General features: G+C 60.8%; 51 protein-coding genes, 2 tRNA genes and 1 pseudogene (1 of these 54 running past the window's edge). 24 read left to right on the forward strand and 30 right to left on the reverse strand.

Annotated features, from left to right (window positions below; genetic code table 11):
* The 3 genes from H559_RS0108800 to H559_RS0108810 form a co-directional block, all read right to left on the reverse strand.
* The coding region (locus H559_RS0108800) for an IS3 family transposase (protein WP_028452402.1) at positions 1-675 on the reverse strand (675 nt) is incomplete at its 3' end.
* Positions 672-971 (reverse strand): IS3 family transposase, encoded by a 300-nt coding sequence (locus H559_RS23480; RefSeq protein ID WP_028452403.1) that lies wholly within the window; start codon positions 969-971, stop codon positions 672-674. The genes H559_RS0108800 and H559_RS23480, both read right to left, overlap by 4 nt.
* Before the next feature lie 303 nt (positions 972-1,274).
* On the reverse strand, positions 1,275-2,960 hold the full coding sequence (locus H559_RS0108810; RefSeq protein ID WP_162143314.1) for an ATP-binding protein: 1,686 nt from the start codon (positions 2,958-2,960) through the stop codon (positions 1,275-1,277).
* Here H559_RS0108810 and H559_RS0108815 point away from each other — a divergent pair.
* The 6 genes from H559_RS0108815 to H559_RS0108840 all read left to right on the forward strand — a co-directional run bounded on the left by H559_RS0108815 (position 2,960) and on the right by H559_RS0108840 (position 8,571).
* Positions 2,960-3,562, forward strand: a complete 603-nt coding sequence (locus tag H559_RS0108815; RefSeq protein WP_028452405.1) for a response regulator transcription factor — start codon at positions 2,960-2,962, stop codon at positions 3,560-3,562. The genes H559_RS0108810 and H559_RS0108815 overlap by 1 nt on opposite strands.
* Positions 3,563-3,783: 221 nt before the next feature.
* Positions 3,784-4,446, forward strand: coding sequence for a DUF4852 domain-containing protein (locus tag H559_RS0108820; protein ID WP_155845351.1), 663 nt, complete (start codon positions 3,784-3,786; stop codon positions 4,444-4,446).
* A gap of 29 nt (positions 4,447-4,475) precedes the next feature.
* A complete protein-coding gene (locus H559_RS0108825; RefSeq protein WP_028452407.1) occupies positions 4,476-5,270 on the forward strand; it encodes a hypothetical protein in 795 nt (264 codons plus the stop codon).
* 275 nt (positions 5,271-5,545) lie between these two features.
* Positions 5,546-6,211 (forward strand): hypothetical protein, encoded by a 666-nt coding sequence (locus tag H559_RS0108830; protein ID WP_155845352.1) that lies wholly within the window; start codon positions 5,546-5,548, stop codon positions 6,209-6,211.
* 62 nt (positions 6,212-6,273) lie between these two features.
* Positions 6,274-7,263, forward strand: a complete 990-nt coding sequence (locus H559_RS0108835) for a hypothetical protein (protein ID WP_028452409.1) — start codon at positions 6,274-6,276, stop codon at positions 7,261-7,263.
* 126 nt (positions 7,264-7,389) lie between these two features.
* On the forward strand, positions 7,390-8,571 hold the full coding sequence (locus tag H559_RS0108840; RefSeq protein WP_028452410.1) for a hypothetical protein: 1,182 nt from the start codon (positions 7,390-7,392) through the stop codon (positions 8,569-8,571).
* A 284-nt stretch (positions 8,572-8,855) separates the two neighbouring features.
* On the opposite strand, the gene H559_RS21650 is transcribed toward H559_RS0108840, so the two are convergent.
* Complete coding sequence (locus H559_RS21650) at positions 8,856-10,154, reverse strand: caspase family protein (protein ID WP_081412962.1); 1,299 nt, start codon at positions 10,152-10,154, stop codon at positions 8,856-8,858.
* Between H559_RS21650 and H559_RS22190 the strand changes: the two genes are divergently transcribed.
* Positions 10,153-11,166 (forward strand): DUF4384 domain-containing protein, encoded by a 1,014-nt coding sequence (locus H559_RS22190; RefSeq protein ID WP_081412963.1) that lies wholly within the window; start codon positions 10,153-10,155, stop codon positions 11,164-11,166. The two genes, H559_RS21650 and H559_RS22190, sit on opposite strands and share 2 nt — an antisense overlap.
* A gap of 556 nt (positions 11,167-11,722) precedes the next feature.
* On the opposite strand, the gene H559_RS0108855 is transcribed toward H559_RS22190, so the two are convergent.
* The 7 genes from H559_RS0108855 to H559_RS0108885 all read right to left on the reverse strand — a co-directional run bounded on the left by H559_RS0108855 (position 11,723) and on the right by H559_RS0108885 (position 17,687).
* A tRNA-Met gene (locus H559_RS0108855) sits at positions 11,723-11,798 on the reverse strand.
* Between the two features lie 100 nt (positions 11,799-11,898).
* A tRNA-Met gene (locus H559_RS0108860) sits at positions 11,899-11,974 on the reverse strand.
* Positions 11,975-12,050: 76 nt separating this feature from the next.
* Positions 12,051-13,037 (reverse strand): peptide ABC transporter ATP-binding protein, encoded by a 987-nt coding sequence (locus H559_RS0108865; protein WP_028452412.1) that lies wholly within the window; start codon positions 13,035-13,037, stop codon positions 12,051-12,053.
* On the reverse strand, positions 13,030-14,043 hold the full coding sequence (locus H559_RS0108870; RefSeq protein WP_028452413.1) for an ABC transporter ATP-binding protein: 1,014 nt from the start codon (positions 14,041-14,043) through the stop codon (positions 13,030-13,032). The genes H559_RS0108865 and H559_RS0108870 overlap by 8 nt, the downstream gene beginning before the upstream one ends.
* A gap of 8 nt (positions 14,044-14,051) precedes the next feature.
* Positions 14,052-14,951 carry an ABC transporter permease subunit gene (locus H559_RS0108875; protein ID WP_028452414.1) on the reverse strand — a complete coding sequence of 300 codons (900 nt, stop codon included), beginning with the start codon at positions 14,949-14,951 and terminating at the stop codon, positions 14,052-14,054.
* Positions 14,952-14,954: 3 nt separating this feature from the next.
* Positions 14,955-15,965 (reverse strand): ABC transporter permease subunit, encoded by a 1,011-nt coding sequence (locus H559_RS0108880; protein WP_028452415.1) that lies wholly within the window; start codon positions 15,963-15,965, stop codon positions 14,955-14,957.
* A 123-nt stretch (positions 15,966-16,088) separates the two neighbouring features.
* Positions 16,089-17,687: an ABC transporter substrate-binding protein gene (locus H559_RS0108885; protein ID WP_051279170.1), complete on the reverse strand. Its 1,599-nt coding sequence runs from the start codon at positions 17,685-17,687 to the stop codon at positions 16,089-16,091.
* A gap of 345 nt (positions 17,688-18,032) precedes the next feature.
* On the opposite strand from H559_RS0108885, the gene mnmE reads away from it, so the two are divergent.
* Together mnmE and H559_RS0108895 are read left to right on the forward strand one after the other, a co-directional pair.
* Positions 18,033-19,370 (forward strand): tRNA uridine-5-carboxymethylaminomethyl(34) synthesis GTPase MnmE, encoded by a 1,338-nt coding sequence (gene mnmE, locus H559_RS0108890; protein ID WP_028452417.1) that lies wholly within the window; start codon positions 18,033-18,035, stop codon positions 19,368-19,370.
* A gap of 274 nt (positions 19,371-19,644) precedes the next feature.
* A pseudogene (locus H559_RS0108895) lies at positions 19,645-19,899 on the forward strand (IS5/IS1182 family transposase); the annotation flags it as partial.
* A gap of 86 nt (positions 19,900-19,985) precedes the next feature.
* Here H559_RS0108895 and H559_RS0108900 read toward each other — a convergent pair.
* From H559_RS0108900 to H559_RS23150, 8 genes are all read right to left on the reverse strand, one after another.
* Positions 19,986-20,915 carry a carbohydrate kinase family protein gene (locus tag H559_RS0108900; protein ID WP_034640500.1) on the reverse strand — a complete coding sequence of 310 codons (930 nt, stop codon included), beginning with the start codon at positions 20,913-20,915 and terminating at the stop codon, positions 19,986-19,988.
* Between the two features lie 284 nt (positions 20,916-21,199).
* The gene (locus tag H559_RS0108905; protein WP_028452420.1) at positions 21,200-22,387 is read right to left on the reverse strand and encodes an AGE family epimerase/isomerase; all 1,188 of its coding nucleotides are present in this window, start codon (positions 22,385-22,387) and stop codon (positions 21,200-21,202) included.
* Entirely contained in the window at positions 22,374-23,381 is a 1,008-nt protein-coding gene (locus H559_RS19625) for a LacI family DNA-binding transcriptional regulator (RefSeq protein ID WP_051279174.1), read from the reverse strand. Before H559_RS19625 ends, H559_RS0108905 begins: the two co-directional genes overlap by 14 nt.
* Positions 23,378-24,742, reverse strand: a complete 1,365-nt coding sequence (locus tag H559_RS19630; protein ID WP_034640503.1) for a glycoside hydrolase family 125 protein — start codon at positions 24,740-24,742, stop codon at positions 23,378-23,380. The genes H559_RS19625 and H559_RS19630 overlap by 4 nt, the downstream gene beginning before the upstream one ends.
* Positions 24,739-27,795, reverse strand: a complete 3,057-nt coding sequence (locus tag H559_RS19635) for a beta-galactosidase (protein ID WP_034640505.1) — start codon at positions 27,793-27,795, stop codon at positions 24,739-24,741. The genes H559_RS19630 and H559_RS19635 overlap by 4 nt, the downstream gene beginning before the upstream one ends.
* Positions 27,796-27,946: 151 nt before the next feature.
* Positions 27,947-29,272, reverse strand: a complete 1,326-nt coding sequence (locus tag H559_RS0108925; protein WP_028452421.1) for a replication-associated recombination protein A — start codon at positions 29,270-29,272, stop codon at positions 27,947-27,949.
* The gene (lolA, locus tag H559_RS0108930) at positions 29,265-29,885 is read right to left on the reverse strand and encodes an outer membrane lipoprotein periplasmic chaperone LolA (RefSeq protein ID WP_028452422.1); all 621 of its coding nucleotides are present in this window, start codon (positions 29,883-29,885) and stop codon (positions 29,265-29,267) included. The genes H559_RS0108925 and lolA overlap by 8 nt, the downstream gene beginning before the upstream one ends.
* A 153-nt stretch (positions 29,886-30,038) precedes the next feature.
* Positions 30,039-30,722, reverse strand: coding sequence for an OmpA family protein (locus H559_RS23150; protein WP_034640560.1), 684 nt, complete (start codon positions 30,720-30,722; stop codon positions 30,039-30,041).
* Between the two features lie 352 nt (positions 30,723-31,074).
* On the opposite strand from H559_RS23150, the gene gyrA reads away from it, so the two are divergent.
* From gyrA to H559_RS19645, 12 genes are all read left to right on the forward strand, one after another.
* Positions 31,075-33,747 carry a DNA gyrase subunit A gene (gene gyrA, locus H559_RS0108940; RefSeq protein ID WP_028452424.1) on the forward strand — a complete coding sequence of 891 codons (2,673 nt, stop codon included), beginning with the start codon at positions 31,075-31,077 and terminating at the stop codon, positions 33,745-33,747.
* A 209-nt stretch (positions 33,748-33,956) separates the two neighbouring features.
* Positions 33,957-34,418 (forward strand): PaaI family thioesterase, encoded by a 462-nt coding sequence (locus tag H559_RS0108945; RefSeq protein WP_028452425.1) that lies wholly within the window; start codon positions 33,957-33,959, stop codon positions 34,416-34,418.
* On the forward strand, positions 34,415-34,843 hold the full coding sequence (locus tag H559_RS0108950; protein ID WP_028452426.1) for a PaaI family thioesterase: 429 nt from the start codon (positions 34,415-34,417) through the stop codon (positions 34,841-34,843). The genes H559_RS0108945 and H559_RS0108950 overlap by 4 nt, the downstream gene beginning before the upstream one ends.
* An 88-nt stretch (positions 34,844-34,931) precedes the next feature.
* Positions 34,932-36,026, forward strand: coding sequence for a 3-phosphoserine/phosphohydroxythreonine transaminase (serC, locus tag H559_RS0108955; RefSeq protein WP_028452427.1), 1,095 nt, complete (start codon positions 34,932-34,934; stop codon positions 36,024-36,026).
* A gap of 121 nt (positions 36,027-36,147) precedes the next feature.
* On the forward strand, positions 36,148-37,221 hold the full coding sequence (pheA, locus tag H559_RS0108960) for a prephenate dehydratase (protein ID WP_028452428.1): 1,074 nt from the start codon (positions 36,148-36,150) through the stop codon (positions 37,219-37,221).
* A gap of 105 nt (positions 37,222-37,326) precedes the next feature.
* A complete protein-coding gene (locus H559_RS0108965; protein ID WP_028452429.1) occupies positions 37,327-37,914 on the forward strand; it encodes an LOG family protein in 588 nt (195 codons plus the stop codon).
* Between the two features lie 154 nt (positions 37,915-38,068).
* A complete protein-coding gene (hisC, locus tag H559_RS0108970; protein ID WP_028452430.1) occupies positions 38,069-39,172 on the forward strand; it encodes a histidinol-phosphate transaminase in 1,104 nt (367 codons plus the stop codon).
* Positions 39,173-39,274: 102 nt separating this feature from the next.
* Complete coding sequence (locus H559_RS0108975) at positions 39,275-39,478, forward strand: DUF3460 family protein (RefSeq protein WP_034640509.1); 204 nt, start codon at positions 39,275-39,277, stop codon at positions 39,476-39,478.
* 189 nt (positions 39,479-39,667) lie between these two features.
* Positions 39,668-40,999: a UDP-glucose dehydrogenase family protein gene (locus H559_RS0108980; RefSeq protein ID WP_028452432.1), complete on the forward strand. Its 1,332-nt coding sequence runs from the start codon at positions 39,668-39,670 to the stop codon at positions 40,997-40,999.
* 96 nt (positions 41,000-41,095) lie between these two features.
* A complete protein-coding gene (gene earP / locus H559_RS19640; protein WP_034640512.1) occupies positions 41,096-42,247 on the forward strand; it encodes an elongation factor P maturation arginine rhamnosyltransferase EarP in 1,152 nt (383 codons plus the stop codon).
* A 58-nt stretch (positions 42,248-42,305) separates the two neighbouring features.
* Positions 42,306-42,869, forward strand: coding sequence for an elongation factor P (gene efp / locus H559_RS0108990; protein ID WP_028452433.1), 564 nt, complete (start codon positions 42,306-42,308; stop codon positions 42,867-42,869).
* A 161-nt stretch (positions 42,870-43,030) separates the two neighbouring features.
* On the forward strand, positions 43,031-43,357 hold the full coding sequence (locus H559_RS19645; protein ID WP_281171361.1) for a DDE-type integrase/transposase/recombinase: 327 nt from the start codon (positions 43,031-43,033) through the stop codon (positions 43,355-43,357).
* 256 nt (positions 43,358-43,613) lie between these two features.
* On the opposite strand, the gene rnk is transcribed toward H559_RS19645, so the two are convergent.
* From rnk to H559_RS0109035, 8 genes are all read right to left on the reverse strand, one after another.
* A complete protein-coding gene (gene rnk, locus H559_RS0109000) occupies positions 43,614-44,027 on the reverse strand; it encodes a nucleoside diphosphate kinase regulator (protein ID WP_028452434.1) in 414 nt (137 codons plus the stop codon).
* Between the two features lie 327 nt (positions 44,028-44,354).
* Positions 44,355-44,876, reverse strand: a complete 522-nt coding sequence (locus H559_RS0109005) for a hypothetical protein (protein ID WP_028452435.1) — start codon at positions 44,874-44,876, stop codon at positions 44,355-44,357.
* Complete coding sequence (locus H559_RS0109010; protein ID WP_028452436.1) at positions 44,877-45,107, reverse strand: hypothetical protein; 231 nt, start codon at positions 45,105-45,107, stop codon at positions 44,877-44,879.
* Entirely contained in the window at positions 45,104-45,706 is a 603-nt protein-coding gene (gene rdgB, locus H559_RS0109015; RefSeq protein WP_028452437.1) for an RdgB/HAM1 family non-canonical purine NTP pyrophosphatase, read from the reverse strand. Before rdgB ends, H559_RS0109010 begins: the two co-directional genes overlap by 4 nt.
* A gap of 2 nt (positions 45,707-45,708) precedes the next feature.
* Positions 45,709-46,353, reverse strand: a complete 645-nt coding sequence (locus H559_RS0109020) for a retropepsin-like aspartic protease family protein (protein WP_028452438.1) — start codon at positions 46,351-46,353, stop codon at positions 45,709-45,711.
* On the reverse strand, positions 46,350-47,381 hold the full coding sequence (gene dusA / locus H559_RS19650) for a tRNA dihydrouridine(20/20a) synthase DusA (protein ID WP_034640514.1): 1,032 nt from the start codon (positions 47,379-47,381) through the stop codon (positions 46,350-46,352). Before dusA ends, H559_RS0109020 begins: the two co-directional genes overlap by 4 nt.
* Before the next feature lie 218 nt (positions 47,382-47,599).
* Complete coding sequence (locus H559_RS19655; RefSeq protein ID WP_051279178.1) at positions 47,600-48,451, reverse strand: carbohydrate ABC transporter permease; 852 nt, start codon at positions 48,449-48,451, stop codon at positions 47,600-47,602.
* Positions 48,448-49,344 (reverse strand): carbohydrate ABC transporter permease, encoded by an 897-nt coding sequence (locus H559_RS0109035; protein ID WP_028452439.1) that lies wholly within the window; start codon positions 49,342-49,344, stop codon positions 48,448-48,450. The genes H559_RS19655 and H559_RS0109035 overlap by 4 nt, the downstream gene beginning before the upstream one ends.
* Positions 49,345-49,724: 380 nt before the next feature.
* On the opposite strand from H559_RS0109035, the gene H559_RS19660 reads away from it, so the two are divergent.
* A complete protein-coding gene (locus tag H559_RS19660; RefSeq protein WP_051279180.1) occupies positions 49,725-50,603 on the forward strand; it encodes a polysaccharide deacetylase family protein in 879 nt (292 codons plus the stop codon).
* Between the two features lie 229 nt (positions 50,604-50,832).
* On the opposite strand, the gene H559_RS0109045 is transcribed toward H559_RS19660, so the two are convergent.
* A complete protein-coding gene (locus H559_RS0109045) occupies positions 50,833-51,735 on the reverse strand; it encodes a LysR family transcriptional regulator (RefSeq protein WP_028452440.1) in 903 nt (300 codons plus the stop codon).
* A 289-nt stretch (positions 51,736-52,024) separates the two neighbouring features.
* Between H559_RS0109045 and H559_RS0109050 the strand changes: the two genes are divergently transcribed.
* Positions 52,025-52,636 (forward strand): nitroreductase family protein, encoded by a 612-nt coding sequence (locus H559_RS0109050; RefSeq protein ID WP_034640517.1) that lies wholly within the window; start codon positions 52,025-52,027, stop codon positions 52,634-52,636.
* A 72-nt stretch (positions 52,637-52,708) separates the two neighbouring features.
* Here H559_RS0109050 and H559_RS0109055 read toward each other — a convergent pair whose 3' ends face one another.
* Complete coding sequence (locus tag H559_RS0109055; RefSeq protein WP_028452442.1) at positions 52,709-53,554, reverse strand: 23S rRNA (adenine(2030)-N(6))-methyltransferase RlmJ; 846 nt, start codon at positions 53,552-53,554, stop codon at positions 52,709-52,711.
* A gap of 139 nt (positions 53,555-53,693) precedes the next feature.
* Here H559_RS0109055 and phnF point away from each other — a divergent pair, with 139 nt between their 5' ends.
* Positions 53,694-54,413 carry a phosphonate metabolism transcriptional regulator PhnF gene (gene phnF, locus H559_RS0109060; protein ID WP_034640520.1) on the forward strand — a complete coding sequence of 240 codons (720 nt, stop codon included), beginning with the start codon at positions 53,694-53,696 and terminating at the stop codon, positions 54,411-54,413.
* 5 nt (positions 54,414-54,418) lie between these two features.
* On the opposite strand, the gene H559_RS0109065 is transcribed toward phnF, so the two are convergent.
* A protein-coding gene (locus tag H559_RS0109065; RefSeq protein WP_028452444.1) for a M16 family metallopeptidase crosses the window boundary here: on the reverse strand, positions 54,419-56,966 show its 3' portion. Its footprint extends 260 nt past the window's final position; the window shows 2,548 of its 2,808 coding nt (coding positions 261-2,808); its start codon lies off the right edge, out of view; the stop codon is at positions 54,419-54,421.

Here is a 56,966-nt window from a genome sequence, read left to right on the forward strand (position 1 = left end):
GTTGTCCCAGCAGTTGCCCTTGCGACTCATCGACACCGTCATGCCATAGTTACGCAGCAGTTGCTGGTAATCGTGGCTGCAGTACTGGCTGCCCCGATCCGAATGGTGCAGCACGCCGGGCTTGGGATGGCGACGGAACCACGCCATGCGCAGCGCACTCATGGTCAGCTCGCGCGTCATCCGCTTGTCCATGGCCCAGCCAATAATGGCACGGGTGTACAGATCCATCACGACCGCCAGATACAGCCAGCCTTCCTGAGTCGGAATGTAGGTGATGTCGGTCGTCCAGACCTGATCCGGCTTGTCGACGGAAAACTGCCAATTCAACAGGCTCGGCGCCACCGGCAAGTGATGCTTGCTGTCGGTCGTGACCTTGTGGCGCCGCTTGTGGCGAGCCTTCAGGCCGGCCAGCCCCATCAGCCGCCGGATGCGCTCCTTGCTGACCGGATGCTTTTTCGCGCGCAACTCGCGGTAAATCCGCGGTGCGCCATAGGCACCATCAAATTCAGCAAAGGTGCTGCGCACCAGTGCCAGCAATTGCGCATCAGAAAGCCACTGCAACGGCCCGCCACTGGCGAGCCAGTCGGCATAACCACTCGTACTGACGTTGAGCAGGCGGCAGAGTGACGCCAGTGGGTAGTGCTCGCGCTGGTCACGAATCCAGGCGTACTTCACTGCGACCGCTTCGCGAAGTACGCCGTGGCTTTTTCCAGGATTTCGAGCTCCATCTTCAGCCAGGCGTTCTCCGCGCGCAGCGGGATAACTCCATCTGCTCGGGCGTAATGAATGGCCTTGCCAGTTCCGGCGGCCAGTTTTCCCGCCTTGCTGGCTTTGCGCCAGTTGCTGAGTGTCTGCTCGGAAATGCCCAGGTCGCGGGCGACCTGGGCGGGGGATTTGCCTTCGGCTTCGACCAGGCGGACCGCCTCTTGCTTGAACTCGGTGGTGAAGCTCTGCTTCGGGATTTTGTACATCGATACCTCCGTATGCCAGTTTATCTGGCTACGCTTGGTATCCGAAATTCGCGGTTAACCTCACATGACACTCGACCACTCTTTTCGGCCCCCTCCGCACTACTCGAGCCTGTACGCCCCCTTGATCACTGCGACTAGGGTGGCGCCTCATTCAATTGCACAGCCCGCAGAATTGAATACTCACGCGACCATCTGTCAAACGAACAATGACTGATTGGCGAATTCCACGCTTATCCAGCCTCAAAGCGCATCTGAGCATGTAGCCACTGGCTGGACTCTCAGTTTGCAGCAAGTGTCTGACGCTTATGCGCGCCGAGCTTGCGAAAAAGTAAGTACAAAAATGGCGCCACCGTCTGGCAGATTGCCTGCAGTGAGACTGGCGTCATTGATTTCAGCCAGAAAACGGCTGATGCGCAAGCCCATGCCGCTGCCATCCTGCTTGGTGGTGCGATGCGCTTCGAAGAGTGTGCGCATGACCTCGGGAGGTATGCCGGGGCCATTGTCGGTGACGGTGATGGCCAGGCCGTGTTCATCCGAGGAGCTACTGATGGTGACTCTGGGAGAGGGGCTGACCTGGCAGGCATGAATGGCATTGCGCAGCAGATTCAGCAGGATCAGCTCGATGTCCATGGCCACTACATTCAGGTCAAATGGCCCCATTTCCTTCTCGTGCAGTTCAACCCCCGCCTGCTCTGCCTCCATCCGGGCCAGTGAAACAGCCCGCCGCACCAGGGAGGCGGCGGCGATGCGTTCCGGTGGCTGCGACACCGCTTTTTCCCGGCGAACGGCGGCCTGCACGCGACCAACAATATCCTGCGCGCGCTGGGTTTGCGTGCTCATCTTCTCCAGCAGCAAGGGTAAGTCGTCCATCTGCAAGCGGGACTGCTGATATTTGTGTCGGCAGCCGTCCAGATAGGCCTGAACCGCAGCCAGTGGCTGGCGGACTTCATGGGCAATGGCGGAGGCCATCTCGCCCAGCGTGGTCAGACGGGAATAGTGCGCAAGTTCCAGACGGTGGGCATTCAAACGCCGCTCCAGTCGCAGCCGCACGAGGAAGAACACCATGAGCGACAGCAGAGTACCAATCGCCAAAACCAGCACACTGACCCAGCGGCGGGGTTGCCAGATGGCTTCATCGCCGCTGATCTGCAACTCCAGTCCACTGCCGGCAAATTGCAGCGAGAGCTGGCGGCGCAGTGCTGAGTCATGAATCCCGGCATGCTTGTCGGCACTATCGAACAGCACCGAACGCGACATCGCCTCACCCGGACTCAATGGCGCTTGCAGCGCATACAGACGGATTGCCAAACCGGGAGGGGCACTTTCGCGCAGTACATCCTGCAGCATAACGGGGATATCCAGCCAGGCATTCACGGTGCCGAGATAGGCCTCCCGGCGCTGCTCAGGCGTTTCCAGAGGTGCGTTGCTGCGATACACCGGCAAGCGTAGCACCAGGCCGGGATGTGGAGCCGGACTATCCGGCCCCTGTACGGTAGCCGTGCGCAGCATTGGATTGCCAGGGCTGTCACGGGTCATCAATTGGATGTTGCGCCTCTGGGGCGCACTGGGCCCATCGTGGATGTCGTGGGCGACCCCGTCCTGGGGAGGGTGGTAGACGGGTAACTGGCCGGACGCCTGTGGCGCGGCCTGGTAATCCAGCAGGATGAAGCCCGGCAGCCGATTGGGTCTCGCCGGGTCACCACTCTCGTTGATTGCCGCCAGAAACTGCACGGCCTCCTGCTGTGGAATCAGACCATAGGTGTTATAGAGCCCCTGCAGGCTGACCAGTGCGGCCCGGTATTCATTCAAGCGTCGCTCAATGGCTGTTGCCGTGATGCGGCTGGCTTCCTGCCAGGACTGATTGGCTGCATCCTGCGCCTGGCGATCCACTTGCCAGGCCACGAGACCGGAAAGGCATAGACCAAGAACGAGCAAGCCCCAGGAAAGGGGCATTGCCTGCCAGCGATGAATTGCAGGAAAATGCCGCAATGCAAACTCCTTGCCCAATTGCCCTGATCGATGACGATCCCGAATTGCTTGATGCGCTGACTTACCAGCTCGATGCTGCAGGTTATGCGGTCAAGGCATTTGGCAATGCTGCGGAATTTTTCCTGGGGTTATCCGAGCATCGCTTTGCCTGCATTGTCTGCGATTATCACATGGCAGGTATGAATGGGCTGGACGTTTTGCGCATGCTGCAAGGCAGACTCACGGATACCCCGTTCATCATGCTTACCGCACAAGGCAGTGTTGCGCTGGCGGTTCATGCCATGAAAGCCGGTTCGGTCGATTTCGTCGAAAAAGGGCAAGGCCCCTCGGCACTCCTGCATGCGATTGCCAGCGCCCTGGCCCGCCGACAGGAAGAACATCTACAACGTGAACCCCACCTCAGCAAGCTGGCCCTCCTGACCAGCCGCGAGCGGGAAGTCCTCGACCTGCTGGCTGCCGGTCTTTCCGCCAAGGAATGTGCCGCGCAGCTGGCATGCAGCCCGCGCACCGTCGAAACGCACCGGGCCAGCATCGGAAAAAAACTGGGCCTGGATTCGGCGGCGCAAATGAATGAGCTACTGCACCTTGCCGGCGAGAAGTAGCAGGTCTTGCAACAAGCTGTGATGAAGCTCACAAGGCACAAGTCAAATACATAATAGGGTATTTGCCAATAGCCATTTATTTACGATAGATACAAGCATATACCCACACACATCGCTGCAAGCTGCGTAATTTTACGGAGCACTCTGCGTAGTCACGCGGATAGTCCGCATCCACCCATATTTGCAGAATCAGACCATCTTCACCGCGTTCTGATCTGCTCATGTCACCTCGTTGCGCCTTGTTCGTACTCGTTATCGCCCTGACGGCATGCCAGCCGGCCGAGGTATCACGTACGGGTTCGTCACAAGCCAGCAGCGTGGTCGCAACAGAGTCCGACTATCTGGCCTTAAGCGACCAGGCCGGACTGCTCGCCCTCTATTACGCCCAATCAGGGCAGCCGATTCCCTACGACGCCTTTGCCGAATTGCTGTCGGAGCAATATCGCAACACCAGCAACAGCTTCAAACGCCAAGCCCTGCTGGAAACACTACACCCGCAGATCGAGGCCTTGGTTGCACAACGCCAGGCCAAGCCGTGCTTCACCCTGAAAGTTCGCCTGCAACTCGGGCATTTTGATTTGCAACAGCAGCAGTTTCCGCTCTCAGGTCTGGAAGCCGATACCCAGTTCGCTTTCCTTCCCGGTGGTGTGGCGATTACCCAGGCCTCGCCGCCAATTCGCGCCCACCGCCCGCATGACGAAGCGATGGCGCATCGCATCGAAGAGCACATCAGCCAGAACGGCGCGGCTTATGCCTATCCGGCAACCACATGGTGGTGCAGCAGCGGCGTTACCCAACAGCAGGGACGCAAGCTGCTGCAAGCCAGACTGCTGCGCATACAGATTCATGACGTGCTCGCCGCCCCCGTCGAAATCCTTCCCTGACCTCTTCTCTCAATCACCAGGAGTCCCCCATGAAAACCGGAAAAATCATTCATTACAACCAGAACGAAGGCAAAGGCATCATCAATGCAGATGGTCAGCCGCACGAGTTTCACATCCAGCAGTGGCGGGGTAACGAAGCTCCACGACTGAACGCGTCAGTGCGAATCGAATTGGCTGAAACCGGTGAAATGGCCATTCACCCGCTTGCCGTCGCCCCCGCCATCGACACCGAACAGCTCGCAGCCCTGGGTGGACAGCTTGGCCAAACCTTCAAACAGCATGGCGGCAATATGGGCGCTAGGCTCCTCAGCCTGCATGGAATCCCGGTATTGGCGGCGTATGCGGTTTTCGTTTTCAGCGGGCTGTTTCTGACACTGATTACTACCGGAAACGGCCTAGCGGTCAGTCTGCACTCTTGGTCAGACTCCCTCGGAAGGGAAGGTGTTGGTAATAGCCTCACACAAGTGGTGTTCTGGCTGAGTGTAGTTAGTATTGCTGCGCCGCTCTTTGTGCGCCACAAGCTCACTCCACTCTTGCTGTGTCTGCCACTGTTGACTGGACTGCTGGTCATGTATGACTTCTACAGCCTGTATTCCTTTGCTCGCACCGCCATGGAACAAATGTATGGCAGCCTCAGCGGCTTTGGTGGACTAGGAAAAGCAATTGCCGAGCGTGCCAATGAAGAAATCAGCAGCCAGCTGTCGTTTGGCAAGGTTCTCAGCAAAGCCGGCCTTGGCTTCTATGGCATGCAGATTGCGGGCGCATGTCTTGCATTGCTGGGTATCACTCGCTGCCTGAAGGCCATCACTGCACCGCAAGAATAGGCCGCTGATGTTTGATCTGTTCTCATAAGCTTGAGCCTTGTTGCACGCCCAGGCTGATTGGCATGACAGCACGGCAATGAAAGCCTCAGCAGTACCTCCGAGTTATCTGATCGCAGGAGAGGCTTCCTTGTAAAGTCAACAAAGTAATGCAGCTAACCCGCAACACGACGCGCTTTCTTTCGCCGATAGCAAGATATGCCTTGGGGCATAAGGTATAGTTCTATCGACTATGAATTACCCACTTAGAATCAAACATAACGCGTTAGGGAAGAATGATGAAACGATCAACCAAGGGAATTTTTGCGACAGCCCTCGTATTTAGCCCATTATGGATAATCGGTGGGATTATTTCCGGATATGTGCTGAGCACAGTTTTAACTGACATGTCAGGTATGGCTGGCTTCCTCGTATTCATAATCGGAGCTCTGCTGCCTTTGCTGGCGCTGGTTTTTTTCCTGAAAAAAGTAGTACACAAGAGCGAAAACAGAGGACTAGAGGTACGAGGCGAGTTGCTGGATTCCAAGATGGATTATTACTATGTTCACGGCAACTCGGGAATCGCTGTTGATGTGAGCGGAAACCGAATAAAACTGATTAGTAAAAATAGCCCGACAATCGAGATCGACACAAGAAAAATACGGAGCGTAAAGGCATATAAACCAGGTACAGTCGAACACACAACCTTTGATAGCTTTGGCATGAGGAATCATTCGCTAGACACTATGCGAGATACCTCGTCCCAACTTGGTGCAGCAGAAAAAACGGGGCTTTATTTCGAAATTGATGATGTTTTCAATCCAAGCATTCATCTCCGGATGCACTATCCAGATGCAGAGCGGTGGATTCTTATTTTCAACAAGCTGGCCGAGGGCAGCCTGGAAAAACAAGCCTCAGCCATGTTCTATCCAAGGGATTCTGCATACATTCAACCTGGTTGGTAAATGACCACGGTGTACAAGCATTTTATTTGAATTTCAAAATTTCCAGATCAACAAGAAGGTTCATGATGACGTTGAAGGCGTTACTACTCATGTGTTTATTGCCAGTGGCTGGTGTATACGCCGCCGAGCCACAGGCAACCCCGGCACAATGCTTGCTCCCGGAACAAGGCGGAACGGCCAAACCAGGTAAGGATGGCTCATTTGACGTGGAGAAGTGCCTGAGCAAGGCGGGCATTCCCAATTTTAATCGGAAAGGAAAAACGCTGACAATTTTTCTGGCGGGGGGTAGAAAAGAGTTATTTAAAGATGTTAGCCCAGGTCGCGAAGACTCCACCGAGCATCGTTATACAGGTTACGACCCCAAAACTGGGTTTCATCAGATTGAGTACAAGACTACGGAATCGAATGGACTTATCTTTCTTGACCATGAGAGCGGGTTTGGTTTCAGTAGTGATGTCTATGCATTCTCACCGGACAGGCAGTGGGTACTCGGCGGGGGCGATAATCAATATTGTGAGCGACCGATGCTGGCGATGCAGAAAATTCCAGCTCGGGGGCAGAAAGGTGAAGCCACAAGTGCTGTTATTACGGGAAAATTGGGTGCGACTGATTGTGAAACTGCCATTGACCCAGGAGCTCTTGGTTTTCTGTTTGTGAATGTTAATAAAGTTCATTGGCTGAGCAATGAGCAAGTACAAATCGAATGGGCAGGCTTCAAGCAAGGCAATGAGGACCTGAAAAAAGCCGACGCGATTGATACGACCCTTTTGACTTTGCAGGGCGAACAATGGGTGACAGATCGACTGCCATTTTCTGGAAAGCAGGCCGTTTCGAAATCTCTGCCTAACGCTCAGACACCGATGCAATCTGGTTCGCTGCGCACCGGCATGACACTGGAAGAGGTCGAAAAACTGCTGGGACGCAGTGCGGATCGCTTCAAGATTAACCCGCTAGCCCTGCTGGGCAAACAGGAAATCACCCGCGTTTGGACGGCAAACGGTCGCCAACTGGAAGTGACGTTTGTTGGCGGAGTTGTCGCCAGCTGGCGTTAATCCGGAAACCGATTAAATAACCCTCTAGGCACTCCCACCTCATTTCAGGGGGAAAATGCACGTTTGGCGAACGGGAAAATCAAATCATTCCAGAGCAAATCCAGATACCAGTATCGGGCGTCTTCAATGCAACAGCTCAGCCTCTTTGATCGCCCAGGCGCTCAAGCAAACATTCTCCATTCAAAAGAAAAAACGAGTTCCTTTATGCAGAAAAAAGCAAAACACGTCCTAGCCCTAGCCATCATTGCTGCGCTCTCTGCGTGTGCAAACCAGAAAATCACCATTCCCAATCCGGTCGAGGTTGTGACCGGTAGCGCCGGTAACAATGCCCCTGCTGCCGTTTCTTCAGCAGAGCAAGAGGCGACCTGGTATGCCAATGTGACCTGCCTGTCGTCTTCCTCCGCGCCAGATGATCTTGGGGGCAGGTTGACTGCGGTGTTCATGGGCAAGGGCGATAAGCAAGGGGTCTTGGTTGGTAAGGCTAGTTTTGCCTATGCCGGTGAGCGCGATACGCGCGACTACATGTTCAGGGCAGAGGCAAGCCCCAGCGTCGTGGGGATGCGCTTCTGGTTCACCAAAGCACTTAACCAGCCGAAACGCATTGCTTTCATCCATGACATCAATGGCTGGTCAGCCATGAGTGACCATCCGAAAAATCCGTCACGCCTTTTCGGCTTTTACGAGCTACAGTCGTGCGGGGGCGTGCTCTACCTTGCCCGTAAACCAGTCGCCGGAACCAGCCCCTATACTCCGCAAACCCTGTCGGGTGCCGTGCTCCGCGATTTCCGCAACCCTGATGGTGAATACACCCGCGTTTCTCCCGCTTATCAAGGCGGCATGTTGGCCGTGCAGGAAGGCGAGCTTGGAGGAGGCATGTACTTCCAGGTGGCTGAAGATGACAGCCGTACGGCCTACATGATCGTCTACAGCCGCGTCGCCAAGGCCAATGAAGTGAAGGTACTCGATGTGCGCCGGCTGGATGGCCTTTCGTTCACTAGCAAGAGCGTCTACCCGAACTTCAACATGCAGCAGAATCTCCGGCCGCCGTCGCAGGAGAGTCGATGCAAGGGTGAGTTCATCATCGACGGTAAAACCCAGGGCCGCGTGGTTGGCATTCTCCCGCAGTATGACAAATACGATATTGCGAGACCTCTCTCGAACCGCTATCTGACCTGGAGCCCCCAAAAGGTCGCATCCAACGCCCTTTGGCTTGTGGATGCCTCTGGCAAAATCCGGCCTGTTGCGCAACCCAAAAGCAAACTGCAGTACCACATGAATTCATGCTCGGAACACTTTTTCCCAGGATAATATTGCTGCGAATAGCGAGACATTCCCCGCTAGCAGCTCTGGGTGGCGGGGAATTTTATACCCCAGCGAAATTCGCCTTAAAACCGTTTTCGAGTGCGCAGGCTTTCTGGTGAGGTGAGATTCGATGGCGTCCAAGACCTCTTGTACGGCCTGTTCTACGGGGCTTTCATCGGCTAAAGCGTAGAGGTAATGCCGGCTGATGCAGGGGAATTTAGCCCTTTTCCATGAAAGGCTACAGGGTTATGCACATACTGATATGTCATCCCACCGCACAGATGACACGGCTACTGCAGCTTCAGCATCCGGAACTGCTCCTCCGCCTGATTCAGGCGGACTTCGGCTGCGTCTAGTTGCTTGCTTTGCAGCAACAATTTGAATTCGTCGATGAAACGGGAAAATGGTTGGCTGAGTTGCGCCATGCCTTGCTCGAAGTGCTGTTTCCTTAGTGCCATTTCCTGCTGCAGCTCAGCCAACATGGCATTGCTGGCCGCACGTTGTTCGCTAATGGGGAGGCGTTCGATTTCCTTGCCACGCAAGGCGTAGCGCGCCTTGACTGCTTCTGCATCGCGCAGAAATTCGCTGTACTGCTGCTGAGTAGTCTCGGTCATCCACTTTACCCAGGGCTCGCCAATGCGTTTGAAGCGTTCGCCCAACTCCTTGGCGCGAAACAGATCGTCGCCGGTAATGGGGCCCTGGTAATTCGGAAAATACTCCCGCACTTTGGGATCATCGACAGTCAAAGTAGACAGCGACAGAGGTGTCGGGGTCGCTGCGGGACGCGTGCTGCTTGTAGTATGGCTTGCCGGTTTGAAATAGAAATCGCCTTCCAAGCTGGAGTTGTCCCAAGTGATCTGCCGATTGCGAGTAGCCTGGCGAACATCGCTGCGCACACGCTTGAGCATACTTTCGACAGAAAGACCGGGGACTGGAATATGCCGACTCAATGCTGCTGCAAAAGGGCTATTGGTATCGCCATCAAGCGCTGTTTGTCCTGGCGCTGTAGAAAACGCAATCAGCATTCCCAGACCGGCATCAACTCGGGCCAGTCCATCCAATGATCGTGTAGCTTTCGGATAGGGGTTGTTCCGACACGCATCGAGAAACACTAGATTAAGCGGATTGTGCGCAGCCATCATACGGTCGAGCAATTGCTGCAGGTTGACGCCGTAATTGAGCACATCTTCTTCGCGGCGAATGTCAGCATCGACAGGAATCAGCCAGTTTTCTCCTTTCACCTGCAGCCCATGCCCTGCGTAATAAAACAACCCAACCCCGTCTCGATCCAGCTGCTCACCAAAGCGGGCAATCGCCTGCAACATCGTACCTCGATCAGCATTGTTCAAAAGCGTTACGCTGAATCCACTTGAACGGAGCGCATCAGCAATTAAACGGGCATCATTAACCGGGGTTGCCAGACGACCAAGCCGATAATCACTATTACCGATGACCAGCGCCTGTCGGAGGCTTTGAGGCGTTTGCGCTTCGACTCGCAAGGCGCGAACTTGCTCATCAGCCATCGCTGGCGGCATCATCATTAGCAGGGACAACAAGGCTGCACCAAAGGCAGCAAGGCGCTTCAACATGGATCTGGCAATTCGTCAAAGGTGTACGTCGGCAGTCTACCGATTAATGCTAGCCTTCGCATTGCTTACAACAGGACATGCACATGCACAGCAGCCACTTCCCTCATATCATCCCCCCGAACTCACTGAGGATGTTGAAACACAAGCGTTAACGCGTGCTATTGGGGCAAAGCTCACCCTGCTTGCCCCAGATCATCGCGGCCTGGCTGCTGACCCAAGCTTGCCGCTCTGGCTGCACACCACGGACCGGATCCAGGGATTGAACGTGCAACTTTGGCAGGGCCGGACATTAGTCTGGCAGCAAGCTCAGCAAGGCATCGGACCTGGCTTGCATCGGATTGCACTGCCAAATGAAGCAGTGCCGGTTAAAACGGGGGCTAGCTATCTATGGCGATTGCAGCTTGCGGGAGAAGAAGGCGGAGCAGCCACTGAAGCCAGTGCAGCCGTGCGCTATATCGGGCCAACAACTGCCACTGATGTTCTTTCACTCGCTACCAAAGGTATCTGGTACGACGCCATTGATCGGTTAAGTAACAACATTGAACACAGCCCGAAGCAAGTGCAACTGCGCAGTCAGCGTGCAAGCTTGCTGCGTCAAGTAGGCCTCGGCGGGCTTGCACAGGAGGATGAACGCTATATTCCCCTGCAACTACGCGCCTCTTTGCCTGCAACACGATTTGGTTCCGGGGATGAACTCTGGGTGACACTCTCCTGCGCCAAGCCTTGCTATGCGCGGATAGTTCAAATCGATTCACAGGGAAAGCGCCAGCAGATTTTTCCGAATGAAATACAGCAGGGCAGCTTGCTCCCTCCGGGAGAACTCATTCGTCTGCCCGCAGCCAACAGTGCAATCCGTCTCACTGTTTCCCCACCTTTTGGCAAAGAAGCTCTGGAGGTTTCTGCTGCTGACAAGCCTTTCCCGGTAACAGAGAAATCTCCTACCCCTGCTCGCTTCGGCCTGCCATCCACTCAACTCGAGCAGCTTCGACTCGACTATGTCACCGTCCCTTGAGCTGAATAGCCGATAGGCATGGGCATACCTCCACTCCAAATCGTGCTTACGAGAGAACCTCGAAGAGTCTTCATCGGCCCCTGATTTGCAGACGCGCCCTCGCTTTTCTGCGTTGCGACAGAATCGGGCAATCAATAATCCCAAAGCTGTGCCCACGCGCCATTTTCGAATGATTGCCTGCTCGGACTCAGCGCAGCCTCGGTGCCCACGCCACCAGTCCGGGCGGCATAATCAACTCAGATCGCAACAAAAATCCATTAATAATCATGACATTAAACATCAACAAATCATGCATGCTTGTCATCTGATGTGCATCTAGATGATCTGAAGTCTGTGCCCATCCTGTGCCCATGGGGCACAAAACGGTGGAAACGCCCGAAGGTCAGAGCTGCTGTCGTGCCCAAAACAACCCGAAGGTCAAAAATCGACGATTTTCAGGGGGCCGGGGCACAGGATGGGCACAAAAATGGGCACAGAGTGGGTTCTGTGCCCATTTCGGGGAGCCAGAGAGACAAAACCCCTGACCAATTTTTCAATTGAATCAGGGGTTTATGCTTGGTTGCGGGAGCAGGACTCGAACCTGCGACCTTCGGGTTATGAGCCCGACGAGCTTCCAACTGCTCCATCCCGCGTCTGTACTGGTTTGCGCTTTGCGCGCTCATTTCGTGCGCCGGGGCGCCGGAAATGAAAAGCCGCTGATGCATCAAGCATGAATCAGCGGCTTGGTATTCCTGGTTGCGGGAACAGGACTCGAACCTGTGACCTTCGGGTTATGAGCCCGACGAGCTTCCAACTGCTCCATCCCGCGACAGAGAACGAGATCATAAGGCATTGCCGGGAGGCTGTCAATTTGTATTGGCAGCGATCTGGCAATAGCGCATGACTCAGGCGTGGATCTCCTCGATACGGTGGCAGGCAATCAGGCGACCTTCGAGCGGTCGCAATTCAGGTACGGTGCTGCGGCACTGCTCGGTCGCATGCGGGCAACGCGTGTTGAACGCACAGCCTGTGGGCGGATTGAGCGGTGATGGCAGTTCGCCGACCAGCTTGATTTTGGCCTGCCGGTCATGCTTGTGGATGGCGGGGGTCGCCGACATCAGCGCACGCGTGTAGGGGTGCAGCGGGCGCGAGAAAATCACGTCCTTCGGGCCGGATTCGACCGTGCTGCCGAAGTACATCACCATCACGTCATCGGCGATGTGCTCGACGACGGCGAGGTTGTGGCTGATGAACACATAGGCCGTGTTTAGCTCCTGCTGCAGATCCATGAACAGATTGAGAATCTGCGCCTGGATCGACACATCCAGCGCCGAGGTCGGCTCGTCGGCGACGACAACTTCGGGCTTGAGCATCATCGCGCGCGCGACGGCAATGCGCTGCCGCTGGCCACCGGAAAACATGTGCGGATAGCGATGATAGTGCTCGGGGCGCAGGCCGACACGCTGCATCATGCTGCGGGCGGCGGCTTCACGCTCGGCCGCCGTCATGCCGGTATTCAGCTGCAGCGGCTCGGTGAGCATCACTCCAACCTGCTTGCGCGGATTGAGGCTGGCATAAGGGTTCTGGAACACCATCTGCACACGCGGGCGCAGCGCCTTGAGCTGTTCGCGCGATGCGCTGGCGATGTTGATGCCGTCAATCAGCAGCTCGCCGCTACTGGGCTCCTCGATGAGCGTGAGCTGGCGGGCCAGCGTGGATTTGCCACAGCCCGATTCGCCGACCACCGCCAGCGTTTTGCCCGGCTGCAGGCTGAAGGATACCTGGTTGAGCGCCTTGACCGTGGCATGCCCGCGCAGGAAACCGCGCGAGACGCTGTAATGGCGCGACAGGTGCCGCGCTTCAAGAATATTGGGCACAGCCTGTTCAGACATGGCTAGGCTCTCCGGAATCATTTAAAGGGGTATAGCAACGTACCTTAAGCAAATCATTGGCTTCAGGAACATACCCAGCATCGACAAACGGGAACAGCGGCGGTCTTGCTTCCGCGCAGCGTGCCTGCGCATACGGGCAGCGCGGCGCGAGCAGACAGCCGTGCGGGCGGTCATACTGGCCGGGAACCACGCCCGGCAATGTCGCCAGCCGCTCGGCACCCTTGCTGTGCTCGGGGATGGCGGCAAGCAGCGCTTGCGTGTAGGGATGGCGGGGCGTTTCGAATATCGCCGGCACGCTGCTGGTTTCCACCACTTCACCGGCATACATCACGGCCACGCGATCTGCGACTTCGGCCACCACGGCCAGATCGTGGGTGATCAGGATCAGGCCCATGTCATGCTGCTGCTGCAGGCTGACCAGCAGTTCCATGATCTGTGCCTGCACGGTCACATCCAGCGCGGTGGTCGGCTCGTCGGCGATCAGCAGCTTGGGATTGCAGGCCAGCGCCATCGCGATCATCACGCGCTGGCTCATGCCGCCAGAGAGCTGGTGCGGATAGGCATCAAGGCGCGAGCGCGCAGCCGGGATCTCGACCATTTCCAGCAATTCCAGCGCGCGCCTCTGCGCATCCTTGCGGGACAGCCCGCCATGCAGACGCAATGTTTCGCAGAGCTGGAAGCCGACGGTATAGGCCGGATTCAGGCTGGTCAGCGCATCCTGGAAGATCATGGCGATGTCGCGTCCCAGAATTGCACGACGCTGCGCCGGCTTCATCGCCAGCATGTCCTGCCCGTCGAACATCAGGCGCTCGGCACTCACGCGCCCCGGCGCGTCGATCAGGCCCATCAGCGCCAGCATCGTGACGCTTTTCCCTGAGCCGGATTCGCCGACGATGCCGACGATTTCGCCACGGCTGACCGTCAGATCCAGCCCGTCTACGGCACGGAAGGGATGCTGGACACTGCCGAATTCAACCGAGAGATTACGGATTTCCAGAAGACTCATCACTCGCCTCACGCCATTTTCTTCAGTTTCGGGTCCAGCGCATCGCGCAGGCCGTCACCCATCAGGTTCAGCGCCAGCACGGTCAGCAGGATGGCGAGACCCGGCATGGTCACTACCCACCAGGCGCGCTCGATATAATCGCGTGCCGAGGCCAGCATCGCCCCCCATTCCGGCGACGGCGGCTGCACGCCAAGGCCGAGAAAGCCCAGTGCGGCGGCATCGAGAATCGCGGCCGAAAACCCGAGCGTGGCCTGCACGATCAGCGGGGCCATGCAGTTGGGCAGCACGGTATTGAACATCAGCCGGATCTGGCCCGCGCCGGCAAGCCGGCTGGCCACCACGTAATCCTTGTTGAGCTCGGTCATCGCGGCAGCGCGCGTCAGGCGCACGCTGGCGGGCAGACAGACGATGGCGATCGCCAGAATCGTGTTGGCAAGGCCAGGGCCGAGCACGGCGACGACAGCGACGGCCAGCAGCAGCGAGGGCAGCGCCATCATCACATCCATCAGCCGCATGATCGCTACGCCCAGTTTTTTCGGATAGAAGGCGGCCAGCAGGCCCAGCACAATGCCCGGCAGAATCGACATCAGCACCGACAGCAGGCCGATCAGCAGCGAGAGCTGCGCACCGTAGATCAGGCGCGAGAGGATGTCCCGACCGGCATCATCCGTACCGAAAATGAATCGCCAGCTACCGCCCTCCATCCACACCGGCGGAGCCAGCAGCGCATCGCGGTATTGCTCGGAAGGCGCATGCGGCGCCAGCAGCGGCGCCAGCACGGCGGCCAGCACCAGCAGGGCGAAATAGACCAGCGCGACCGTCGCCCCCTTGTTGGTGCGGTAGGCCTGCCAGAATTCGGCCAGCGGCGAAGGATAATCCTGCACGCCCGTGAGTTCATTCGTCGCCATGGTTTACCTCGCGTGACGGATGCGCGGGTTGATGACGCCATAGAGCACATCAACCAGCAGATTGACCAGGATGATCATGGTGCCGATCAGCAGAATGCCGCCCTGCACCGACGGGTAGTCGCGCTGGCCGATTGCGTCGATCAGCCATTTGCCGACACCCGGCCAGGAAAAGATGGTCTCGGTGAGCACCGCGCCAGCCAGCAGCGTGCCCACCTGCAGGCCGATGACGGTGACCACCGGCATCAGCGCATTGCGCAGCGCATGCACGATGATGATGCGCAGGCGCGACAGGCCCTTGGCGCGCGCGGTGCGGATGTAATCCTCGCGCAGCACTTCGAGCATGGCCGAGCGCGTCATGCGCGCAACGACCGCCATAGGAATCGTGCCCAGCACGATGGACGGCAGAATCAGGTGATGCAGTGCGGAAGCAAATGCCCCCTCTTCGCCCGACAGCAGCGTATCGATCAGCATGAAGCCGCTCACCGCCGGAATGTCGTACTCCAGCGCAATGCGGCCCGATACCGGCGTCCAGCCCAGATGCACCGAGAACAGCATGATCAGCATCAGGCCCCACCAGAAAATCGGCATCGAATAGCCGGTCAGCGCAGCGCCCATCACGCCGTGGTCAACGACAGTACCTCGCCGCGTCGCCGCGATGATGCCCGCCGCCAGGCCCACTGGTGTGGCGAACAGCATCGCACAGACCGACAGCTCGACCGTTGCCGGGAACAGGGTGAAAAATTCGTGCAGCACCGGCTCCTGCGTACGGATTGACTGCCCGAGATCGCCCTGCAGCAGACCGGACAAATAGTGCCAGTACTGCAGGTAGAGCGGCTGGTCGAGGCCGAGCCGGTGCATGGCGGTCTTGTAGAATTCCGGATCGAGGTTGCGCTCGCCGACCAGCAGCAGCACCGGGTCGCCCGGAATCATGTGAATCAGCGCAAAGGCCAGCAGCGTAATCCCGAGAAAGGTCGGAATCATGACCGCGAGGCGGCGCAGGATAAATCCAAACATGGCAATACTCCCTACCCCATACCACCACAAGCAGGACAGGCACAGAGGGACAGACAGATACGTAGCAGAGACAGCAAGGCCGGCGCACCGCCGCAACGATGTCGCCGGCCGGGGTTCAAACGCTTACTTCAGGGAAACGCCGTAGAAAGACATCAGGTTGAACGGGCTGATCTTGAAGCCCTGCACTTCCTTGCGCATCGGCTGATACACGGTCGAGTGGGCAATCGTGGTCCAGGGCACTTCCTGCTTGAAGATTTCCTGCGCCTTTTCGTACATGCGGCTGCGTTCGGCCTGGTTGTTCACCGCACGGGCCTTCACGATCAGGTCGTTGAATTCCTTGTTGCACCACTGCGCATAGTTGTTGCCGCCCACAGCCGAGCAGCCGAGGTTCACGCCCAGCCAGTTGTCCGGATCGCCATTGTCGCCATTCCAGCCGACCAGCATGGTGTCATGCTCCCCCCCCTTGCCGCGCTTGAGGTATTCGCCCCATTCGTAGGTGACGATCTTGGCTTTCACGCCGATCTTGGCCCAGTCAGCCTGGATCATTTCGGCCATCAGCTTGGCATTCGGGTTGTACGGACGCTGTACCGGCATTGCCCACAGGGTGATCTCGGTGCCTTCCTTCACCCCGGCTTTCGCCAGCAGCGCCTTGGCTTTGGCCACGTCGAACGCCGGGTCCTTCAGTTTCTTGTTGTAGGACCACTGCGTCGGCGGCATCGGGTTGGTTGCCGGCTGGCCAGCGCCCTGATACACGGCATTGATGATTGCCTGCTTGTTGATCGCCATATCCAGCGCCTGGCGCACCGCCAGCTGGTCCAGCGGCTTGTGCTTGACGTTGTAGGCGAGGAAGCCGACGTTGAAGCCGGCCTGGTTCGGCACGGTCAGCGCGGTGTTGGCCTGCATGGCTTTCAGATCGGCCGGCTTCGGGAAGGACATGATGTGGCATTCGCCCTTCTGCAGCTTCTGATAGCGCACCGACGCATCGGGCGTGATGGCGAAAATCAGCTTGTCGAGCTGCACTTCACCCTTGCGCCAGTAATCCTTGTTGCCATCAAAGCGGATATTGGAATCCTTCTGGTAGCTCTTGAAGACGAAGGGGCCGGTGCCGATCGGCATGGTGTTGATCTGGTTGGCCTTGCCGGACTTCAGCAGGCTGTCGGCATACTCGGCAGACTGAATGGACGCAAACGACATCGCCAGATTCTGCAGGAAAGCGGCATCAACCGTTTTCAGCTTGAAGCGCACCGTGTTGGCGTCGACCTTTTCAATCGCCGCGATATTGGTATCCATGCCCATGTCGGTGACATACGGGTATTCCGCCGGCGCGGCCTTGTTGAACGGATGGTTCTTGTCGATCAGGCGCTGGAAGCTGAACACCACATCATCGGCATTGAAATCGCGCGTCGGCTTGAACCAGGCGGTGGTATGGAATTTCACGCCACGGCGCAAAGTAAAGGTGTAAGTCAGGCCATCGCTGGAAATGTCCCACTTCTCGGCCAGGCCCGGGCGAATTTGCGTCGAACCGCGCTCGAATTCCACCAGACGATTGAATACGGTTTCCGCCGACGCATCCATATCGGTACCGGCCGTATAGCGGGCGGCATCGAAGCCGGCCGGGCTGCCTTCGGAACAGTAGATCAGCGTCTTGCCGGCGGCAAAGGCGCCACCGGCGCCCAGCATCAGGGCGGTAGCAAGCGTAGCGGTACGCAGGGTGGTATGCATCGGGCTTTCCTCCAGGGGGCGCAAAGGCGCCGGACAGGTCAACGAAACATCACCCATCCTAGGCGCAGCCGGCACCGGCTGTTATCGGGAATATCCCGCACCGACCCAGCAATGCAGCACAGCGTCAAGCGACAGCACGCCACAAAGCCGGGCAGTACAGCGGAAAGCACGGCCGGCCAACGCAGTGCAGACTACCGTGCCACCCCCGGCATACAGTGCACTGTATAAGACTAAAAGTCATAATTTTAAATGGCTACAGACACATACCCATACAAAATGAATCGTCGGCAAGCAGGCCGCCAGACTGGTTTATCATGCGGACATTCCCATCCGCTGCTGCCCACCATGTCGCTCTATCTGCCAGACACCATCGCCGCCATCGCCACCGCCCCCGGACGCGGCGGCGTCGGCGTGATCCGCATTTCCGGCAAGACACTGGCCAGCTTCATCGCTGCCCTGCTCGGCCGCGAACTCACGCCTCGTCATGCGCACTTCGCCAAATGGCGCGATGCGACAGGCCAGGTCATCGACGAAGGGCTGGTGCTGTTTTTCCCGGGACCGAACTCCTTCACCGGCGAGGATGTGCTCGAACTGCAGGGCCACGGCGGGCCGGTCGTACTCAATATGCTGCTGCGCCGCTGCATCGAACTCGGCGCCCGTCACGCCGAACCCGGCGAATTCACCAAGCGCGCGTTTCTGAACGGCAAGCTCGATCTGGCACAGGCCGAGGCCGTTGCCGACCTGATCGACGCGCAATCGGAAGCCGCCGCCAGATCAGCGCTGCGCTCGCTCGACGGCGCATTCTCGGGCGAAGTGAATACGCTCGTCGATCAGCTCATCAACCTGCGCATGCTGGTTGAAGCCACGCTCGACTTTCCCGAAGAAGACATCGATTTTCTGGAGGCCGCCAACGCACGCGGCAAGCTCGGCGGCATCCGCAGCCAGCTCGAACGCGTGCTCGCGACCGCCACGCAGGGCAGGCTGCTGCGCGAAGGCGCGCACGTCGTGCTGATCGGCCAGCCCAATGTCGGCAAATCCTCGCTGATGAATGCCCTCGCCGGCGAAGACATCGCCATCGTCACCGACATCGCCGGCACCACGCGCGACACGGTGCGCGAACTGCTGAACATCGACGGCGTACCGCTGCACATCATCGATACCGCCGGCCTGCGCGACACCGACGACGTGGTCGAGCGCATCGGCATCGAACGCACCTGGGCCGCAGTGGAAAAGGCTGACCTTGCCCTGCTGCTGCTCGACAGCCGCGAAGGCGTCACCGCCCACGATGAAAGCATCCTCGCCCGCCTGCCGGCGCAACTGCCCGTGCTGCATGTCTTCAACAAGATCGATCTGACCGGCGAAGTACCCGGCACAGTGGCCGACCACGAAGTGCATGTATCGGCCAAGCAGGGTATCGGCCTGGAGGCCTTGCGGGCAAAAATACTGGAACTGGCTGGGTGGCAGGGTATGGATGACGGCATCTGGATTGCCCGCGAGCGCCACCTCGACGCCATCCGCCGCGCACAGGAACACCTAGACCTCGCCGATGCGGCCTACCTGCAGATCGAGTTGCTCGCTGAGGAACTGCGCCTCGCACAGAACGCCCTCAACGAAATCACTGGCGCCTTCAGCGCCGACGACCTGCTGGGCGTGATTTTCAGCAAGTTCTGCATCGGGAAGTAATTTGCTGTTTCAGACATTCCCCTGCGTACCCCAAACACAGCTACAGCCCATATAAAAACTCGGTCATTTGTTTCCGTAAGGCCCTAGTAATTCCCAAGGAAACCTGCCGCCTTGGGTACACAAGTGGGTACACAATGTAGGCCCCAGGCTTTTGTGTACCCCAAAGGGCTTTGTTGCACAAATCGGCACGTATCCTGCTTGATCTGACCACATAACCGCCCAATCCGTCGTCAGTATGAGCAAACCAGCCCCGCCAAAGTACCGCACCACCAACTGGAAAACCGCCGGCGCATCGGCTCGCAATGAGGCATTACGGGCGACGAAATATCTCGGGCGCGCCCTCTGGAAGAACTGGAGCGGCTACCATCGACTTAGTTTGGTCGAAACCAAGATGCGGTGCTTCAAACTGCTGGGCGAACGCGTGATGTCGCGCGACTTTTATCGTCAGGTTGCCGGGCTGCAAATTCGAGCGGCACTGCTGAACCGTTTCACGCAGCTCGGGATACCAGAAACGGTGCGCGTAGGATAATTCCATCTGGGGCTAGGGGAGGTCTAGCCCTGATTTGATTTGTGCAACAAAGCAGTTTGCATATTGAGTCGCCAAAAGTGTTGAAATCAACCAGCTTGTTGCAGCGTCGCCGATAGTGCTTTATGGAGTTTGCAAAGCTCCGCTGCATCCGGCGGATTGGCGCCGGCCTTGGTGCAGGCGAGGCTGCCGGCTGCGACCGCGTGGCGCAGGTGGGTGGCGCCGTCGGCTTGCGGGTGCTGCAGCAGGCTCCAGATCAGCCCGCCCATGCTGGCGTCGCCCGCGCCGACGGTATCGACGACGTCCATAGCCGGTGGCGTCTGCTGCCAGTGCGCGCCGCCATGATAGAGGCTCGCGCCGGCTGCGCCGCGCGTATAGAGATACATCGCCTGCGGATTCCAGCTGCGCAGTGTGGCAAAGGCCGCCGCTTCGTCGTCCGTTCGGAACAGCCCGCGCAGGTCCTCGTCGGACACCTTGATCACGTCAGCGAGCTGCGTCATTTCCCGCAGTACCGGGTCGTAGGCTTCATCCATCAGCACGCGGAAATTGGGGTCGAAGCTGATTCTGGTGCCGATGGCGCGGGCATCACGGGCAAGTTGCAGCAAGGTATTGGCCAGTCTGGGGCGGGCGAGACTGATGCCGCCGAAATGCAGCCAGATGTCCCGGCTCAGCCAGCCGGCGGGTAGCTGCGCCGGGTCGAAGTGCAGGTCGGCGCTGTCGTCGCCGACAAAGAAATAGGCCGGCGGATTGGTCTGGTACACGACTGCGAGCAGCGGCGAGTGCGCGTTCTGCTGCAGAAAGCGCAGATCAAGCCCCGCCGCGCGGCTCGCCGCCATCAGTTCATCACCGAAACAATCCTTGCTGACCGCGCCGGCAAAGGCGCTGGGGATGCCGAGTTTCGCCATCACGCGGGCGACGTTCCAGGTCGCGCCGCCAACCTTGGCGTGCCAGGCGTCGCCCTCGCCACGGATCAGGTCGGTGAGCGCCTCGCCGGCGGCAATGAAGCGGGGGAAGGTCATCACTTGGTTCTGCCTTTGTTTTGCGCCTTGCGGCGCGGTGTTTGCATGCGCGATTCCGTCGCGCCCACGGGAAGGGGGATTTGTCTCGGAAAATCCCCCTTCACCCCAAAGCCGAGCCCGGTCCGCCGCCCCGCTGCGCGGGGTGCCCTGCGATGCTCACAAGCAACAGCGCGGGTTCGAAACTCGCCCTGCGGGCTCAAACATCTCACCCGCGAAACCCTGTTGCTTGTTGCGCTTCTCGGCGGCTTCAGGGCTTGGGCGTGCTAATCAGCGTAATAAGCGGATCACAACGCATTCAGCGCCTCGTAACACGCCCCCATCGTGTGGTAGTCCACCTTGCCGGCGGGGCTTTTCTCGTCGCTGTATTTGCTGTTGTCCGCGCGCAGGATACGCCACCAGCCACCGTGCTGGTGGTCGACGAAGTGTTCCCATGAATACGCCCACAGCCGCTGGTAGTCATGCCAGTATTCCGGTTTCCCGGTGCGTTTGGCGAGTAGCGCGGCGGCGGCGAGGCTTTCCGCCTGCACCCAGAAATACTTGTCGCTGTCGCAGATTTCATCCTGTGGCCCGAAGCCGTAATACAGGCCGCTATGCTCGCCATCCCAGGCTTTCTGCAGCGCGGTGGTGAACAATTCTTCCGCGCGCGGCAACAGCCAGGGTAGCGGGCGGTGGCGCTCCAGAATCAGCAGCAGCTTCGCCCACTCGGCCAGATGGCCGGGCTGATAGCCCCAGGGGCGGAAAATGTTGGTCTTGTCGTCGCGGTTGTAATCCCAGTCCACCGACCAGTCGCGGTGGTAGTGTTCCCACATCATGCCGTTCGCCAGCGCGGCCTGGCGGTTGGCGATGTTGCTGGCCAGCAGCTCGGCTCGGTCGAGGAATTTCACGTTGCCGGTGGCCTCGAAGGCGGTGAGCATCGCTTCGCAGGCGTGCATGTTCGCATTCTGGCCGCGGTAGGGTTTGAGCTGCCAGTCTGCGGTGGCTTCGTCGGCATACAGGCCGTAATCCGGTTCCCAGAAGTGCGCTTCCATCAGCTGCCAGGTTTCTTCCAGCCAGGCTTTGGCTTCCGGCACACCGGCCATCACGCCGTGCGCGTAGGCCAGCACCACGAAGGCCAGCCCGTAGCAGTGGTTGGTGGCGTCATCGACCGTTTTCACGCCGTCCTGCCATTGCAGTTGCCAGGCATAGCCGCCGGTAGCCGGGTCGCGGTGCACGCGGCGCAGGAAGTCCAGCCCGTGCTTCACACCGGCCAGATACTCGTCACCGCCGAAGTGCCTGTACGCCATCGCGTAGTTGAAAACAAAGCGCGTGCTGCTGACCAGATGGCGGGTGTGCGCGTCGTACACCGTGCCGTCATCCTTGAAGAAATGGTAGAAGCCGCCGCTTTCGTCAATCGCACGCGGATGGTAGAAGGCCATCGTGTGGCGCACGTGGGCCAGCAGGGTATGCGGATTGCGGAAATCAGGCAGGGTCATGGCAGTCTCCTTGGCAATGGGGGCCGGTGCTGGATCGCAGCAATAGCCGGACAGGATGCAGGGTTTCGGATGCGGGGAGGTGCTCGGCGGCGGCCAGCAGCAGGGTCACGCCGGCGGCGCCCAGCGCGGCCTTGTCGATGTTGACGGTGCTGAGGCCGGCCGCGCCGGAAGCCGGAATGTCGTCAAAGCCGGCAATGGCGAGGTCATCGGGTACACGCACACCGCGCAGCCGGCAGGCGTCCAGCAGCGCCAGCGCGCAGGCATCATTGAAGGCGATGATGGCGTCGGGCGGGCTGGCGAGCGCCAGCAGCTCATCAAGAGCCGCGGCGGCGCCGCTGGCCAGATCGACGCCGGCGGGGATCAGCACTTCCAGTGCCGGATCAGCCAGCAGGCCGGCGTTGAACAGGGCCTGGCGGTAGCCGCGCTCACGCAGGCGGATCGAATGGTGCGCCAGCGAGCCGGACACAAAGGCGATGCGGCGGCAGCCGCGCGCCAGCAGGTGTTCGGTCAGTACGCGCGTGCCGGCTTCGTTGTCCGGGTTGACGCTGGCCAGCCCCGGCGCGCAGGTGTCGATCAGCGCCAGCGGTTTGCCAAGCCCGCGGATCACGTCGAGCACATCCGGCTCGATAAAGCCCACGCACAGCAGGCCATCGGGCTGCTGCTGCAGCACCTGCCTACGTATCGATCCAGAAGGATCAATAACAAAGGGTTGCAGCGATATACCCAGCTCACTGCAGACCTGTTCCGCACCGGCAATCAGTTCGGCGTAGAAGGGCGCGGTCGCCGGTGTGGCGTGGCTGCGGTGCAAGAGCAGCAGCACGCGTTGCAGCGGTGCGCGCTGCAGGCGGTGCTGGTCGTAGTCCAGCTCGGCGGCCAGCGCGATCACCTTCTGCCGCGTGGCTTCCGAGACGCCGCCCTGATGCTTGAGCGCGCGCGAGGCGGTGCCGACCGACACGCCGGCGGCATCGGCAAGTTCGCGCAGGCTGATGCTCATACACCCTCCCGCGCATAGTGTTCGCTGAGCAGCGCCGGCTGCTCCTGCACCACCTTCAGCACCAGCTCGCCAAACAGCGTATTCGCCCAGGCAAACCAGGCGCGGGTGAAATCAGAGGGATCGTCCGGCATGAAGGATTCATGCATCAGCCCGCTGCCGCCATCGCTGTTGACCAGCATCGTGAGGCACTCGCGAATTTCGCCGGCGTCGCGGCTGGTCAGCGCGCGCAGGATGATGCTCATCGGCCAGATGCGCGGAACCAGTGTGTGCGGGCTGCCGATGCCGCTGATGCGCCCGTCGCTGCTGCGGAAGTGCCAGGGGTTCGAACCGGAGAGCACAAAACGGCGGGTATTGGCATAGACCTCTTCATTTTCAAGGCATACACCCAGATACGGTAGCGATAACAGGCTGGGCACATTCGCGTCGTCCATCAGCAGTGCATTGCCACAGCCGTCGACCTCGTAGGCCCAGATGCGGCCGTATTCCGGGTGGGTGACGATGGCGTGCGCCTGCAGAGCTGCATCCACCTCGTCGGCTAGCTCGCGGCTGCGGCTTGCAAGCTGGTGGCCGGGGTAATGCTGGTCGAGCAAGTCAGCGAGCTGGCGCAGACTGACGACAGCAAAGTGGTTCGATGGCACCAGAAAGCCGAACACGCAGGCATCATCAGAAGGCCGGAACATCGACGCAATCAGGCCGACGGGCTTCAGCGGGTTGCCCCAGCCATTGCACGGCAGCGTGTCCGATTGCCAGTGCGTCGTGCGCGCAAAGCGGTAGGGGCCGGGGCCGGTTTTGCGTTGCTGGGCGATCATCGTGGCGACTGCCAGCTCCATCGCGGCCAGCCAGTCCTGATCGAAAACATCCGCATCGAACACGTCCGAGTCGCGCGTTGCCTGCCAGTAGCCGTGCGCGAGGCGGATGGCGTAGCACAGCGAATCCAGCTCCCACTTGCGCTCGTGCAGATCGGGCTTCATCTCGGTATGGTCCGTCTTCCATTCGCTGTCGCCGGGGCCGTCGTTGAAGGCATTGGCGTACGGGTCGATCAGGATGCAGTGCGTCTGCCGGCGCACGAGGCCAGCGATCATGCGCGCGAGCGCCGCGTCATCCGCCGCTAGCGGCAGGTAGGGCCACACCTGAGCGGTGCTATCGCGCAACCACAGCGCGTGGATGTCGCCGGTAATCACAAAGGTATCCGGCCGGCCTTGTTCGTCGTCGCGGTGGAACACGGTGGTATCGAGCGTGTTCGGGTAGCAGTTGGCAAACAGCGCCCGCAGTTTCGCATCCGTGATGCGTGCAGACTCCGTGGCAATGGTCGCCTCGACGGCGATGGACTGGAAGCGCGGGGTAGCGGGGCGCTGGTTCATCGCACTACCTCCACCGCATGGTTGCGCAGGCTGGCGACAACCGCTCCCTTGCTATCGGTCAGCCACAGTTGTGCGCGGCCGGCGGCGAGCTGCGTTTGATAGTGCCGGCCACTGCACGGGTCGCTGAACTGCAGCAGCTGGTCGCGGCTGCTTTCGCTGATCGCGATCCACAGCGTGTGGCCGGCGAAATGTTGCGCGTGCAGGAAGACGCCCGCCGGCGCCTCACCCTGCCAGACAAAGTCACCGTCAACATTAGCGGCGTGCAGCGCCGCGCGGTACAAGGCATTCAGGGTGGCAGGATTGGCGTTCAGCTCCAGCGGTAGCGGGTGCCACAGAATCTGGCCACGGCGTCCTTGGCCGAAGGGGATGCGCTGCAGCTGCGCGCTGTCGCCACTTGCGGCGACACCAGTTTCGATGCGGGCAATCGCCTCGCCGGCAAAGGTGGCGCGCAATGTTTTGCCGGCGATCTCGCACGGTTCTTCGCGGCTGAGGTTGCGGATGCTGGCTTGGTCAAACGGCGCGCGCGCGGTGGCATTGAAATAGCGGTCGAGCGTTGCCGGGCCGGTCAGCAGCAGTGTCACCGGATGTGCGTCGAGCAGCGCGGTAATTTGCGCCCAGCAGCCGTCGTCCAGATTGAACGGGCAGGGCAGGAGCAGCAGTTGCGGCGGTGCGCTCATCAGGCTGGAGAGATCGTGATCGGAAACCGCTTGTAGATTGACGCCCAGCTCGAAGCCGAACTGGCGAACCAGCGCTTGCGTTGCATCCAGGGTGGTACGGCGGTTGCTGTAGTCATTGGTGAACGGGTATACAACGGCAGCCTTTGGCAAATCTCGGTTTTGGAGTAATACCCCGACCTTGCCAAAGAATTCGCCAAAGGCGGCGGTGATCTCGGCCTCGGGTTTCTGCGAGCCGTCAGCGCGGCAGGCGCCGATGTGCGACTCGTTGATATTGTCCATGTGGTAGTTGATGTTCCAGATCCAGTGCACCGCGCCGGCGTTGCCATAGGCGTAGGAGTACGCGTATTTGCGCTCCAGCAGCTGCATCAGCTCGGCTTCACTGCGGCGCGAGCGGCCATTCGGGCGCTCGACGTGCATGATGCCGGTTTCCTGCACCAGATTCGGCTTGTGCGGCGTCTTGCTGAACAGGCTGTCCCAGCCCAGCGCGTCGTTCAGCCACCAGCTGTGCACGGTGGTGTAATCGACCGCATCGGCATAAAAGAACGCATGCGGGCGTTGCTGGCCAAGCGCCTCGTCCTGGCCCACGCACACCAGCACGTCGGGAACCAGCTCGCGGATGCTGGCGGCCAGGTCCGAAGCCCAGTCGCGGTGTGCGCTTTGCGTGAACAGCGCGTAATCGAGCCAGAGGCCGTGCTGCTTCGGGGCGATTTCGGTGGTGTTGAAGCCGATTTTCTCCGGCTGCGGCGGGCGGATGGCGGAAAAGTCCGGCAGTTTGGCCGGACTAATGTCCCAGGCGGCCTGCCAGTGCGCAATGTCCGGATTGCGTGCGCGCAGCCAGTCGCGGAAAGCCTGGTTTTCGTGCTTGTCGTGCAGCGTGCGCGGGCCGACAAAAATGCGCTCGGGGTCAAACAGCGACGGCTCGTTGATCAGGTCCCAGTGCACGCGTTTGGTATCGGTGTGGCGCGCCACCACGCTGCGGATGAAGCGCTTCTGCGCAGCACGGCTGCGCGGATCGAGGTAAGGGTTGCTGCCTTCCCAGGCCTCCGGCGTGAAGGCGAAGAAGGTGAAACAGCACTCTAGGTCATGGCTGACGCAGGTAAGGATGAAGGCGTCGATTGCGCGCAGCAGCGCCTCGCTGGCATGGCCGTCGACAAACATCAGTTGCCGCCATGCGCTCCAGATGCCGGTGCGCAGGTAATTGACGCCCATGCCGGCCAGTGTCGCCATGTCGGCATCCCACACCGCCACATTGGGCAGCTGCAGGAATTTGCGGTGCACATCACTCGCCATATAGGTCATGCCGACCACCGGCATCACCTGGCCATCGCGCTCGAAATAATCGCGCCCGGCCTTCAGCCGCGTGCCGCGCGCCAGCAGCTCGGCGTCACGCCCCCAGAAGCCCTGTTCCAGTTTGATGACTTCCCCGGCGTCGCTGGTGAGTGTTGCGCTGATTGCGTAGCGTCCGGCCCGGATCGGGTAGGGCAGGGTAAAGCGTTTCGTGATTGAACTATCCTGCAGGGTATCGAGCTGCAGCTCTCGTTCATCATGGGCTTCAAGGCCATACATGGTGGTAATCCGTGCTGTCCAGCGCTGGCCGCGGGTGGCGCCGAGCGCCTCGCCCTGCAGCGTCAGCGTGGCAACTTCGCCGGGCTCGTAGCAGGCAAAATCGGGCTTCAGCCACCACTCGGTCACGCCATGCGCGGCGTACCTGGTCAGGGTATCGAGCATGGCCATGCCGCCGTTCTGCCAGAAGGCCGCAGTCGGCTCGACATTCACGAACATCTGCCGCGATCCGGCCATGGCACCGCGCAGGCGCTCGATCATCACCACCGGGCAGGCAATCGCATGGCCTTGCGCATTGAGCGCGCTGGCCAGCGGCACAATCCGCGCATCCATCGGCCCGGCCGAGCCAGAATCCAGCGGCTGATCCTTGTCCTTGGTCGGCATTAGCACGAAACCGTCGGTCGCAGCTTGCGCTGACAGGCAGGCAAGCTGGCCATCCAACCAGGGATGCAGGGCGGATGATTTCAGTTGTGTTGCCGCGCCGCAATCGACATGCTGGATTTCGTGGATGTCGAGTTCGCGAAACAGCGCGGCCTGCGCCGTGGTCTGCCCATGCTCATCAACCGGCCGCCCGAATGGCGTGCGCCCGAGGCTGACAAGGTTGCCGGCTTGCGCCAGGAATTGTTTCAGAGCCGGCCAGGCGGCTCGGGGAAAAGCGCTGCCGTAAAAGTGCACATACACGCTGCCGGCTTTGGCCTGAGTCAGTGCTGTGGCCAGCTGCCTGGCATTCAGGGCTTGCCACTGGTCTGGCAGCGTGTCGGGCAGTGGATGCGGGGCAGGGAAGGCCGGGTCGAGCAGAGCGTAGATGGTCATGGCAGCAGTCCGTGGATGTGGTGTTTAGCAAATTATTAAAATAACTAAACGATTGCTGCATTGTGGACCGGGGCTGCGGCGACTTCAAGCCGTGTGGCGCGAATAGCAAGCCGTGAAAAATAACAACCCCGCACAGGGCGGGGTCGGGAACTCAGGATTTGCCGTTTTCATTGCGCCAGAGGGCATCAAGCTCGGACAGGTGCCGCAGTTTCTCGGCGATTTTCCCTTCCAGTCCGCGCGGGGTCGGCTCGTAAAAACGTGTGCCTTCAAGCCCTTCGGGCAGGTAGGTTTCGCCGGCGGCATAGGCTTCCGGCTCGTCGTGTGCGTAGCGATAGAGTTTGCCGTAGCCGAGTTCCTTCATCAGCCGCGTTGGCGCATTGCGCAGGTGCTCGGGCACCGGGCGCGATTTGTCCTTGCCCACCAGTCCCATCGCCTGCTTGTGTGCCATGTAGCCGGCATTGGATTTGGGGGCGACGGCCAGATAGATCACCGCCTGCGCCAGCGCCAGCTCGCCCTCGGGGCTGCCCAGACGCTCATAGGTGGTCGCCGCGTCGTTGCAGAGCTGCATCGCGCGCGGATCGGCCAGGCCAATGTCTTCCCAGGCCATGCGCACGATACGACGAGCGAGATAGCGCGCGTCAGCCCCGCCGTCGATCATGCGGCAAAACCAGTACAGCGCGGCATCCGGGTTCGAGCCGCGCACCGATTTATGCAGCGCGGAGATCTGGTCGTAGAAATTGTCGCCGCCCTTGTCGAAGCGGCGGTTATTCAGCGACAGTGCTTCATTCAGAAATGCGGCGTCGAGCTCGTTGCGGCGGCTGGCTCGGGCGGCATTGGCGGCCTGCTCGACCAGATTGAGCAGCCGGCGTGCGTCGCCGTCGGCCAGGCCGATCAGTGAGGCGATGCCGTCGTCGGTGAAGGCCAGCTCCGGATAGTGGCGTTCGAGCGCACGTGCGACCAGCAGGCCGAGCGAGGCATCGTCCAGTGCCTTCAGCACATAGACCTGCGCGCGTGACAGCAGCGCGGCATTGACTTCGAAGGAGGGGTTTTCAGTCGTGGCGCCGATGAAGGTGACCAGTCCCGACTCCACGTAGGGCAGGAAGGCATCTTGCTGCGCCTTGTTAAAACGGTGGACTTCATCGACAAACAGCATGGTGCGCAAACCGCGCTGGCGATTCATCTCCGCCTCGTCCATCGCGGCGCGGATGTCCTTTACGCCGGAAAACACGGCGGACAGGGCCAGCATTTCGCAGCCAAAGGCGCGCGCCAGCAGGCGCGCCAGAGTGGTTTTGCCTACGCCGGGCGGCCCCCACAGCAGCATGGAGTGCGGCTGGCCGGCTGCCAGCGCCAGCGCCAGCGGCTTGCCGCTGCCGAGCAGGTGATCCTGGCCGACCACGTCGCCAATGACCTGCGGGCGCAGCAGTTCGGCCAGGGGCTGATGTGCGGGCGGTGTGCTGCTGAAGAGGTCTTTACTCACGGATCACGTCGGCGCCAGCCGGGATGGTGAAATTGAATACGTCGGCGGCGAGTTTGGGGTTGCGTTCGAGCTTGTCGAACTGGATGCGGGTGGTCTGGTTGAAGTGGTCGTCCAGCTCCATCGCCTTGACGCCAGCCTTGTCGAGCCCGATGCGGGCACGCTCGAAGCTCTGGTCTGGCTGCTTCGGGGTCAGCTCGACCCACTGCAGCTGGTCTTTTTCTGGCAGCTCTTTCAGCGTGTAGCGACTGGCCAGATCGGCCTGGCCGGCGAGCAGTGCGGCCGGGCTTGCATCAAGCAGCTTGCCTTGCGGTTTGATCGTGACTTGCATGAGGTCAGCGTCGTACAGCGTGACCTGCTTGCCGTCGCCAAGCAACAGCTGCTGGTAGGGCTTGAGGTATTCCCAGCGGAACTTGCCCGGCTTGGCGATGACGAGAGTGCCGCTGGAGCGCTGGACCTTGCCGGAGCGCTGGGTGACGACTTGCTGGAATTCGCCGCGCAGCGACTGGGTATCAGTCAGGTAGCGCTGCAGATCGGTTGCGCTGCCGGCAATGGCGCTGGAGCAGGCAAATGTTGCGATAGTGGCTGTCAGAAACTTTAGAAAACGGAAGGGCATGAGCTAGGGTGTCCAAAGCCGGGATGGCGCCAAGTTTAGCGCAAGAGCGGGCTGAAGGCGTTGGGCATTTGCATACTGGCGACTGGGGCAAAAGGTGTGGAAAAGAAAAAGCCCCGCCGGAGCGGGGCTTTACGAAGCTCAAGTAATCAGAGATTACTGGGCGGTCACTTCTTGAGTGCCCTTGACTTCGATTTCTACGCGGCGATCCGGAGCCAGGCATTCAACCAGCTTGGCGCGGGTCTTCTTGCTGTCCTTGATGTTGTTGCAAGTGTCGCCGGTAACCGGGTTGGTTTCACCGCGGCCTTCAACAGTCATCTTGTCAGCCGGAGCACCCTTGGAAACCAGGTAGTCGCGAACGGTGTTGGCACGACGCTCGGACAGAGCCTGGTTGTACTTGTCGGAACCGATGCGGTCGGTGTAGCCAACTACCAGAGCTGCGCCTTCCTTGGTGCCTGCCATGCCCTTGACTTCTTCAACCAGCTTGTCCAGAGCGTCCTTGCCGGCCGGCTTCAGGGTAGCCTTGTTGAAGTCGAACAGAACGTCGGACTTCAGTACGAATTTCTTGGTGGTCACAACAGGTTGCGGAGCCGGAGCCGGAGCCGGCTTGGTTTCTACCTTGGCAACAGGCTCAACCCAGCCCGGGCAGCCCTTGACAACCTTGTCCGCGCTCCAGGAGCCAGTCTTCACGCAAGCGCCGGTAGCCATTACAACGCCTTCCGGATTCGCTGCGCTAACGTTGGTTGCGCTGGTTACATAAGCGTCAGTCTTCGCAGCTGCAGTGCCGGCAACGCCGAAGGCGGCAACCAGAGCCAGGGAAGTGAGTGTTTGCTTCAACATGTTTGTTTTCTCCACGATGTATTTGATGTGCAGCACGGTGAGCATATCGAAAACCGCATCCCAGATCGTGTCTGGGTATCAAGCCCGATGTGCCATACGCGTTCCAATATCACACACTTGGCATTTTAGTTCTGTTACAAGGCTTAAAGCAAATCAATGAAGTGTGAAAGTGTCTCATTTTTTGTGGCGCTGGTTGTGCTTGCGTCACACATGGTAAAATCGGTTTAGCGTTTTGATGTAAACCGGGTCTGATCCATGTTGTCTTCCGGGTCATGCAAAATAAGGTCGGTGCTTCTCACGGCCTTACTTGATTCCAATATATAGCAAGCTTATTGCAAAGCATCCACCCCCAATGTCTGAACAACTGTTTGCCAAAGAAACTCTTCCGGTCAGCCTCGAAGAGGAAATGCGCCGCTCCTATCTCGACTACGCGATGAGCGTGATTGTCGGGCGCGCACTGCCCGACGTCCGTGACGGGTTGAAGCCCGTGCACCGCCGCATCCTGTTCGCAATGCATGAGAGCAACAATGTCTGGAATCGCCCTTATGTGAAGTGCGCGCGGGTGATTGGCGATGTGCTGGGTAAGTATCATCCGCATGGCGACTCTGCTGCCTACGAGGCGCTGGTGCGCATGGCGCAGGATTTCTCGCTGCGCTACACGCTGATTGATGGCCAGGGCAACTTTGGTTCCATCGACGGCGACAATGCGGCGGCCTATCGTTACACCGAGTGCCGTCTGGAAAAGGTGGCCAGCGAGCTGCTCGCCGACATCGACAAGGAAACGGTTGATTTCACGCCGAACTACGACGAGAAGGAACTCGAGCCTACCGTCCTGCCGACCCGGATTCCCAACCTGCTGATCAACGGCTCGTCCGGTATCGCGGTGGGTATGGCGACCAATATTCCGCCGCACAATGTTGGCGAGGTCATCAATGGCGCACTGGCTCTGCTGGAAAATCCGGAGCTGAGCGTCGATGAGCTGATCGACTTCATTCCTGCCCCCGATTTTCCCACCGCCGGTATTATTTACGGCATTCATGGTGTGCGCGAAGGCTACCGTACCGGCCGCGGCCGTGTGGTGATGCGTGCCCGTACGCACTTTGAAGATTGCGGGAAGAATGGCGACCGCCAGGCAATCATCGTCGACGAGCTGCCTTATCAGGTGAACAAGGCGCGGCTCCTGGAGCGCATGGCCGAGCTGGTGCGCGAAAAGTCGCTCGAAGGTATTTCCGAAATCCGCGACGAATCGGACAAGTCCGGCATGCGCGTGGTGATCGAGCTCAAGCGCAATGAAATGCCCGATGTGGTGCTGAACAATCTGTTCAAGCAGACCCAGCTGCAGGACAGCTTCGGCATCAATATGGTCGCGCTGGTTGATGGCCAGCCGCGTCTCCTGAATCTCAAGCAGGTGCTGGAAAGCTTCCTCAAGCACCGCCGCGAAGTCGTTACCCGCCGCACGGTGTTTGAACTCAGAAAGGCGCGCGAGCGCGGCCACATCCTCGAAGGCCTGGCCGTCGCGCTGTCCAATGTCGACGAAATCATTGCACTGATCAAGGCTGCTGCCACTCCGCCGGAAGCCAAGACCGCGCTGATGGGGCGCGTATGGCGCTCGGAGCTGGTTGAAGACATGCTCTCGCGCACCGATATCGCCGCCTCGCGCCCCGATGATCTGGGTGCCGAATTTGGCCTCTCGGCCGATGGTTACCGTCTGTCGGAAGCCCAGGCGCAGGCGATTCTGGAATTGCGCCTGCAGCGCCTTACCGGTCTCGAGCAGGACAAGATTGTTGGCGAATACAAGGAAATCATGGCGAAGATCATCGACCTGCTCGATATCCTCGCCCGTCCGGAGCGCGTCACGCAGATCATTGCCGACGAACTGGCGGAAGTGAAGCTCAACTATGGCGATGCCCGCCGTTCGGAAATCGTGCTGCATGGCGACGACATCAGCATCGAAGACCTGATCACCCCGCAGGACATGGTGGTGACGCTGACGCATGGCGGCTACATGAAGGCCATGCCGACCGACGAATACCGCGCGCAGAAGCGTGGCGGGCGCGGCAAGCAGGCGGCGGCGACCAAGGACGATGATTTCATCGACCAGCTTTTCGTTGCCAACACGCACGATTACATCCTGTGCTTCTCCAGCCGTGGCCGCGTGTATTGGCTGAAGGTGTATGCGCTGCCGCAGGGCGGGCGTGCCAGCCGTGGCAAGCCGATCAACAATCTGCTGCCGCTGGAAGATGGCGAGAAGATCAGCGCCATCCTGCCGGTGAAGGCCTTTGCCGATCACGATGCGCCGGAGCTTGACGACGACGCCGAATTCGATGAAAAGGCCAATGGCCCGTTCATCTTCATGTGTACCGCCAACGGCACCGTGAAGAAGACGCCGCTGAAGGCCTTCTCGCGTCCGCGCACCGCCGGCATCATCGCGGTCAAGCTGGACGAGGGTGACCGTCTGGTGAGCGTGGCGATCACTTCGGGCAACGACCAGATCATGCTGTTCTCGGATGCCGGCAAGTCGGTGCGCTTCAACGAGCATCCGGATGAAGGCGGCGTGCGCCCGATGGGCCGTACCGCCGGTGGCGTGCGCGGCATGAAGCTGGAAGATGGCCAGCAGGTGATTGCGCTGCTGGTGTCCACTTCGGACGCGCAGATGGTGCTGACCGCCAGCAATGGCGGCTACGGCAAGCGCACTACGGTGGCCGATTTCCGCCTCACCAGCCGTGGCACGCAGGGCGTGATCGCGATGGATCTGACGGAAAAAACCGGCTTCAAGCTGGTGGCGGCGAGCCTGGTGGAAGAAAGCGATGACGTCATGCTGATTACCACCGGTGGCGTGCTGATCCGTACCAAGGTGGCGGAAATCCGCGAGACCGGGCGTTCCGCGCAAGGCGTGCGCCTGATCAATCTGGACGAGGGCGAGTTCCTGTCCGGCCTGGAAAAGGTCTGCGAGCCGGAATCCGACGAGGAAGATGTGGCGGATGACGTGGCGGACGAACCGGCTGGCGAGTCGTCCGCAGAATAAGTTCCGCTATTGATGTAATGGGGTATCGGTCTGTAGCCTTTTTATCGGAAGGGTTGCATGCTGATACCCCTTGTTTTTTGCAGTCTGCGCCGGAGGCGCTGTGCCGGTGTGTTTCGGGCTCGCCGGCAAGGGCTCTCTTTGGGGCGGGGCGCCAGGGGAGGGTATAGTGCGCTATCCTCTTACTCACTACACCGTATCCGGAGCTTGGCATGTGGCTTCCCGTCAGTGATCCCGAGTTTTTCGCGCGCATTTCGCCGTGGTTCATGGCCATGCCGCACAGCCGCACGCTGGGCCTGCAGCTGCTGGCCGCCTCGAAGGGCAAGGTGGTGCTGGGCTTGCCGTTTCGCGACGTGCTGATCGGCAATCCGGCGACCCGCATCCTGCATGGCGGCGTGGTGACCAGTCTGATCGATACCTGCAGCGCCGCTTCGATTTTTACCCTGTTCGACAAGCTGGAGGCGGTGGCCACGCTGGACCTGCGCATTGACTACCTGCGCCCGGCCTGCCCTGATGCGACGCTCTATTGCGAAGCCGAATGCTACCGGCTGACCGACAATATTGCCTTCACCAGAGCGACGGCCTACCAGGATGATCCCGGCAGGCCTGTTGCACATGGCGTGGCGACGTTCGCCCGTACACCGGTTCCGGCGGCAATCGCGGAGGCACTATGACGCAGAGCTGGCAGGTCAATTCGATTGAAGAGCTTGATCTTCTGCTGCAGACGCGGATCCCCTATTCGGCGCTGCTGGGCATCCGCGTCAGGGCCGGCGACGATGGCCAGCCGCTCTTCTGTCTGCCATTCAGCCCGGACAATATCGGCAACGTCCAGTTGCCCGCGCTGCATGGCGGCGTGATCGGCGGCTTTCTGGAAAACGCGGCAGTGATGCATCTGCTGTGGGCGCGCGAAGCGTCCGAATTGCCCAAGGTCGTCGATTTTTCAATTGACTACCTGCGCTCGGGGCGGCCGCTCGATACCTGGGCGCAATGCGAAATCGTGCGCCAGGGCAAGCGCATTGCCAATGTGCTGATGACGGCCTGGCAGGATGACCGCACACGGCCGATTGCGCAGGCGCGCGCACATTTTCTGCTCGCCTGATCACCCCGAAAAACGGCACAATACGGGTAACTAGCAATACGCTGACAGCAATGTCCGGCGCACTCCGTTTCTGCCTGTGGGAAATCCGATGACGACATACAATTTCAGCTCCGGCCCGGCCGTTCTGCCCCGTGAAGTATTGCTGCAGGTGCAGCAGGAGCTCACCGACTGGCACGGCTCCGGCATGTCCGTGATGGAAATGAGCCATCGCGGTCCGGAATTCACGCAGATCATTACCGAGGCCGAAGCCGACCTGCGCGCGGTGCTTGGCATTCCCGCCAACTACAAGGTGCTGTTCCTGCAGGGCGGTGCGCATTTCCAGTTCGCCATGCTGCCGCTGAATCTGACCCGGCCGGGCGATACCGTCGATTACGTCAATACCGGCAGCTGGTCGAAGGCCGCGATCAAGGAAGCGCAGCGCTATGCGAATGTGAATGTGGTCGCCAGCAGCGAAGACCGCAATTTCAGCTACCTCCCCGATGAGGCTGGCTGGGCTCGCAGCAGCAATGCGGCCTACCTGTATTACGTTTCCAATGAAACCATCGGCGGCGTCGAGTTTCCCTTCATTCCGCAAGCGTCGTTTGCTGGCAAAGACATCCCGCTGATCTGCGACATGTCGTCGAACATCCTGTCGCAGCCACTGGATGTCAGCCGCTACGGCGTGATTTTTGCCGGGGCGCAAAAGAACATCGGCCCATCGGGCATGACGCTGGCCATCGTGCGCGAAGACCTGATCGGCCATGCACGTCCGGATGTGCCGACGATGCTCGACTTCAAGACGCATGCCGACGCCGGCTCGCTCTACAACACGCCGCCGACCTTTGCGATCTATGTGGCCGGACTCGTCTTCAAGTGGCTGCAGAAGAATGGCGGTCTGGAAGCGATGGCGCGGCACAATGCCGCCAAGGCAGCACTGGTGTACGACGCCATCGATCATTCCGCTGGCTTCTACCGCGCTCCGGTATCCGGCGCCTGCCGCTCGCGCATGAATGTGCCGTTCTGGCTGAAAGACGCCGCGCTCGATGCCGAATTCCTCAAGGGCGCCGATGCGGCGGGGCTGGTGCAGCTCAAGGGCCATCGCAGTGTCGGTGGCATGCGTGCATCGATCTACAACGCCATGCCGCTGGAAGGCGTGCAGGCGCTGGTGGCCTATATGAATGACTTTGCGCGTCGCCACGGCTAAGCGACTGCGCTGCTGACGAGGCATAAGCGGATCATGAAAATGATGTGGACTTGTGCCTGCCCGGTTTCGATTTTCTCTGTGTCGCCGCGCTTCGTTGCCGGGACATTTTTCAGGACATGCCATGAGTGATGATCAGCTCAAAGTACACCGCGATGCCATCGATGCCATCGACGCGCAGGTGTTGCACCTTCTGAACCAGCGCGCCAGGCACGCGCACACCATCGGCGAGATCAAGGGCGGTGGTATCGTCTATCGCCCCGAGCGCGAGGCGCAGGTGCTCACGCGCATCAAGGAGCTCAACGAAGGCCCGCTGCCGGATGAGGCCGTTGCGCGGCTCTTTCGCGAAATCATGTCGGCGTGTCTGGCGCTCGAGCGCCCGCTGACCATCGCCTTCCTCGGCCCCGAGGGGACGTTCAGCCAGGCCGCTGCGATCAAGCATTTCGGTCACGCTGCCAGCACATTGGCGTGCGCGTCGATCGACGAAGCCTTCCGCGCTGTCGAAGCGCGCAGCGCCGATTATGTGGTTGCCCCGGTGGAAAACTCGACTGAAGGGGCGGTTGGCCGCACGCTCGACCTGATGGTGACCAGCCCGCTGAAAATCTGTGGTGAGGTCGTGCTGCGCATTCATCACCATCTGCTGCGATCGGTAGAAGGGCTGGCTGGCATCAAGCGCGTGTATTCGCACGCGCAAAGCCTGGCGCAGTGCCACGAATGGCTGAACAAGAATCTGCCGGCCGGCGTCGAGCGCGTGTCGGTAGCGAGCAATGCCGAAGCAGCGCGGCTGGCGAGTCTCGATCCGGAGTGCGCAGCCATTGCCGGCGATGCGGCTTCCGAGAAATTCGGCCTGCTGAAGCTTGCGCAGAATATCGAGGATGAGCCGAACAACACCACGCGTTTCCTGGTGCTGGGCTATCAGGACACCGTGCCGTCAGGGCGCGACAAGACGTCGCTGGTCATTTCCGCGCCGAATCGTCCGGGCGCACTGGCCGAACTGGTCGAGCCGCTGGCCAGCAATGGTGTATCGATGAGCAAATTCGAATCGCGCCCCAGCCGCACCGGCTTGTGGGAATACGTGTTTTTCGTCGATGTGGAAGGGCATGTCAGCGAAGATCGCTTGCAGGCCGCGCTGAACGGCTTGCGTGATACGGCTGCTTTTGTGAAAGTGCTGGGCGCCTATCCGCAAGCAGTGATCTGAATGGTTTCGGCTGCAGCATGCCGGGAGGGCTTGCCTTCCTTGCGTGCGGAATGATGCTGAGCAGGAACAGGCTGGACTAAAAACTGGTTTTCGAACGGGGAAGAGATGAAAAAAGTCGCAGTGTTCTGTGGTGCCCGCAGTGGTCACGATCCGGTCCATGCCGAAGCGGCACGGGCGCTCGGGCGCGAACTGGCTGCACGCGGCCTGACGCTGGTGTATGGCGGTGGCAATGTCGGCCTGATGGGCGAGGTGGCCAGTGCGGCGCTGGATGCCGGCGGCGAAGTGATCGGTGTGATTCCGCAATTCATGGCGCTGCGCGAGCTGGCGTACGCGGCGTGTACCGATCTGATCGTGGTCGACTCGATGCATACCCGCAAGGCCAAGATGGCCGAGTTGGCCGATGCCTTCATCGCGCTGCCCGGCGGCCTCGGCACTTTCGATGAATTGTTCGAAATCCTGACCTGGTCGCAGATCGGCCTGCACGGCAAGCCGATCGGCCTGCTGAATGTGGCGGGCTTTTACGACGGCCTGCTGGTCTTCCTGAACCAGGTTGCCGCCAACGGCTTCGTGCGTGAAGCCGAGCTGGAAGCCGTACAGGTCTCCGGTGATATTCCGGCCCTGCTGGATCTGCTGGCCAACCGCCCGCAACGCGAGGGCGAATGGCATTACGATTCGCTGCGTGATCGCACCTGATTACGGATTTCCACGGGTATTGCTCTGTGGCCATTTCAGTGAAATGGCTGCGAGCTGATACGTAATGTGGTATCTGACTGCCGGGAACGCAAGAGCTGTCCGCACTGTGTCCGGCTATCCAGAACAAAACACAAGCAGAATGACTGGAAAACGCATGTCTGAACTGACCCGACTCGCCCCCGAATACATCCGCGCCATTGCCCCCTATCAGCCCGGCAAGCCGACGTCCGAGCTGGCCCGCGAACTGGGTCTTGACCCGGCCGGCATCGTCAAGCTGGCGTCGAATGAAAACCCGCTGGGAATGAGCCCGAAAGCGCGTGCAGCAGTGGAGGCCGAACTCGCGACGCTGGCGCTGTACCCGGATGGCAACGGCTTCGAGCTGAAAAGCAGGATCGCCAGCAAGTTCGGTGTCGGCCTTGAGCAGATCGTGCTGGGCAACGGCTCGAACGACGTGCTGGAGCTGATCGCCCGCGCCTTCCTGCAGGCGGGCGATACGTCCGTTTTCTCGCAATATGCGTTTGCGGTTTATCCGCTTGCCGTGCAGGCCGTTGGTGCGACCGGCATCCAGGTGCGCGCCGTCGATTACGGCCACGATCTGGTCGCCATGCGCGAAGCCATCCGCCCGGATACCAAGATCGTCTGGATCGCCAACCCGAACAACCCGACCGGCACACTGGCACGCCCCGGCGACCTGCTCGAATTCCTCGAGCTGTGCCCGAAGAATGTGCTGGTGGTGCTCGACGAGGCGTATACCGAATACCTGCCGGCGGAGAAGCGCAGCGATTCCATCCTGTGGCTGCGTCAATTCCCCAACCTGATTGTGGTGCGCACCTTCTCCAAGGCCTATGGTCTGGCGGGTCTGCGCGTTGGTTTCGGTCTTGCCAGCCCGGAAGTGGCGGACATGCTCAACCGCGTGCGTCAGCCCTTCAATGTGAACAGCCTCGCGCTGGCTGCGGCCACTGCGGCGCTCGACGATCTGGATTTCCTGCGTGAAACCGTGGCGGTGAACCGGTCTGGCATGGCGCAGCTGGTTGCCGCCTTCCAGCGCCTGGAAGTGCCGTTCATCCCCAGTCACGGCAATTTCATTGCCTTTCACGTGGGCGATGCGCAACTGATGAACCGCTTCATGCTCGAGCGCGGAGTGATCGTGCGCCCGCTGGGTGGCTATCAGCTGCCCAATACCCTGCGGGTGTCCATCGGTACCGAAGCGGAAAATGCCCGCTTTATCGCCGTACTGGAAGAGGCGCTGGCCGGCTGATGCCGGGAATGCCGCTGCCGGCATTTGCCGGTATAATCTGCCGCAAAATCAATCAGGCAATGCAGCTCGCGAGCGCAGCGCCAAGAACACTGGATAATCACCATGCCGCTGAAAGCCGATAGCACTTATGTTTCCGAATTCACGACCTTCATGAACGGTTTTCTGAAGGACAACCCGGATGTGGCTGCGGGCCAGGTCGAGGGGCGTGCTTTGTTGTGGGACAAGGCACCGATCGATCTGGACGAGCGCGCGCGCAATAACGCATCGCGAGTTGAACAAAAGCCCTATCCCTACCAGCCCGAGTAAACCGGCCCGAAAACCAGCTGCAAGGCTGGTTTTTTTATCTGCATCAAACCGCAGCAGGATGCGGGCTTTCCTTCACGGTAAAGCTGCGCGGAACAGGCTAGAATCCGGTTTTGCACCGCGCCGCAGCTCAGGCTGGCGGCCGCGCGTTGCCCGGCAGGTACTGCCAATCACTTTCGAAAGGACTTACGCATGCGCATCACCGTTATCGGCACCGGCTACGTCGGCCTGGTTACCGGCACTTGTCTCGCTGAGTTTGGCAATGATGTTCTGTGCCTGGACGTGGATCCGGCCAAGATCCGCATCCTGCAGGAAGGCGGCATTCCGATCTACGAGCCGGGTCTCGATGATCTGGTCAAACGCAATGTCGAAGCCGGGCGCCTGCGTTTTACCACCGACATTGCGGAATCGGTCGCGCATGGCACGCTGCAATTCATCGCCGTCGGCACCCCGCCGGATGAAGACGGCTCGGCTGACCTGCAGTATGTGGTGGCAGCGGCACGCAATATCGGCCGCCTGATGAACGATTACAAGGTGGTGGTCGACAAGTCGACCGTGCCGGTCGGCACCGCCGACAAGGTGCGGGCCGCCATTCAGGAAGAGCTGGATGCGCGCGGCCTGCGCAGCAGCTTCAGCGTGGTGTCGAACCCCGAATTCCTGAAAGAAGGTGCCGCCATCGAGGATTTCATGCGCCCGGATCGCATCGTGATCGGCGCCGACGACGAAACCGCCAAAGACCTGATGGGTGCGATCTATGCGCCGTTCACGCGCAACCATGATCGCATCCTGTTCATGGACGTGCGCTCGGCCGAACTGACCAAGTACGCCGCCAACGCCATGCTGGCCACGCGCATTTCCTTCATGAACGAGCTGGCCAATCTGGCTGAAACCATGGGCGCCGATATTGAACTGGTGCGCCGCGGCATTGGCTCCGATCCGCGTATCGGCTACCACTTCCTGTATCCGGGCGTTGGCTACGGTGGCTCCTGCTTCCCGAAAGACGTGCAGGCGCTGGCGCGTACCGCGCGCGAGCATGGCCACACCATGCGCATTCTGGATGCGGTCGAAGCTGCCAACGACGCCCAGAAGGCCGTGCTGGTCGGCAAGATCGTGCGCGAGTTCGGTGACGATCTGGCCGGGCGCCATTTCGCACTGTGGGGGCTGGCCTTCAAGCCCAATACCGACGACATGCGCGAAGCGCCGAGCCGCGTGATCATCGACGGCCTGCTGGCGCGAGGTGCGACGGTCACCGCCTACGACCCGGTGGCCATGAAGGAAGCGCAGCGCAGCTTTGGCGAGCTGGCAGGGCTGAGCTATGCGACTTCGCCCAAGGCCGCGCTGGAAGGCGCCGACGCGCTGGTGATCGTCACCGAATGGAAGGAATTCCGCAGCCCCGATTTCTCGGAAATCAAGGCCGCGCTCAAGCAGCCCATCGTGTTCGATGGCCGCAATCTCTACGAACCCAAGCGGGTGGCGGAAGCGGGCCTGCGCTATTTCCCGATCGGCCGCAAGCAGGCGGACTGAGGCCGGTTTGCTGGCGGAGCAGGGCACAGCCAGTGCAGGCTGTGCCCTTTGTTTTTCCTGTCGACGTGTTTTCCAATCATGGATTGTGCTGAAGTGATGACTCAGGTTGCCAGCCCGCGCTGGGATATTTTCTGCAGGGTCGTGGACAATTTTGGCGACATCGGCGTGTGCTGGCGGCTGGCGCGCCAGCTGGCTGACGAGTTCGACCTGCCCGTGCGGCTGTGGGTGGATGATCTGGCCAGCTTTGCCCGCATCGCACCGGAGCTCGATGTGGCGGCTGCCGGCCAGCTGCTGGCAGGCGTCACGGTCGCGCACTGGTCCGGTACGTTTGACGGTGTCGTGCCGGCGGAAGTGGTGATCGAGGCCTTTGCCTGCGAGCTGCCTGCGGCGTACCGCGCCGCCATGCCCGGCGTGACGCGCTGCTGGCTCAATCTGGAATATCTAAGTGCCGAGGAGTGGGTGACGGGCTGTCATGGCCTCGCGTCGCCGCAAGGGCAGGGTTTGCAGAAATTCTTCTTTTTTCCCGGCTTTGTCGCAGGCACCGGCGGCCTGCTGCAGGAACACCGGCAGCAGATCGAACGCGAACGCTGGCATGCCGGCGATGCAGCCCGTTTTCTGGCGCAGTTCATCAATCCGGCCTCGAAAGCGCTCGCCGGCCAACGCCTGGCGCAGCGGCAGCTGTCGCTGTTTGCCTACCCGAACCGCGCACTGCCCTCCTTGCTTGATGTGCTCGCCGCCGATTCTGCTCTATCAAGGGTATATGTACCAGACTCTTTGATTTCAAAGGCTGTGGACGAATATGCTGGTGGGTATATCGAGCCCGGAATGCTCTGGCAGCGCGGCAACCTGCAGTTGCTCGCCCTGCCCATGCTGGCGCAGGACGATTACGACCGCCTGCTGTGGAGCTGCGACGTGAATTTCGTGCGTGGCGAGGACAGCTTTGTGCGCGCGCAGTGGGCAGGCAAGCCGCTCGTCTGGCACATCTACCGCCAGGAGGAAGAGGCCCATCTCGACAAGCTGGCCGCCTGGCAGGCGCGCTATCTGGCGGATTGCCCGGCCGGTGCTGCGGCGGCCTGCGCGGCGGCGCTGGCAGCCTGGAATCGCGAGCAGACGGATGGCGCAGTCTGGCAGAACTGGCTGCGGACCTTGCCGGATCTGGCGCTGCATGCGCGTGGCTGGGCTAAGCAACTGGCGCAGCACGGTAATCTGGCGGCTAATCTGGTCAGCTTCGTGGCGGGCAGGGTATAATCGCGCGTTTTTTCATATCCAACTAACCTTCTGCCTCGCAGTAACAGGAATCTCAGTAATGAAGACCGCTCAGGAAGTCCGCGCTGGTAACGTGATCATGGTCGATGGCCAGCCGCTGGTCGTGCAAAAGACCGAATACAACAAGTCCGGTCGCAACGCCGCTGTTGTGAAGATGAAGATGAAAAACCTGCTGACCGATTCGGCTTCCGAATCCGTCTTCAAGGCTGACGACAAGTTCGATGTCGTGGTTCTGGACAAGAAAGAGTGCACCTACTCCTACTTCGCCGATCCGATGTTCGTGTTCATGGACACCGAATACAACCAGTACGAAGTCGAAGCCGAAAACCTCGGCGATACCGCAGCCTTCATCGTTGACGGCATGACCGACGTTTGTGAAGTGACCTTCTACGACGGCAAGGCCATCTCCGTCGAGCTGCCGACCACCATCGTGCGCGAAGTCGAGTACACCGAACCGGCCGTACGTGGTGACACTTCCGGCAAGGTGATGAAGCCGGCCAAGCTGGTGGGCACCGAAACCCAGATCCAGGTTGCCGCCTTCATCGAAATCGGTGACAAGATCGAAATCGACACCCGTACCGGCGAATTCAAGAAGCGCGCCTAAGTGCCAGAAGCCGCAAGGCTTGTGTCGCGCAGCATCGTGCTGCACAGCAAACAGCCCCGCCAGTGCGGGGCTGTTTTGTTTGCCACAAGCGGTTCCACAAGGTCACGACCGCCAGCAAACACAAGCTGCCGGAGGCGTCGAAACTGCTGAGCAGACAGTTTGTGGTCGATAAGCCGGATCAGGTCTGGATGACTGACGTCACCTTCATCCAGACACAGGAGGGTTGGTTGTGTTTGGTGGTCGTGATGGACCTGTGCGTCCGTGCTGCCATCGGCTGGGCAATGGACAGCCGGATGACGCGCGAACTGATCATGAGTGCGCTGCGCATGCCATGGTTCCGCCGTCATTTCATGACCGGCGTGCTGCACCGAATAGGATCGGGGGAGCCGGTACTGCAGCCACGAGTAGCACAACTGTTGAGCAGCTATGGCATGACGGCATCGATGAGTCGCAAGGGCAACTGCTGGGGCAGCGTCCTTCTTCAATAATTAGAAAACGAGCGAGTGTTCCAGCGACGCTACGCGATGCGAGTGGTGGCCAAGGCAGACATCTTTGATTACATTGAGGCGATTTACAAGCGCAAGCCAGCTTTTCTCGCTCCAGCCAGGCTGCGCAATGCGCAGCCTGGCTGGAGCGCTTGGGTGGCTGTGGTCTACCAGAGTTGTGCGCTTGATACTGGCTACACCTAGGGCGTGTAGCTATTCACAGCTAGGCCGGTTTTGAGTTCATTCTCTAGCTGGATATTTACAGACGCAGAAAGCCGGCGCGTTCGGGCTGCCAGGTGACTTCCATCAGCCGGACCGTGATCTGCTGCCCGCCCGGTGCCGGCCAGGCGATTTCCTGTCCGACGGCCAGCCCGAGCAGGGCGCTGCCGACCGGGGCGGTGATCGACACCTTGCCGGGGCTGCCGTCCAGCTCGTCCGGGTAGCACAGTGTCAGCTCGAATTCGCGTCCGCCGGGCTGCATGGCAAAGCGGGCGGTGGAGCGCATGGTGACCACATCGGGCGGCATGTCCTGCGGCTCCAGCACGGCTGCACGAGCCAGCTCGGCTTCCAGCGCCTCGGCTTCGGGAAAGGCACTGGCAGGCAGACGCCCCAGTAGCGCATACAGTCTGGCGCTGTCGAGTGTGGTGACGGTGATGGGTGGCAGGGTCTGCATCGGCGTTCTCCAAGAGTCCGGAAATCCAATGGGAAAAGCCAGCCGCAAGGGCTGGCCTGAGGGGTAACGCAGATTGGACCCATGCGTGTCATAAAGGTTCTGCGAGGCAGGGGTGTAGATATTCACCTTGCAGAGCGGCCATGGGTATGCAGTTGAGGCCTTTTATTAAAATGGGTTTCAGTCGTAAGGGGTGTTGGGTATGTGGCCATCGCTGCCATTGTGCCGGCCTCTCGGGGTTTTTCTTCGCGGCAGCAGGCTTGCTCGCGCGCAACAGGGTTTGGGCGGGCAGGCCCTCCCTCGTGAAGGTTCAGGCTTCGGAGCGCAGCATCAACGAGGCTGATCCGGCGACAGGCTGCACTGTTGTTCCATTGCATCGCGCCACTGCCGCAGTTCGCTGGCCAGCAGGCTGGCATCCGCTGCGAGTGCCGGCAGCCTTAGCGTGGCGCGCGGCAGGCCTTGCAACTGCAGCACCAGGTAATCACCGGAGAGCTGCTGGCAGACTGTTACCTCTCGCACATTGTGCCAGCCAATCCGGCTGCTGCCGCGCCGGGAACTGATGTGCAGGCCATCTGCTTCAAGTGCAAGCTGGAAGCGCGACCAGCGCAGCAGACCATTGCTGAACAGGAACATCAGTGCTGCCAGCAGCAGAATGGCGAGCAGCAGGGCCTGCAGAGCCAGTATTGCCTTGGCGACCGGTGTCACCACCACACTTTGCAGCTGCAGGGACGCAAGGCAGGCGGCGGCGAGCAGCGGATTGGCAATGGCCAGTACAAGCAGGCGCCGGCGCGTCAGCGGAAAGCGCAGGGCGGCGGCGGGAATGCGGCGCGGCAGTAGTGTGCCGCGCATCATTCAGCGCGCATCCCAGGGGTCGTAGAGGCCATCGACGAGCTTGTGCAGCACGTCTTTCATCTGCTGTGGCGTGACTTCCAGCAGCAGGCCGTCCTCGAAGGCGTCCTGCAGCATCTGGCTGAGTTCATCCAGATTCTCGTTCATCACCTTTACTTTCTCGGTGCACGATACCACCGTGCCGTCGGCACGGGTCCAGACCGCATAGCGAGCTTCGTTGCCGCAGGCGCTCATAGCCCAGCCTCCTGCAGTTTGGCGACCAGCGCACGGATGGCGCGGCCACGGTGCGAAATGGCCGATTTTTCATCCGCCGTGATTTCGGCGACCGTCTTGCCGAATTCCGGTAGCCAGAAATGCGGGTCGTAGCCGAAGCCGCCATCGCCGCGGGGCTCATCGATGATTTCACCGGCACAGATGCCGTCGGCAAACAGCGGCTGCGGGTCGTCGACGCTGCGCACTAGCACCAGTGCGGCGTAGTAGTAGGCGCGGCGATCAGTTTTGCCCTGCAGCTCGCGCACCAGCTTTTCATTGTTGCGAGCGTCCGATTTCGGCTCGCCCGGGAGGCTCGCGAAGCGCGCCGATAACACGCCTGGCTTGCCGCCCAGTGCGTGTACGCAGATGCCGGAATCATCGGCCAGCGCAGGCAGGCCGGTAGCGGCGGCCGCATGGCGTGCCTTGGCGAGTGCATTTTCGATGAAGGTGCCGTGCGGCTCTTCCGCCTCACCGACGCCCAGCTCGCCCTGCGGGATGACTTCCCAGCCCAGCGGTGCGAGCATGCGGTTGAATTCTTTGACTTTGCCGGCGTTATTGCTGGCGAGGACGATCTTGTGCATCGTTAAAAATTCTTCTTGGTAAGCAACATCATGCCGTTGTCGCTCTTGATGTGGAAACGGTTGAGGACGGACATGCCGATCAGCGGGGTATCGAGGGCATTGCCTTCTGCCACCGCGACCGTCACATCGTAAAGCGGTACATCACCCAGGCGCAGTTCCGGTACTTTGATGATGGCCATGCTGACGACACCATTGGCCGTCTGTGCCCGCCCGGCGCGTCCGCCTTTGGTATTCAGGCCCAGCTGTGCTGCCAGGCTGGCCGACATTGCCAGCGTGGTGGCTCCGGTATCGACCAGCCCGCGCACGGAGCGTCCGTTGATGCTGAACGTGGTCCAGTAGTGGCCGCTGGGATCGGGTGACAGGGTGAGGGTATTGCCGCCAGACCCAGAACCAGAAGAGGCTGTGCTTACATACCCCTGGCCAAGCAGCAGGGTTTTGCTGCTGCCGTCGATCACGATGGTTGCCGCATCGCTGCTGATGCTCTGCACGCGCAGACCGTCGACGCTCTGCCCGGGTGACAGCGTCTTGCGCTGGCCATTGATGCTGAAAATGCCCTTGTTGCCCATGACGGCAATCAGCGTCACTTCCGTGGCCAGAGCCTGGCCGGCCAGCAGCAGAGTCAGTAGTGCGGCAAGCCTGCGTTTCATCCTTCGTCCTCGCGTTGGTCGATGGCGGCCAGCGCCGCCTCGATCAGCGGCCAGCCGGCATTTTTCAGTAAGGTGGCGTCCGAGAGCATGCGGCGCCACTGCCGGCCGCCGCGGATGCCGTGAAACAGCCCGAGCAGGTGGCGGGCGATGATGCGCAGCGGCACACCGTCAGCCAGCTCGGCTTCAACGAACTGCCGCAGGGCCAGAATGGTGGCATGGCGATCATGCGGCGTCGTGCTTTCCCCATAATACAGGCTGTCAACCTCTTTAAGGAACCAGGGGTTGTGATAGGCCTCGCGCCCGACCATCACACCGTCGACATGCAGCAATTGTTCCGCGCACGCCGCGTGGGTGGTCAGCCCGCCGTTGACGATGATTTCCAGATCGGGGAAATCCTCTTTCAGTTGCCAGGCATAGTGATACTTCAGCGGCGGGATGTCGCGATTTTCTTTCGGCGACAGCCCTTTCAGGATGGCGTTGCGCGCATGCACGATAAAGGTATTGCAGCCGGCTTCGGCTACGTGGCCGACAAAATCGCGCACGAAGGCGTACTCCTCGACCTGATCGATGCCGATGCGGTGCTTGACCGTGACATCGATGCGGCAGGCATCGCGCATGGCCCGCACACACTCAGCAACCAGCTGCGGCTCCAGCATCAGGCAGGCGCCGAAAGAACCGGACTGCACGCGCTCCGACGGGCAGCCCACATTCAGGTTGACCTCGTCATAGCCCCAGTCCTCCGCAATCCGCGCACAGCGCGCTAGATCACTCGGTTCCGAACCACCCAGCTGCAGCGCAAGCGGCTGCTCGACGGGGTCGAAGCGCAAATGCCGACGCTGGTCGCCGTGCAGGATGGCGCCGGTATTGACCATTTCGGTATAGAGAAAGGCATGCGCGGAAAGCTCGCGCGCAAATCGGCGATAGAAGCGATCGGTCCAGTCGAGCATCGGGGCGACGCAGAAGCGGCGGCGGGGCGGTTTTGCTGAGTTTTCCAGTGTTGCTGCGGGTTTGGCCGTGTTCTGCGTCATGTCGATTTCTGTTGTTTCTGTGGGTAAGTGCATGCCTGGAGGCCCGAGCGCGGTAGATTTCGGTGAAAAATCCGCCGGAATCATCCACCCGGGCTGGGCAGCCTGCCCGTCATTTTACCCGCGGATGAGGGCAAGAGACGCGATTTCCTTGCCGGGCGGTGTGGGGGCGGTCAGGTCCGTGCCGCCAGGAGGCGGCGGCACGGACTGGAAGAGCCGGACTACTGCCCGGTATTCGAGGTGTTTTCTTCGGCGTCCTGCTTCGGGTTGCCGACGAAGTAGCGCTGGGTCAGCACGAAGCCGACCAGCACCGGCAGCGCTGCGACGATGACCGCTGCCATCACCATGCTGGTCGAGGTCGAGAAGGGGCCGGTGAGGTCGTTGAAGATGCCGACTGCCAGCGGCATCTTGAGGCGGTCTTTCAGCACCACGGCCGGCCACAGGTAATCGTTCCAGCTTTGCACGAAGGTGAAAATCATCAGCGCCGACACCATCGGCCTGCATTGCGGCAGGGCGATGCGCCATAGCAACTGCCATTCGCTGGCGCCGTCGACGCGGGCGGCGTCCAGCGTTTCCTGCGGCAGATCCTGGAAGGCCTGCCGCATCAGGAATACGCCAAATGCGCTTGCCAGCGCCGGCAGTACGACGGCGCTGTAGGTGTCGAGCAGGTCGAGCCGCGAAAAGGTCAGAAAGTTCGGAATGATGGCCAGCTCGCCGGGCAGCATCATCGCGATCAGGCACAGCACGAAGAGCGCATTGCTGCCGCGAAATGGAATCTGCGACAGCGCATAGCCGCAGGGAATGGCCAGTAGCGTGCTCAGCAGCATGGTCGAAAGCGCGATGCCCAGCGAATTCAACAGATAACGCCCGACCGGAATTTCATCGATCACACGCTGGAACCAGATCAGCCCCGGCTCGTGCGGAATCAGCGCTTCCGGGAAGAACCACATGCGCGAGGGATCACCGGACAGTGCGACCGAAAGTGTCCACAGCAGTGGAAAAGCCGCAAAAACGGCAAAGACGGCCAGTGCCAGATAGTGCGCCCCCACTGCGGGGCGAAGTGGATGGTTCATTTCACACCTCCGTGGCGCAGTACGCCGTGTTCACCCAGCCAGTGCATCTGCAGCCAGGCCAGCAGCAGGCAGAAGAGTGTCAGCAGTAGCGCCACCGCCCCGGCCACACCGAAGTTCTGCCCGTAAAAGCCGACGAAATACGCATATACGAGGAGCGTGCTGGTTCCTGCATCGCCGCCGGTCAGGACGATGATTTCCTGGAAGGCCTTCAGCGCGGCAATGGTTGAAAGCAGTGTCGATAGCAGGATGACCGGCTGCATGGCCGGCAGCGTGACATGGCGCAGGCGCGCCCAGGCACCGGCGCCGTCGAGCATCGCCGCTTCCAGCAGCGATCGCGGGACCGACTGCAATCCGGCCAGATACAGCACCATGTAGTAACCGGCGTATTTCCAGCAGAAGAACAGCATGGTGGCGGCCAGTGCGTAATCCGCATCGTTCAGCCAGTCGGGCGGGTGGTGGCGGGCAAGGCCGGTCACGCTGGCGATCAGCCAGTTCACCAGCCCGTCCGGCAGCAGCAATTGCTGCCAGACCACTGCCGCAATGGCGACGGACAGGATGACCGGCGAATAGAACAGCGCCCGGAAAAAACCGGTACCGGGGCGGCGGGGGCGCACCAGCAGCGCCAGGCCGAAGGCGACCAGCTGCAAGAGTGGCACCACCAGCAGGAAGATCAATGAATGGAGCAGCGCTGGATGGAAGTACTGTTTGTCTTCCGCAAGGAAAACGAAATTGGCGAAACCATTCCATGCCGTGTTGCCTGAAAGCAGGAAATAGTCATGAAAGGCCAGCCAGCCGTTGAACAGCACCGGCCAGAGCGTGAATGTGGCAAACAGCAGCAGGAATGGCGCCATGAACAGCCATGCCGTACGCTCGGAAACTCCGGGGCGAGCCATATTGATGCTCCTGCGATGATCTGCCCTCATTCTGGCTTCAGGCGGCCGACAGCATTTGTCATTTTTTGCGGATGTGATGCAAATGAGTTCCGCGTGCAGCGGCCAGGCGAGGAGGGCGTGCATACTTGGCGGGTACTGCTGGCGGAGGTGGGACAATGATTGAACGGATACGGCGTTACTGGCGCCAGATGGCCTGTTTGCTGCTGGCGGGCGGGCTCTTGCTCTGCCTGTGGTTCGGGCCGGGGGGCGGTCTGGGGTTGTGCCGCTTTCTGCCCGGATGGCGCTAAAACCGCAAGCCGCGACAAACTGGCGGGCGTTTTCTGCGCCATGCTGCAATCAGTCACGCAGTCCCGCGTGGCGATGTGCCGCAGGAGGAAGGCATGACGCTGCTGAAACAACACTGGCGGGCCAGCCTCGCCGCTTTGCTGCTCCTGCTGGTCACTGGCTGGACAGCATGGGAATGGTGGCCACGGCCGGCGCCGGCAGCCTCGGAGGTGGCGGCTGCCAGCCCCAAGGCCCGGCAAACGGTTCGTACGCCCTATCTGGCCAACTGGGATCAGGTGCAGCTGGCCGAGATGGAAGGACAGGCGCAGCGCTTCCCCGGCCAGGTGTGGCTGGAAGGACCGACGCACCGGCGCCTGATCGCGCTGACCTTTGATGATGGCCCGGCCGAAGACACTCCGGCCCTGCTCGACGTGCTGGCGCGGCACAAGGTGCATGCCACCTTCTTCTGGCTGGGGCAGAACCTGGCCGGTCGCACGGAAATGGCTGAACGGGCCTTGCGAGAGGGGCACACGCTGGGCAATCACACCTGGGACCATCCCGATATGGTGGATACCGACGAGGCCTACTGGTGGGACGAACAGCTGGCCCGTACTCAGGCACTCTACAAGAGCAAGCTCGGAATCGAGCCGGTATTGATGCGTCCGCCCTACGGCCACATCAGCAACGAGCAGATCGCGAAACTGCAGGATAAGGGGATGAAAGTCATCCTCTGGTCGCTCGATACGCAGGACTGGAACCGCAACCGCATGCTGTTCGGCCGCCACAATATCGAGCGCGGCCTGCAGGATTACGTGCACGAGGAAGCCATCGTGCTGATGCACGATGGTGGCGGCAAGCGCGGAAAGACGGTGGCGGCGGTCGATGCGCTGATTCCGTGGCTGCGCGCCGGCGGCTATGAACTGGTGACGGTGGATCAGCTGCTCGGTATTCAGCCCTACCGCACGATGCCGCAGGCCATGGCGGCGGCGCGCTGACGGCCTGATCGGGCGTTTTCTGGCGATCTCCCGGAATCGTGTTGCCGAGTCGATTGCGTCGCCGCAATGTGAAAGAGCCTCTCTGTCATACCGGCGAAAGCCGCTATCGAGACTGCATCTGCAAACGGAAGCAATGGATTCCGGTCTGCACCGTAATGGCGGCTGGAAGGCCGCGCCAAGAGTTTGATTGGCGGAATACTTTCTGGGTATGTGGCTGCAGCCATTAATTTCAATTGGCTGCAGGTATATACCCTGGCAATGTTCCGAGCAGGAAATCGACTAGGCTGTGCAGCCTGGGGCGCGGGCGGGTATCGGGCAGATACAGCAGGTGGCAGGGCAGCGGGGCGGGCCAGAAATCCGACAGCAGCGTGACCAGCCGCCCGGCGGCCACGTCCTCGGCCAGCAATACTAGCGGCTGCAGGATGATGCCGGCGCCTTGCCGTGCCGCCAGCAGCAGGGCCTGGCTGTCGTTGCAGGCCAGCCGGCTGGTCGTTGGCCAGTCCTGGCCGTCGCGGTCGGGCAGGCTGACCCAGCCCTGGCGTTCATTCCAGACCCGCTGGGTCAGGCAGTGGTGCGCAGCCAGTTCGGAAGGGTGCTGCGGCGTGCCGTGCGCGGCGAGATACGAGGGCGCAGCGGCCAGTGCCAGCTGGTAGGCCGGTAGCGCGCGGGCCACCAGCCCTTCGTCCGGCTGTGCGCCGATGCGGATTGCCAGATCGTAGCCGTCGCCGATCAGGTCAACCCGGCTGTTGCTCAGCATCAGCTCGATCTGCACTTCCGGGTAGCGGGCCAGATAGTCCGCCAGCAGTGGCGCAATGACTTGCCGCCCCAGCGTCAAAGGGGCACTCACGCGCAGCAGGCCGCGAGGGGCGCTGTGCAGGCTGGCGACCGAGGCCTCGGCGGCTTCAACCAGCTCCAGCACCTGCCTGCAGTGCGTGTAATAGGCCTTGCCCGCCTCGCTGAGGCTTTGCCGGCGCGTGCTGCGCTCCATCAGACGACTGCCCAGATGCTGTTCCAGCTGCTGGATGTACTTGCCGACCATCACCGCCGACATGCCCAGCTGCGCAGCTGCCGCGCTGAAGCTGCCGCAATCGGCCACGGTTACGAACACCTGCATGCCGCGCAACTTGTCCATATTGCTAACCTGTGATTAGTAATGTGCGAACTTTTACCACATTTATCGTGATCAGGTTTCGCCGCACACTGCCTGCATTGCCCGGATGCGAGACAGCGCCAAACCACTGGCCTGCACGGCAATTGCTCCAGCTTGCCCGGCTACAGTGGCTGGCCGGGCAAAAGGAGAGTCAAGTACTTTATTGGGTATTGTTCTGAAGGCTTTTATATAAAAGGGCTGCATGACAATACCCGGATTATCTATGCGGGCTGGCTTGCCTGGCCCAGGACCGAATTCCGGAGAAATTACTATGAATATCCAGACCCTGATCGAACAGCGCATTTCCTGCAATTACTTCGCGGCCGGGCAAGCCCTGTCTGATGCGCAGGTGGCCGAGCTGATTCGCCTCGCCACGCTGGCGCCCAGCGCCTACAACAGCCAGAACTGGCGCTTTGTCGCCGTGCGCAGCGCGGCAGCCAAGGCGCGGCTGTTGCAGCATGCCTACGGGCAGGAGAAAGTGCAGCAGGCGGCGGTGACCTTCATCGTCTGCGGGAGACTTGCTCCGCACACCGATCTGCACGCCACGCTGCAGGCGACGGTGGATGCCGGCATTTTCGACGCCGGCCTGCAGGCAACGCTGGTGCATTACGCGACTGAGGGCTATGGCAACAATCCGCAGCTGCAGCGCGACGAAGCCATCCGTTCCGCATCACTGGCGGCGATGACGCTGATGCTGGCGGCCGAAGGCATGGGGCTGGCCAGCTGTCCGATGATCGGCTTCGATGAGGCGGCGGTGGCACAGGAATTCGGCCTGGGGGCCGACGACATTCCGGTGATGCTGCTGCCGGTCGGTGTGGCCGCGTCCGGCAACTGGCCGCAAAAACCGCGCAAGCCGGTGGCAGCCGTGCTGGAAATGGTGTGACGCGGCACGCTGATGCCAGGCGGAAGCCGTAGCGGCGCAGCGGCAGGAACACGGGCAGGAGCAGGCGGCCGCTTACTGGCTGTGGTGCTCCAGCACGAATATCGCGCCGGCATCTTCACCCAGCAGCTCGACCAGTTCGGGCATCAGCTTCTCCAGCGTGGCGGCGAGTGTCCACGGCGGGTTGACGATGAACATGCCGCTGCCGTGCATGCCGAAGCCGTCGCGCGCGGGCGTGCGCACCTGCAGTTCGGCGCGCAGCCAGCCGTGTGCTGGGAGTTTTTTCAGCTTCTCCGGCATTTCGCGGGTGTCCGCGCGGCCGAGCAGCGGATACCACACGGCATAGGTGCCGGTGGCAAAACGCCGCAGTGCTTCTTCCAGCGCAGCGGGCACGCGCTGGTAGTCATCCTTGACTTCATACGGCGGGTCGATCAGCGTCAGCGCGCGGCGCGGTTGTGGCGGCAAAACGCTTTTGAGCGCATTGAAGCCGTCGGTTTTGGTGAGCTGAGCGCGGCGACCGACGTGCTCGAAATTGCCCGCCAGCAAGTCAAAATCGCTCGGATGCAGCTCGAAGAGCTTGAGCCGGTCATCCGCACGCGCGCATTGCAGCGCGAACCACGGCGAGCCCGGATAGTGACGCAGCTCGCCACCGGGATTGATGGCCTTGACTGCGGCCACATAGCGCTTGAGTGGCTCGGACAGATTGCCTGCATGCCACAGCTTGCCGATGCCGGTATTGAATTCGGCATTTTTCGCGGCAAAGCCCTCGGTCAGCGCATACAGCCCCGCGCCGGCGTGGCTGTCGATATACCACCAGGCCTTGTCTTTCTGGTTCAGGTAGTCGAGCAGCAGCAATTCGATGCAGTGCTTGAGGACATCGGCGTGGTTGCCGGCGTGAAAGGCGTGGCGGTAGCTGAGCATGGTGAAACGGTCGCAGGCAAAACGGGCATTCTACCGAAACTGTTGCCGCACCGTGACAGATGCGACACGCGGAAGCCCTGTTATGCCGCTGCAACCTTGCCGTCATATAATCGCCGCACCTTTTTCACGGATATGGCAGATGGCAGTTCAACGAGGCGGGGAGCTGGCAGTATGGCGGCGCATTGCCGCAACGCTGGCGGCGGAAATCAGCGGCAAGCAGCTGCATGGGCGCTTGCCGGTGGAAACCGAGCTGGCCGCGCGCTTTGCTGTCAACCGCCACACCGTACGCCGGGCGCTGCAGGAACTGGAAAGCCAGGGGCTGGTGCGCATCGAGCAGGGCCGTGGCACCTTCGTGCAGGAAGACCTGATCGCCTATCGCATGGGCCGGCGCGAGCGCTTCTCGCACAGCCTGGATGCCCAGCATCTCACCGGGATGATCGAGCTGCTGTCCGTGGCCGAGCAGCCTGCCAGCGATGAAGTCGCCGCGATGCTGGGCCTGAATGCGGGCAGGGCCGTGCTGCGGCTGGATCTGCTCGACAAGGTGGAAGGGCAGGTGATCAGCGTCTGCACCGAATATCTGCCGCTGCCGCGCTGCGCCGGTGTGCCCGAGGCGCTGCGCCAGTGCGGTTCGATGGTCGGAGCACTGCAGGCGGTGGGGATTGCAGGAATCAGCCGCAAGCTTTCGCGCATTACCGCCCGCATGCCGCGCCCCGAGGTGGCCGCCCGGCTGGCTCAGCCGAAAAGCCAGCCGGTGCTCTACGTCGAGAGCGTGTACCAGGATGCGGCGGGCCAGCCGGTGGAGTACGGCATCACCCGTTTTGCGGGCAATGCCGTGCAGCTGACCATCGAGCCGGAATAAGCCGTTCAGCTCGCGTCGCCAACCCACAGGCTGGCAAAATCGACCGGTACATCGGTATTGCAGCCAAAAAGAGCAATAAAGGCTGATTCGGGCTGCAGCCAGCGTGCTGCTGCCTGATCCAGCGCCGCCTTGCCCAGAATCTGTTCCGGATGGGGTGCAAGGCTGGTATCGTCCTTGCCATATTGCCAATGGAAAGACAACGCGCGGGCGTACTCCAGCGGTTTGCTACCCCGTTCTGCGATCATTTTCTGGCTGAGCTGCAGGCTGGCTTCCGCTTCGGCAGCGGTGACCCCTTCGGTGCGCAGCTGGGTCAATGTCTGGGCGGTCTTGCGCGTCATCATCGGGCACTGGTCAGGCGGGCCGTTGTAGGAAAACATCAGCGCCGCACCCTGGCCATTGCCCAGGTCGTAGCCGCTATCCACGTAGTAGCTCTGGCCGTTGTCGAAGCGCAGCACTTTCAGCAGGCGCTCGCGCACGATCCCAGCCAGTGCTTCCAGCAGATAGGCATCGCTGGAATCGACGGACTGCGGAGTCACGATGCGCCAGTTCACATTGGCTTCTGCACCGCGAGAGAACAGCAGCCTCTCCGTGGCGTCGGTATTCAGCGGCATCGGCTTGACGGCCTGTAGTTCCGGACGTTGTGCCTGCAGCTTGAGACTGCCCAGATAGCGCTCGACCAGTGGCCGGATGGCTTGCGGATCCGCCACGCCGGTCAGCACCAGCCGCAGCCGCGACGGATCGCCGAACAGCGCCAGCTGGGCCTGCTGTACCTCCCCCATCCACAGGGTGTTTTCTTCGCCGCGCAGGCAACGCCACGGCCAGATTGGCTGCGACAGTGACGCCAGCCTTGCGCCTAGTCCGGCACTGCCGCAATCGTATTGCCCTAGTGCCGCGATCGGCTTGGCAAAGGGCGTCCAGTCCTGAGCCAGGGGTTGCAGATACAGATAGAGTGCCTGCAGCGCGATTTCCAGATCGACCGGGTTGCTGCGGCCGAAAAAGCCCGAACTGTCCACCCAGACGTTGAACTGCAGTTGCACGTCGTGCCCCGTGAGCGCTTCGCGGTACTGATTCGCCGGCATGGCGCCGGGCGCGTTCTGCCAGTGGTACTGTGCCAGCGCCATTCCAGGAACACGCAGGCGCTCCGGCAATGCCAGCAGGCTGCCCGGTTCCCGCAGCGCAATGCCGATGTCTTCGTCGGGTTTGACGGGTTTTTGCCAGAGCACCTGCACGCCGTTGTCCAGCGTCCAGATGCCACCATTGGGGGCGTCGCGACTGGTCACGATGCGGCCGGGCTCGGGCAGGGCTGCCAGCAGGGAACTTGATTTAGCCTCAAACTGCTGCTGATCTAGTTTGGACTCCTTGACTGTCTTCCTGATGCGCCGGATGTCGTTGTCGTTTATGTAGCCGAAGCTGGCTGTGCCTTTGCTGTCCACTTCAACCAGCTGCCCGGGCGTCGCCATCAGCTCATCCAGCGCCTGCTGCAGGCTGGCGGGGGTCAGCTTGGGTTTGTTTTCTTCCCAGTGAGCCAGCCATTGCTGCGGAGTCCATCGCATCCCGCCCAGCATGGCCTCGTTGACCAGGATGTTGGCCCATTCTTCCCTGCCTTGCGGTTTGCGGGTGGCCGCCTGCAGATTGGCCGTCATGATGCGCAGCTGTTCGTCGACTTCGGACTGGGTAAAGCCGAAACGGCGCGCGCGCTCGGCCTCGGTCAGGATGGCCTCAAGGGCTTGTTCGGGCAGCCGGGGCTTGGGGGCAGCTGACAGCGTCCAGCGCTGAATGGGCCGCGCCATATCATCACGCCAGCTGAAAACCTGCTCATAGCTGCGCTGCTCGGGATTGGCGGCTTCGAGTCGGCGCTGCACGATGGCGAGTGCAGCTTCGCGCTGGCCGTCGCGCAGCATGCCGTGTTCGGTCGGAATGCCATCCCAGCGTTCTAGCCAGCTCCAGCCGACCGAGCGGACATTCAGGCGGCTGATCTCGCGGTAGTTGGCAAACAGCCCCAGTTCCTGCAGGTCGCGCAAGGCGGGGCGTGCCGGTGCGGCCGGGCCGGCAGGAATTGCCGCAAACAGCGCACCGATCTGCTGGCTGAGCTGCTCGGGGTCTACGTCGCCGACAACGATCACCGTCATGCGCGGGGCAATGTAGTTGCGCCGGTAGAAGGTTTCGATATCTTCGGCCTTCGCCGTTTGGAGAATGCCGATCTGGCCAAGCGGATTGTGTTCGCTCATCACCCGGTCGGCAAACAGGGTATCCAGATAAGTATCCCAGTACTGAATGCCTTGCTGCCGCATGCGCCATTCATCGATCACGATCTTGCGCTCGGCATCGACGCCAGCCTGGGTAATGCCGATGCCCCCAGCCCAGTCGGCCAGCAGCAACAGCGAGCGATCCAGATCAGCCGTTCTGGCGCGGAAGTGATACAGCGTTTCGAACTGCGAGGTGAAGGCATTGCTGTCCTGACCCCAGCGCATGCCCTGATTGTTCAGGTAGTCGATGACTTGACCATCCGGAAAGTGCCGGGTGTTGCGAAACGCCATGTGTTCGAGAAAATGC

Origin of the sequence: Chitinilyticum aquatile DSM 21506 (assembly GCF_000430805.1) — a bacterium.
GTDB classification, from domain to species: domain Bacteria; phylum Pseudomonadota; class Gammaproteobacteria; order Burkholderiales; family Chitinibacteraceae; genus Chitinilyticum; species Chitinilyticum aquatile.

Coding starts and splice junctions, on each gene's coding strand:
- H559_RS0109035 (WP_028452439.1), bottom strand. CDS start 49,344: ATGGCTCGCCCCGGAGTTTCCGAGCGTACGGCATGGCTGTTCATGGCG.
- H559_RS0108820 (WP_155845351.1), top strand. CDS start 3,784: ATGTCACCTCGTTGCGCCTTGTTCGTACTCGTTATCGCCCTGACGGCA.
- H559_RS19655 (WP_051279178.1), bottom strand. CDS start 48,451: ATGAACCATCCACTTCGCCCCGCAGTGGGGGCGCACTATCTGGCACTG.
- H559_RS19630 (WP_034640503.1), bottom strand. CDS start 24,742: ATGAACCAGCGCCCCGCTACCCCGCGCTTCCAGTCCATCGCCGTCGAG.
- dusA (WP_034640514.1), bottom strand. CDS start 47,381: ATGACGCAGAACACGGCCAAACCCGCAGCAACACTGGAAAACTCAGCA.
- H559_RS0109010 (WP_028452436.1), bottom strand. CDS start 45,107: ATGAGCGCCTGCGGCAACGAAGCTCGCTATGCGGTCTGGACCCGTGCC.
- H559_RS19660 (WP_051279180.1), top strand. CDS start 49,725: ATGACGCTGCTGAAACAACACTGGCGGGCCAGCCTCGCCGCTTTGCTG.
- pheA (WP_028452428.1), top strand. CDS start 36,148: ATGAGTGATGATCAGCTCAAAGTACACCGCGATGCCATCGATGCCATC.
- H559_RS0109005 (WP_028452435.1), bottom strand. CDS start 44,876: ATGATGCGCGGCACACTACTGCCGCGCCGCATTCCCGCCGCCGCCCTG.
- H559_RS0108950 (WP_028452426.1), top strand. CDS start 34,415: ATGACGCAGAGCTGGCAGGTCAATTCGATTGAAGAGCTTGATCTTCTG.
- serC (WP_028452427.1), top strand. CDS start 34,932: ATGACGACATACAATTTCAGCTCCGGCCCGGCCGTTCTGCCCCGTGAA.
- gyrA (WP_028452424.1), top strand. CDS start 31,075: ATGTCTGAACAACTGTTTGCCAAAGAAACTCTTCCGGTCAGCCTCGAA.
- H559_RS19625 (WP_051279174.1), bottom strand. CDS start 23,381: ATGAGCATCAGCCTGCGCGAACTTGCCGATGCCGCCGGCGTGTCGGTC.
- H559_RS0108865 (WP_028452412.1), bottom strand. CDS start 13,037: ATGTCTGAACAGGCTGTGCCCAATATTCTTGAAGCGCGGCACCTGTCG.
- H559_RS0109050 (WP_034640517.1), top strand. CDS start 52,025: ATGAATATCCAGACCCTGATCGAACAGCGCATTTCCTGCAATTACTTC.
- H559_RS0108840 (WP_028452410.1), top strand. CDS start 7,390: ATGCAACAGCTCAGCCTCTTTGATCGCCCAGGCGCTCAAGCAAACATT.
- earP (WP_034640512.1), top strand. CDS start 41,096: ATGACTCAGGTTGCCAGCCCGCGCTGGGATATTTTCTGCAGGGTCGTG.
- H559_RS0108825 (WP_028452407.1), top strand. CDS start 4,476: ATGAAAACCGGAAAAATCATTCATTACAACCAGAACGAAGGCAAAGGC.
- H559_RS22190 (WP_081412963.1), top strand. CDS start 10,153: ATGGATCTGGCAATTCGTCAAAGGTGTACGTCGGCAGTCTACCGATTA.
- rdgB (WP_028452437.1), bottom strand. CDS start 45,706: ATGCACAAGATCGTCCTCGCCAGCAATAACGCCGGCAAAGTCAAAGAA.
- H559_RS0109055 (WP_028452442.1), bottom strand. CDS start 53,554: ATGCTCAGCTACCGCCACGCCTTTCACGCCGGCAACCACGCCGATGTC.
- H559_RS0108830 (WP_155845352.1), top strand. CDS start 5,546: ATGAAACGATCAACCAAGGGAATTTTTGCGACAGCCCTCGTATTTAGC.
- H559_RS0108835 (WP_028452409.1), top strand. CDS start 6,274: ATGATGACGTTGAAGGCGTTACTACTCATGTGTTTATTGCCAGTGGCT.
- H559_RS21650 (WP_081412962.1), bottom strand. CDS start 10,154: ATGTTGAAGCGCCTTGCTGCCTTTGGTGCAGCCTTGTTGTCCCTGCTA.
- mnmE (WP_028452417.1), top strand. CDS start 18,033: ATGTCGCTCTATCTGCCAGACACCATCGCCGCCATCGCCACCGCCCCC.
- H559_RS0109020 (WP_028452438.1), bottom strand. CDS start 46,353: ATGAAACGCAGGCTTGCCGCACTACTGACTCTGCTGCTGGCCGGCCAG.
- H559_RS0108980 (WP_028452432.1), top strand. CDS start 39,668: ATGCGCATCACCGTTATCGGCACCGGCTACGTCGGCCTGGTTACCGGC.
- H559_RS0108885 (WP_051279170.1), bottom strand. CDS start 17,687: ATGCATACCACCCTGCGTACCGCTACGCTTGCTACCGCCCTGATGCTG.
- H559_RS0108900 (WP_034640500.1), bottom strand. CDS start 20,915: ATGACCTTCCCCCGCTTCATTGCCGCCGGCGAGGCGCTCACCGACCTG.
- H559_RS0108880 (WP_028452415.1), bottom strand. CDS start 15,965: ATGTTTGGATTTATCCTGCGCCGCCTCGCGGTCATGATTCCGACCTTT.
- phnF (WP_034640520.1), top strand. CDS start 53,694: ATGGCAGTTCAACGAGGCGGGGAGCTGGCAGTATGGCGGCGCATTGCC.
- H559_RS19635 (WP_034640505.1), bottom strand. CDS start 27,795: ATGACCATCTACGCTCTGCTCGACCCGGCCTTCCCTGCCCCGCATCCA.
- hisC (WP_028452430.1), top strand. CDS start 38,069: ATGTCTGAACTGACCCGACTCGCCCCCGAATACATCCGCGCCATTGCC.
- H559_RS0108815 (WP_028452405.1), top strand. CDS start 2,960: ATGCAAACTCCTTGCCCAATTGCCCTGATCGATGACGATCCCGAATTG.
- H559_RS23150 (WP_034640560.1), bottom strand. CDS start 30,722: ATGTTGAAGCAAACACTCACTTCCCTGGCTCTGGTTGCCGCCTTCGGC.
- H559_RS0109045 (WP_028452440.1), bottom strand. CDS start 51,735: ATGGACAAGTTGCGCGGCATGCAGGTGTTCGTAACCGTGGCCGATTGC.
- rnk (WP_028452434.1), bottom strand. CDS start 44,027: ATGCAGACCCTGCCACCCATCACCGTCACCACACTCGACAGCGCCAGA.
- H559_RS0108975 (WP_034640509.1), top strand. CDS start 39,275: ATGCCGCTGAAAGCCGATAGCACTTATGTTTCCGAATTCACGACCTTC.
- H559_RS0108965 (WP_028452429.1), top strand. CDS start 37,327: ATGAAAAAAGTCGCAGTGTTCTGTGGTGCCCGCAGTGGTCACGATCCG.
- H559_RS23480 (WP_028452403.1), bottom strand. CDS start 971: ATGTACAAAATCCCGAAGCAGAGCTTCACCACCGAGTTCAAGCAAGAG.
- efp (WP_028452433.1), top strand. CDS start 42,306: ATGAAGACCGCTCAGGAAGTCCGCGCTGGTAACGTGATCATGGTCGAT.
- H559_RS0108875 (WP_028452414.1), bottom strand. CDS start 14,951: ATGGCGACGAATGAACTCACGGGCGTGCAGGATTATCCTTCGCCGCTG.
- lolA (WP_028452422.1), bottom strand. CDS start 29,885: ATGCCCTTCCGTTTTCTAAAGTTTCTGACAGCCACTATCGCAACATTT.
- H559_RS0108905 (WP_028452420.1), bottom strand. CDS start 22,387: ATGACCCTGCCTGATTTCCGCAATCCGCATACCCTGCTGGCCCACGTG.
- H559_RS0108870 (WP_028452413.1), bottom strand. CDS start 14,043: ATGAGTCTTCTGGAAATCCGTAATCTCTCGGTTGAATTCGGCAGTGTC.
- H559_RS0108945 (WP_028452425.1), top strand. CDS start 33,957: ATGTGGCTTCCCGTCAGTGATCCCGAGTTTTTCGCGCGCATTTCGCCG.